This is a genomic window from Phenylobacterium sp. (assembly GCF_965229015.1).
Classification (GTDB): domain Bacteria; phylum Pseudomonadota; class Alphaproteobacteria; order Caulobacterales; family Caulobacteraceae; genus Phenylobacterium.
In genome coordinates this window covers 222,115-279,785 of sequence record NZ_CBDDIM010000001.1, presented here as the reverse complement: position 1 = coordinate 279,785, position 57,671 = coordinate 222,115, and the positions used below count along the sequence as shown (strand labels likewise).

General features: G+C 66.4%; 47 protein-coding genes and 1 pseudogene (2 of these 48 only partly in view). 17 read left to right on the top strand and 31 right to left on the bottom strand.

From position 1 onward, the window contains the following. From ACO06I_RS01310 to ACO06I_RS01260, 11 genes and pseudogenes are all read right to left on the bottom strand, one after another. Nucleotides 1-1,201: the beginning of an efflux RND transporter permease subunit gene (locus ACO06I_RS01310; protein WP_421930831.1), read on the bottom strand. It extends 1,913 nt beyond the left edge of the window; 1,201 of the gene's 3,114 nt are visible here — the first part of the coding sequence; its start codon is at nt 1,199-1,201; its stop codon lies off the left edge, out of view. Between the two features lie 3 nt (nt 1,202-1,204). Further along, on the bottom strand, nt 1,205-2,200 hold the full coding sequence (locus ACO06I_RS01305; protein ID WP_421930830.1) for a hypothetical protein: 996 nt from the start codon (nt 2,198-2,200) through the stop codon (nt 1,205-1,207). Then, complete coding sequence (locus ACO06I_RS01300; RefSeq protein ID WP_421930829.1) at nt 2,197-3,594, bottom strand: TolC family protein; 1,398 nt, start codon at nt 3,592-3,594, stop codon at nt 2,197-2,199. The genes ACO06I_RS01305 and ACO06I_RS01300 overlap by 4 nt, the downstream gene beginning before the upstream one ends. 120 nt (nt 3,595-3,714) lie before the next feature. Further along, entirely contained in the window at nt 3,715-4,191 is a 477-nt protein-coding gene (locus ACO06I_RS01295; RefSeq protein WP_421930828.1) for an SRPBCC family protein, read from the bottom strand. A 188-nt stretch (nt 4,192-4,379) separates the two neighbouring features. Next, nucleotides 4,380-5,036, bottom strand: a complete 657-nt coding sequence (locus ACO06I_RS01290; RefSeq protein ID WP_421930827.1) for a transmembrane anchor protein — start codon at nt 5,034-5,036, stop codon at nt 4,380-4,382. Between the two features lie 16 nt (nt 5,037-5,052). Then, nucleotides 5,053-5,763, bottom strand: a complete 711-nt coding sequence (locus ACO06I_RS01285) for a HupE/UreJ family protein (RefSeq protein ID WP_421930826.1) — start codon at nt 5,761-5,763, stop codon at nt 5,053-5,055. A 222-nt stretch (nt 5,764-5,985) separates the two neighbouring features. Next, nucleotides 5,986-9,138 (bottom strand): efflux RND transporter permease subunit, encoded by a 3,153-nt coding sequence (locus ACO06I_RS01280; RefSeq protein WP_421930825.1) that lies wholly within the window; start codon nt 9,136-9,138, stop codon nt 5,986-5,988. 14 nt (nt 9,139-9,152) lie between these two features. Continuing rightward, nucleotides 9,153-10,409: an efflux RND transporter periplasmic adaptor subunit gene (locus ACO06I_RS01275; RefSeq protein ID WP_421930824.1), complete on the bottom strand. Its 1,257-nt coding sequence runs from the start codon at nt 10,407-10,409 to the stop codon at nt 9,153-9,155. Further along, complete coding sequence (locus ACO06I_RS01270) at nt 10,409-11,701, bottom strand: TolC family protein (RefSeq protein ID WP_421930823.1); 1,293 nt, start codon at nt 11,699-11,701, stop codon at nt 10,409-10,411. Before ACO06I_RS01270 ends, ACO06I_RS01275 begins: the two co-directional genes overlap by 1 nt. Nucleotides 11,702-11,755: 54 nt before the next feature. Then, on the bottom strand, nt 11,756-12,172 hold the full coding sequence (locus tag ACO06I_RS01265) for a hypothetical protein (protein ID WP_421930822.1): 417 nt from the start codon (nt 12,170-12,172) through the stop codon (nt 11,756-11,758). 87 nt (nt 12,173-12,259) lie between these two features. Then, nucleotides 12,260-13,581 (bottom strand): annotated as a pseudogene (locus tag ACO06I_RS01260) (MFS transporter). Nucleotides 13,582-13,872: 291 nt separating this feature from the next. On the opposite strand from ACO06I_RS01260, the gene ACO06I_RS01255 reads away from it, so the two are divergent. Beyond that, on the top strand, nt 13,873-16,059 hold the full coding sequence (locus ACO06I_RS01255; RefSeq protein WP_421930821.1) for a heavy metal translocating P-type ATPase: 2,187 nt from the start codon (nt 13,873-13,875) through the stop codon (nt 16,057-16,059). Between the two features lie 108 nt (nt 16,060-16,167). Continuing rightward, nucleotides 16,168-18,102, top strand: coding sequence for an FTR1 family protein (locus ACO06I_RS01250; RefSeq protein ID WP_421930820.1), 1,935 nt, complete (start codon nt 16,168-16,170; stop codon nt 18,100-18,102). On the opposite strand, the gene ACO06I_RS01245 is transcribed toward ACO06I_RS01250, so the two are convergent. The 7 genes from ACO06I_RS01245 to ACO06I_RS01215 form a co-directional block, all read right to left on the bottom strand. Then, on the bottom strand, nt 18,099-18,482 hold the full coding sequence (locus ACO06I_RS01245; RefSeq protein WP_421930819.1) for a hypothetical protein: 384 nt from the start codon (nt 18,480-18,482) through the stop codon (nt 18,099-18,101). The two genes, ACO06I_RS01250 and ACO06I_RS01245, sit on opposite strands and share 4 nt — an antisense overlap. Nucleotides 18,483-18,568: 86 nt before the next feature. Continuing rightward, nucleotides 18,569-19,486 (bottom strand): cation diffusion facilitator family transporter, encoded by a 918-nt coding sequence (locus ACO06I_RS01240; RefSeq protein ID WP_421930818.1) that lies wholly within the window; start codon nt 19,484-19,486, stop codon nt 18,569-18,571. A 69-nt stretch (nt 19,487-19,555) separates the two neighbouring features. Beyond that, a complete protein-coding gene (locus ACO06I_RS01235; protein ID WP_421930817.1) occupies nt 19,556-19,891 on the bottom strand; it encodes a DUF190 domain-containing protein in 336 nt (111 codons plus the stop codon). 52 nt (nt 19,892-19,943) lie between these two features. Further along, on the bottom strand, nt 19,944-23,183 hold the full coding sequence (locus ACO06I_RS01230) for an efflux RND transporter permease subunit (protein WP_421930816.1): 3,240 nt from the start codon (nt 23,181-23,183) through the stop codon (nt 19,944-19,946). Nucleotides 23,184-23,185: 2 nt separating this feature from the next. Then, complete coding sequence (locus ACO06I_RS01225; RefSeq protein WP_421930815.1) at nt 23,186-24,349, bottom strand: efflux RND transporter periplasmic adaptor subunit; 1,164 nt, start codon at nt 24,347-24,349, stop codon at nt 23,186-23,188. After that, nucleotides 24,346-25,608, bottom strand: coding sequence for a TolC family protein (locus ACO06I_RS01220; protein WP_421930814.1), 1,263 nt, complete (start codon nt 25,606-25,608; stop codon nt 24,346-24,348). The genes ACO06I_RS01225 and ACO06I_RS01220 overlap by 4 nt, the downstream gene beginning before the upstream one ends. A 48-nt stretch (nt 25,609-25,656) precedes the next feature. Continuing rightward, on the bottom strand, nt 25,657-26,013 hold the full coding sequence (locus ACO06I_RS01215; RefSeq protein WP_421930813.1) for a hypothetical protein: 357 nt from the start codon (nt 26,011-26,013) through the stop codon (nt 25,657-25,659). Nucleotides 26,014-26,180: 167 nt separating this feature from the next. On the opposite strand from ACO06I_RS01215, the gene ACO06I_RS01210 reads away from it, so the two are divergent. After that, nucleotides 26,181-26,630, top strand: coding sequence for a MerR family transcriptional regulator (locus ACO06I_RS01210; RefSeq protein ID WP_421930812.1), 450 nt, complete (start codon nt 26,181-26,183; stop codon nt 26,628-26,630). A 402-nt stretch (nt 26,631-27,032) separates the two neighbouring features. Continuing rightward, nucleotides 27,033-27,974: a GNAT family N-acetyltransferase gene (locus ACO06I_RS01205; RefSeq protein ID WP_421930811.1), complete on the top strand. Its 942-nt coding sequence runs from the start codon at nt 27,033-27,035 to the stop codon at nt 27,972-27,974. A gap of 116 nt (nt 27,975-28,090) precedes the next feature. Here ACO06I_RS01205 and ACO06I_RS01200 read toward each other — a convergent pair whose 3' ends face one another. From ACO06I_RS01200 to ACO06I_RS01170, 7 genes are all read right to left on the bottom strand, one after another. Then, nucleotides 28,091-28,357, bottom strand: coding sequence for a metal-sensing transcriptional repressor (locus tag ACO06I_RS01200; protein WP_304777643.1), 267 nt, complete (start codon nt 28,355-28,357; stop codon nt 28,091-28,093). Nucleotides 28,358-28,366: 9 nt separating this feature from the next. Beyond that, nucleotides 28,367-29,575, bottom strand: coding sequence for a nickel/cobalt efflux transporter (locus ACO06I_RS01195; RefSeq protein WP_421930810.1), 1,209 nt, complete (start codon nt 29,573-29,575; stop codon nt 28,367-28,369). A 152-nt stretch (nt 29,576-29,727) separates the two neighbouring features. Further along, on the bottom strand, nt 29,728-30,135 hold the full coding sequence (locus ACO06I_RS01190) for a copper-binding protein (protein ID WP_421930809.1): 408 nt from the start codon (nt 30,133-30,135) through the stop codon (nt 29,728-29,730). After that, nucleotides 30,132-33,290, bottom strand: a complete 3,159-nt coding sequence (locus tag ACO06I_RS01185) for an efflux RND transporter permease subunit (protein ID WP_421930808.1) — start codon at nt 33,288-33,290, stop codon at nt 30,132-30,134. The genes ACO06I_RS01190 and ACO06I_RS01185 overlap by 4 nt, the downstream gene beginning before the upstream one ends. Next, on the bottom strand, nt 33,287-34,768 hold the full coding sequence (locus ACO06I_RS01180) for an efflux RND transporter periplasmic adaptor subunit (protein WP_421930807.1): 1,482 nt from the start codon (nt 34,766-34,768) through the stop codon (nt 33,287-33,289). Before ACO06I_RS01180 ends, ACO06I_RS01185 begins: the two co-directional genes overlap by 4 nt. Continuing rightward, nucleotides 34,765-36,012 carry a TolC family protein gene (locus ACO06I_RS01175; protein WP_421930806.1) on the bottom strand — a complete coding sequence of 416 codons (1,248 nt, stop codon included), beginning with the start codon at nt 36,010-36,012 and terminating at the stop codon, nt 34,765-34,767. The genes ACO06I_RS01180 and ACO06I_RS01175 overlap by 4 nt, the downstream gene beginning before the upstream one ends. A gap of 115 nt (nt 36,013-36,127) precedes the next feature. Then, nucleotides 36,128-36,496, bottom strand: coding sequence for a hypothetical protein (locus tag ACO06I_RS01170; protein WP_421930805.1), 369 nt, complete (start codon nt 36,494-36,496; stop codon nt 36,128-36,130). 194 nt (nt 36,497-36,690) lie between these two features. Here ACO06I_RS01170 and copC point away from each other — a divergent pair, with 194 nt between their 5' ends. Both copC and copD read left to right on the top strand, forming a co-directional pair. Beyond that, a complete protein-coding gene (copC, locus tag ACO06I_RS01165) occupies nt 36,691-37,056 on the top strand; it encodes a copper homeostasis periplasmic binding protein CopC (protein WP_421930804.1) in 366 nt (121 codons plus the stop codon). A gap of 3 nt (nt 37,057-37,059) precedes the next feature. Then, nucleotides 37,060-37,986, top strand: coding sequence for a copper homeostasis membrane protein CopD (copD, locus tag ACO06I_RS01160; protein ID WP_421930803.1), 927 nt, complete (start codon nt 37,060-37,062; stop codon nt 37,984-37,986). Nucleotides 37,987-38,011: 25 nt separating this feature from the next. On the opposite strand, the gene ACO06I_RS01155 is transcribed toward copD, so the two are convergent. From ACO06I_RS01155 to ACO06I_RS01145, 3 genes are all read right to left on the bottom strand, one after another. Next, nucleotides 38,012-38,824: a copper resistance protein B gene (locus ACO06I_RS01155; protein WP_421930802.1), complete on the bottom strand. Its 813-nt coding sequence runs from the start codon at nt 38,822-38,824 to the stop codon at nt 38,012-38,014. A gap of 350 nt (nt 38,825-39,174) precedes the next feature. Then, complete coding sequence (locus tag ACO06I_RS01150) at nt 39,175-41,013, bottom strand: copper resistance system multicopper oxidase (RefSeq protein WP_421933584.1); 1,839 nt, start codon at nt 41,011-41,013, stop codon at nt 39,175-39,177. Between the two features lie 137 nt (nt 41,014-41,150). Then, nucleotides 41,151-43,490 (bottom strand): heavy metal translocating P-type ATPase, encoded by a 2,340-nt coding sequence (locus ACO06I_RS01145; RefSeq protein WP_421930801.1) that lies wholly within the window; start codon nt 43,488-43,490, stop codon nt 41,151-41,153. A 113-nt stretch (nt 43,491-43,603) separates the two neighbouring features. Here ACO06I_RS01145 and ACO06I_RS01140 point away from each other — a divergent pair, with 113 nt between their 5' ends. The 4 genes from ACO06I_RS01140 (at nt 43,604) to ACO06I_RS01125 (ending at nt 45,310) form a co-directional block, all read left to right on the top strand. Continuing rightward, nucleotides 43,604-43,876: a metal-sensitive transcriptional regulator gene (locus ACO06I_RS01140; RefSeq protein WP_421930800.1), complete on the top strand. Its 273-nt coding sequence runs from the start codon at nt 43,604-43,606 to the stop codon at nt 43,874-43,876. 98 nt (nt 43,877-43,974) lie between these two features. Continuing rightward, nucleotides 43,975-44,265, top strand: coding sequence for a hypothetical protein (locus tag ACO06I_RS01135; RefSeq protein ID WP_421930799.1), 291 nt, complete (start codon nt 43,975-43,977; stop codon nt 44,263-44,265). Beyond that, a complete protein-coding gene (locus tag ACO06I_RS01130) occupies nt 44,265-44,705 on the top strand; it encodes a Spy/CpxP family protein refolding chaperone (RefSeq protein WP_421930798.1) in 441 nt (146 codons plus the stop codon). The genes ACO06I_RS01135 and ACO06I_RS01130 overlap by 1 nt, the downstream gene beginning before the upstream one ends. Next, on the top strand, nt 44,702-45,310 hold the full coding sequence (locus ACO06I_RS01125) for an RNA polymerase sigma factor (RefSeq protein WP_421930797.1): 609 nt from the start codon (nt 44,702-44,704) through the stop codon (nt 45,308-45,310). The genes ACO06I_RS01130 and ACO06I_RS01125 overlap by 4 nt, the downstream gene beginning before the upstream one ends. On the opposite strand, the gene ACO06I_RS01120 is transcribed toward ACO06I_RS01125, so the two are convergent. Next, a complete protein-coding gene (locus tag ACO06I_RS01120; RefSeq protein ID WP_421930796.1) occupies nt 45,303-46,577 on the bottom strand; it encodes a hypothetical protein in 1,275 nt (424 codons plus the stop codon). The genes ACO06I_RS01125 and ACO06I_RS01120 overlap by 8 nt on opposite strands. A gap of 295 nt (nt 46,578-46,872) precedes the next feature. Here ACO06I_RS01120 and ACO06I_RS01115 point away from each other — a divergent pair, with 295 nt between their 5' ends. Next, a complete protein-coding gene (locus tag ACO06I_RS01115) occupies nt 46,873-47,334 on the top strand; it encodes a nuclear transport factor 2 family protein (RefSeq protein ID WP_421930795.1) in 462 nt (153 codons plus the stop codon). Between the two features lie 53 nt (nt 47,335-47,387). Here the strand turns inward: ACO06I_RS01115 and ACO06I_RS01110 are convergent, their stop codons facing one another. Beyond that, entirely contained in the window at nt 47,388-47,585 is a 198-nt protein-coding gene (locus ACO06I_RS01110) for a heavy-metal-associated domain-containing protein (protein WP_293497018.1), read from the bottom strand. 255 nt (nt 47,586-47,840) lie between these two features. On the opposite strand from ACO06I_RS01110, the gene ACO06I_RS01105 reads away from it, so the two are divergent. Together ACO06I_RS01105 and cueR are read left to right on the top strand one after the other, a co-directional pair. Next, entirely contained in the window at nt 47,841-50,366 is a 2,526-nt protein-coding gene (locus tag ACO06I_RS01105; RefSeq protein ID WP_421930794.1) for a heavy metal translocating P-type ATPase, read from the top strand. 74 nt (nt 50,367-50,440) lie between these two features. Then, nucleotides 50,441-50,830: a Cu(I)-responsive transcriptional regulator gene (cueR, locus tag ACO06I_RS01100; RefSeq protein ID WP_304777600.1), complete on the top strand. Its 390-nt coding sequence runs from the start codon at nt 50,441-50,443 to the stop codon at nt 50,828-50,830. Nucleotides 50,831-51,301: 471 nt separating this feature from the next. Here cueR and ACO06I_RS01095 read toward each other — a convergent pair whose 3' ends face one another. Further along, a complete protein-coding gene (locus ACO06I_RS01095; protein ID WP_421930793.1) occupies nt 51,302-51,538 on the bottom strand; it encodes a helix-turn-helix domain-containing protein in 237 nt (78 codons plus the stop codon). Nucleotides 51,539-51,780: 242 nt separating this feature from the next. Between ACO06I_RS01095 and ACO06I_RS01090 the strand changes: the two genes are divergently transcribed. The 4 genes from ACO06I_RS01090 to ACO06I_RS01075 all read left to right on the top strand — a co-directional run. Next, nucleotides 51,781-52,266: an RNA polymerase sigma factor gene (locus ACO06I_RS01090; RefSeq protein ID WP_421930792.1), complete on the top strand. Its 486-nt coding sequence runs from the start codon at nt 51,781-51,783 to the stop codon at nt 52,264-52,266. 15 nt (nt 52,267-52,281) lie between these two features. Next, nucleotides 52,282-53,298, top strand: coding sequence for a FecR family protein (locus ACO06I_RS01085; RefSeq protein ID WP_421930791.1), 1,017 nt, complete (start codon nt 52,282-52,284; stop codon nt 53,296-53,298). 131 nt (nt 53,299-53,429) lie between these two features. Beyond that, the gene (locus ACO06I_RS01080) at nt 53,430-56,453 is read left to right on the top strand and encodes a TonB-dependent receptor (protein WP_421930790.1); all 3,024 of its coding nucleotides are present in this window, start codon (nt 53,430-53,432) and stop codon (nt 56,451-56,453) included. A 62-nt stretch (nt 56,454-56,515) separates the two neighbouring features. Next, on the top strand, nt 56,516-57,671 hold the start of the coding sequence (locus tag ACO06I_RS01075) for an alpha/beta hydrolase family protein (RefSeq protein ID WP_421930789.1). It continues 1,268 nt past the right edge of the window; only the first 1,156 of its 2,424 coding nucleotides appear in the window; its start codon is at nt 56,516-56,518; its stop codon lies beyond the right edge, outside the window.

Here is a 57,671-nt window from a genome sequence, read left to right as displayed (position 1 = left end):
CGCCGAGTGCGACCGCCAGGCCGCCCAGGGTCATGGTGTTGATGGTCTGCCCCAGGCGGTCCAGCACGATGAGCGCGGCGAGAAGCGACAGCGGGATGGAGACAAATGCGATGAACGCGACTCTCAGATCCCGCAGGAACACCAACAGAATCAGGCCGATCATGCCCGCCCCGATCAGCAAGTCGGTGCGGATGCCGCGCAGCGCAGAGTCGATGAAGTTCGCTGGCCTGTGGAGGCTGGGGTAGATTTTGACGCCCTGCGCCTCCAGAGCGGGTCTCAGCTCGGCCAGCGTCGCCTCCGCAGCGCGCGTCGCGTCGAGCGTGTTCGCGCCATACTGGCTCGAAAGCGCGATCAGCACGCCGCCCCGTCCCATGATCAAAGCGTCGCCGAACTTCGGCGCAGGCGCCTCCACGACATCGGCGACATCGCCCAGTCTCACCGGCAGGCCCGTGGCGGCCGGGAGGAGTGATCCGGAAAGGGACTTGGCCGTGACGGCCCCATTGGTGGGTTCGACCAGGATGCGCTGGCTGGGCGTCTCGGCGAACCCGCCGCCGCGGACCAAGGTACTCGCCTGGACGGCGGTCGCGACTTCGGAGAGCGCGATGTTTCGGGCGATCAGGTCGGCCGGCCGCACGCGGACCTCCAGGCGACGCTGGTCGCCGCCGAAGATCGTGGCTCGGGCGACCCCAGGTGTGGCCAGCATCCGGGGCCGCACGGTCCACTGGACGAGATCTCGCAAGGCCATCGGGCTCAACCGGTCGCTGGTGAAGCCGATCTTCAAGAGATCCATGGTGGAGGAGGTCAGCGGGCTGAGTTTGGGGGCGGAGACGCCGGCCGGCAGGCGACCCGCTGCCTCGCTCAAGGCTTCTGCAACGACCTGCCGCGCGCGAAACGGATCGCTGCCTTCGACGAAGATGACGGTGATCACGGAAAGGCCCTGGATGGATTCCGAGCGGACGGCAGCGACGCCGTTGGCGCCGTTGACGACCGTCTCCAGCGGCCGGGTGACCAGGGCCTCGACCTGTTCTGGGGTGAGACCCGCCGCCTCGGTCTGGACGCTCGCCTGGGGCGGGACGAATTCCGGAAAGACGTCGTAGCGCGCCGAGACGACGGTCGCACCGCCGAACCCGAGCAACAACAGCGCACACAACAGCACGATACCGGGATGGCGCAGGCAGAGCCTGACGATAAGCGAAAGCATCGGCTAATCTTTCTCGCCAGCCTGCTCGCCGCCGCGTTCGATGGCGAGCAGCGTTCCCGCGCCGCTCACCGCGACCATGTCGCCGGCCGAAAAGCCCGTTGTGACGAACCAGCCGCTCTCCACCGGACGGGCGTCCACCAGCTCGCGCCGGACGAACACGCCGGGCGCGGTGCGGCGGTAGGCCCAAATGCCGTTGCGCCACCGCACCAGGGCGTCCCGAGGAACGATGACCCCGGTCTCTGTGGAGGACTGCTCAAGGCTCGCCGCCAGTACGCGCCCGGCCGAGGCGGACCGCGCCATCGGACCGCGGACGATGGCCAGCAGGCCGGCGCTCTGCAACCGGGCGTCCGCCGACGCCGCCGGACCAAGCACGCTGACCGGAGCGGTGACGCCGCCGTCGGCGACGATCACGCGCGATCCGGCCTTCGACGCGGCGCCGGGGACATCGATGCGAACCAGGGCCGCCCGCCCAGCCGCGATCTCGCCCAGCAGCCTTTGACGGGCGGCCAGATCCAATCGCGCCAGCCCCGCGCCGAACTCAAGTCCGACGCGGCGTTCGGCAAGGTCCGCTCGTGCAGCATCAGCGGCGGCTTGGGCGCGGGCGGCTTCCACCGCACGGGTCGATGCGCTCTGGTCCTGCGCAGCCAGGGCGACTAGGCGCCCTGCCTCAGCGCGAGAGGCGACGGCGGCCGCACGCGCCGTGGAGATTTCGGCGTTGATCGCGGCAAGGGCGCTGACATCCAGGCCGCGCGCGAAACCCTGCGTGATCTGCCGCGCTCCACCCGCCGCCAATGTCTTGACGCGCACGCCCGTCCGAGCCTGTTGCGCGGCACCGATCCGAACCTCACCATCGACGAAGGTGGCCACGGAGGCGGGCTCCTTCACGCCGCCCTCCGCCTCCGATCTCGGCGCGGGTCGAAGCGCGGAGGCGCCGAAAATCCCCAACGCTGCGGCGCATGCGCCCACGGCGGCCCAGCCCGCGGCGGTGAAACGGCTCATGGGCGGCTCCTAGAGGCGGGGTCCACGATCATCGTCTCGGGTCCTTCCAAGGGTCGGCGCAACGCGTCTTCCAGATTGGCGTCGGCGGCATGCACACGCGCCAGGGCGTCAAGCTCGGAGATGCGGGCGAGAGGGGCGCCGGCCTGGGCGGCGGCCCAGTCCGTGCGGTCAATGGCGCCTTGCGCCAATTCGCGATCAGCCTGAGCGGACAGGCGGCCCGCGGCGACGAGCTCAACGCTCCTCACCTGCCTCAGCGCCTCGCGCGCGGCTCGGGTCTCGGCCAGGGCCGCGTCAATGGCCGCCTGCGACACAGCCACAACCGCTTCGAGCTTGCGCCCAGCTTCAGTCCGCCTGGCCTGCGCGGTGGCGATAGCGCCGCGATTGAGGTCGAGCGGCGGCAGTACGAGGCCAAGCGACACGGGGATTTTCACCAGACCCCGTTCCCAGGTGTAACCGGGCCCGATGCTGATCGCCGGATATTGGCGTGCGACCTCTGCGCGAAGATCGGCTTCGGCCTGGTCATAGGCCGCGACGGCCTTGAGGACATCAGCACGCGACAGGGTGGCGCCCGCACGAACTTCCTCCGTCACCCCCGCACCCGGGTCGGCGGCCGGCTTATCGAAGTCGGTCCAGGACAGCGTGACGTCGTTCAAGGCTTCGACCGGGACTCCCAAAGCGGTCGCGAGCGACTGGAGGGCTGACCGAGAACTGTTGACGGCTTCCGCGGCGCGACGAACGGCGTCGGCGCCATCCGCGCGGACGCGTTCGAGTTCTGCGCGAGACGCCTCGCCCGCGTTGACCCGGTTTTCCATCGCCGCCTGTTGGCGCACGCGCACCTTCGCCACGCGCTGGTAGGCGGCGGCCTGGCGTTCCGCGATGAAATAGTCGGCAAGCGCCCGCCGAACGGCCATGCGAACCGACCAGATTTTGTCGGCGTGGTCGTAACGCGCGATATCGACGGCAAGATCAAAACTGGTCAACCGGGCTTTGCGGCGGGCGCCCACGTCGAGGGGGATGTCGATCGCCCCGCCAAACAGCCAGGGTGAGCTATCGGCCGCGCTGCGAGCGTATTCCGCACTCAACGTGAGTGTCGCGGCAGGGCCGACGCGTGAAGCCTTGGCCGCAGCCTGGGCGCTAGCGACGCCCGCTCGGGCGGCTGCGATATCGCGGTTGTTGAGCAACGCGGTCGCGAAGAGCGCCAGGCGATCCAGGTGGGGGCTGTTCCAGGTCGTGTCCGGAGCGATCGAGGCCACCTTGTCGCGAACCTGCCCCAGATTCAGAGTTCGGGTCCGAGCCTCTGCGGCCAAGGCCGACGGCTCGACCGGCGCAGGCGCGTAGCTCACGCAGGCTGATAGAGACAGAGCGCTGAGCAGGACAATGAAAGTCGACTTCAAGTGGCCAAGGCTCCCGCGACGGGCGGTCGCTGGACCACTTATGGCTACGGTCCATTGCGCCCGCACCTTGTCGATTCCCAAGAAAGCAGAGGGCAACCGACGATCAAAGGGCGCCCTGCCCTACCTCCTTCCCGGACGGACACGGGGCGAGGTCCTTAGTGGCCGCGAGGGTTGCCTAGCACGCATGGCCAAATCACTCAGCGTTCGGTCCATCACCGGTTGGAATATGCGCTTAAAGCGGTTCTTGCTCAGCGCCGGTAGCACCCCTGTGAAGCGGACGAGGTGACGCACGTGGGTCGCCCCATTCGTCCACGCAAAGGCGTATTGCATCTCAATGACGAGCAGCCCGAGCATACCGAGCCGCCAGCCAAGCAGGTCAGGGTGGTTGGTGGTAAGGCGGCCAGGAAACGTCCAAGGTCTTTCAGGACTGTCTTTGAAGATCACTCGGATGGCATAGGTGATCCTTGTCGGATCATCCGGGTCTTCAATCACGCGAGCTGCACCCGTCCACTTCGAGTAAGAATCGAAGTCCGTCAATATTGCCCTGACTGCGGCAACTGGTGCGTTTATGTCGATCTCGCTAACAAGTTCATACACAGGAGTACCACCTTCAGACTACGCCATTCTTCTATTCCCCGCCCTTCATCGTCACTGCGATTGCTAGCGAGCCCAGACGGCATGGTCGTGGCTGCGTGGCCGGTGAGTGGTCCAGACGAGATCTAGGGGCCGCCTGCCGCGGTGCTGGACGGACGCCTACGTGCCGAGGTGGGTTTGCGACGAGACACTCACACCAGCCGTTTCAGGCCGTCGAAGTCGCCGGTCACTTTGAGAGTCACGGTGACCGGCTTGCCGGCGCGGTTCCGCCAGAACCAACCGTGCGAACCATCGAAGGCGGCCGTGAGAACCCCTTCTGAGCGGCTTTCCGAGCCTTTGCCGTAGCCATGGTACGAGATGCCGGTTCCGTCGCCGTGGGTATCGAAGTTCAGCTTCGGACCATCGGTGACCCAGACATAGGTCACTGAAGCGCCCTTGCGCATCTTGGCTTTGATCTCAACGCCTTGCCCGGGGGCCAGGGTCAGGGTCATCTCTTCGGCCTTGGCGGCAGGGGCCTGCTCGGCGGGCGCGATAGCTTGAACTGGCGCCGGGACCGCCGCGGCGGCTCGCGAGGGCGCCACTTGGGCCGTCATCACTGGCGCAGAAGCCGCAGGCGTCGCCTTTGCTGCAGCCTCCTGGTCAGCCTCCCGGGCGATGGCCATCTTGACGGTCCCCATTTCGGTCAGGCCGAGCAGACGGCCAATTCCGGTTGGGTCCACGGCGTATTCGGCGGGAAGCACGACCGTCACCAGAAGGGTCGCGGCGAGACCTACGGCAATAGCGGTGGAGCGGAGCAATCTGCTGTCGGTGGGCAGGTCGGCGAGGTCGGGCTTTTGTGTGTTGTACATGGGGTCTGGTCTCCGGTCAGGCGACGAAGTAGCCGACGAGTTGGTAGCCGGTGAGGACGAAGCCGGCGGTCATGAGGATGACGTTGGCGGTGTAGGCGTGGGTCCAGAACCCGGACGTGCGCCGCCAGAAGCCCATGGCGATCAGGATCGCGCTGAGCGCCAGGATCTGGCCGAGCTCAACGCCAATGTTGAAGGCGACCAGGTTGACGAAAAGGCCGTCGGGGGAGAGCTGGAAGTCCTGCAGCTTGGTGGCTAGGCCAAAGCCGTGGAACAGCCCGAAGATCAGCGTGGCGGCCTTTGTGTTGGGCTGCACCCCGAACCAGCGCTGGTAGGCGCCGAGGTTGTCGAGCGCCTTGTAGACGACCGAGAGGCCAATGATGGCGTCGATCAGGTAGGCGCTGACGTTGACGCCCATCAGCACACCCAGCAGCAGGGTGACCGAGTGACCGACCGCGAACATGGTCACGTAGAGGCTGACGTCCTTGAGCCGGTAGAGGAAGAAGATCACCCCGAACAGGAACAGCAGGTGGTCGTAGCCGGTGATCATGTGTTTAGCGCCGAGGTAGACGAACTGCATGAACAGGACGCCGGAACTTTCCTGGATGTAGCCCTTGTCGCCCTCGGCGATCCCGTGGGCCAAGGCCTGCGATACCAGACCGGTGAGCAGCAGCAGACTGATGCCGAGCCACAGGCGCCTCGACCAAGTCGCAAAGGCTGTTGGCAGCATGGGAGATCCTTGGAACGGGATGATCATGTGGCCCCCGTGGGAAGGCGCCGTGGAAACGCCGGGGGACGCACAGCTGAGCCGGCCACGCGAAGAGCGCCGGCCAGAATGCCCAGCCCAGCGACGTTCCGGCGAGGAGCGCGACCGCCTCAGCCAGGGCCAGGAAAAACCTGGCCCTGGTCAAGACTCGCATTTCCGTGGGCCGGCTGACACGAGCGTCCATGGTCACGCCAACGCCTCGCCTGTCGCGCGCCGACGGCCCAGGTGCGTATGAACCAGACTGTAGAGGGCCGGCAGGACCAAAAGGGTCAGGATCGTCGACGAGATGATCCCGCCGATCACGACCGTCGCCAGAGGTCGCTGAACCTCGGCGCCCGCCCCGACGTTGAGCGCCATCGGGACAAAGCCGAGGCTGGCCACCAGAGCGGTCATCAACACGGGTCGAAGCCGGGTCAGCGCGCCTTCGCGGATCGCCCGGTCGAGAGGCATCCCCTCCGCAATCAAGCTGCGGATGAAGGTCACCATCACCACGCCATTCAAGACCGCCACGCCTGAGAGCGCGATGAAGCCCACCCCGGCTGAGATCGAGAGGGGCAAGCCACGCATCATCAGCGCCGCAACCCCCCCGGTGAGCGCCAGCGGCACGCCGGAGAACACCACGGCGCTGTCCTTCCAAGAGCGGAACAGGGCGAACAACAGACCGAAGATCAGCAGGAGCACGGCCGGCACCACCAGTTGGAGGCGTTTGGCCGCGGAGATCAACTGTTCGAAGGTCCCGCCGTAAGTCACCCAGTAACCGGCCGGGACCTTTACCTGCGCGCCCACCTTCTGCTGCACCTCGGCGATGAAAGAGCCGAGGTCGCGATCACGGACATTGGCGGTCACCACGATGCGGCGCTTGCCGTTCTCGCGGCTGATCTGGTTGGGTCCTTTGGTCAGCTCGATCGAGGCCACCTCACTTAGGGGCACGAACTGGCGTGGCTGGCCTTCGCCCGCGGGTAGTGGCACCTGCAGCCGGCCGATGGCGTCGGTGTTCGACCGAATGGCTTCGGGCAGGCGCACTACAACGTCGAAGCGGCGGTCACCCTCGAAGATTTGTCCCGCCGTGGTCCCGCCCATTGAGGTGGCGATGACCTGCTGGACGTCGTCGATGCTCAAGCCGAGTCGGGCCAGAGCCGGGCGGTTGGGTGTGATTTGCAGGACCGGGAGGCCGGTGATCTGCTCGGTCTGCGGATCCGCGGCGCCTTCGACGCCGCCGACAATCCCCTCGATCTCGGCTCCGAGCTTCAGGAGCTCGTCCAGATCGTCGCCGAAAATCTTGATCGCGACGTCCGCGCGCACCCCCGACAGCAGTTCGTTGAACCGCATCTGGATCGGCTGGGTGAATTCGTACTTGCTCCCGGGGACTTCGTTGACCGCGGCTTCCATCTCCTCGACCAGCTTGCCCCGCGGTTTGCGCGGATCAGGCCAGTCCTTGCGGTCCTTGAGCATGATGAAGGTGTCAGCGACCGAAGGCGGCACCGGGTCGGTCGCCACCTCGGCGGTGCCGATCTTCGCCACCACGCGCTCGACCTCCGGGAATTTGGAGATGCGGGCCTCGAGCGCCGTCTGCATGGAGATCGCCTGGCTAAGGCTAGTGCCCGGTATGCGCAGGGCGTGCATGGCGATGTCGCCCTCATCAAGGTTGGGGACGAACTCCGAGCCCATGCGCGAGGCGCCGAAGCCGGCGATCGCCACGAGCGCGACGGCCACAACCACCATCAAGGTTCGGGCTCGCATGGCGAAGTCGAGAGCCGGCTGATAGCCGATCCGCGCCCAGCGCATCAGGAAGCTCTCCTGCTCCTGGACCTTGCCGGTGACGAACATGGCGACTGCGGCCGGCACGAAGGTCAGAGACAGGACGAGCGCGGCGGTGAGCGCGATCACCACGGTGATCGCCATCGGGTGGAAGGTCTTTCCCTCGACGCCGGTCAGGGCGAAGATCGGGACATAGACCAGGGTGATGATCATCACCCCGAACAGGGATGGCCGGATCACCTCACCTGAGGCCGAGGCCGCCAGGGCAAAGCGTTCGTCACGGGTCAGGAGCCGACCCAGACGATGCTGGGCCTCGCCGAACCGGCGCAGGCAGTTTTCGACGATGATCACGGCGCCATCGACGATCAGGCCGAAGTCCAGCGCGCCCAGGCTCATCAAATTGCCGGACACGCCGAGCCGCACCATGCCGGTGATGGTCAGCAGCATTGTGAAGGGGATGATCGCCGCGGTGATCAGAGCCGCGCGGATGTTCCCGAGCAGTAAGAACAGGACGACAATGACCAGTAGAGCCCCTTCGAGGAGGTTCTTCTCGACCGTCTTGATCGCCCGCTCCACGAGATTTGTGCGGTCATAGACGGGCGAGGCGGTGACGCCGTCCGGCAGAGCCTTGGCGGCCTCCGTCAGGCTAGCCGCCGCGGCCTGAGCCACCACGCGGCTGTTCTCGCCCGCCAGCATCAAGACGGTGGCAAGCACTGTCTCATGGCCGTTTTCGGTCGCCGCCCCGGTGCGTAGTTCCTGGCCCATGCCGACCTCGGCCACTTCCGCGATGCGGATTGGGACGCCGCCCCGGGTGGCGATGACGATCTCGGACAGATCTTCGCGTGTGGAAGCCTGGCCGGGCACCCGGATCAGGTACTGCTCGCCGGATCTCTCGACGTAACCTGCGCCGACATTGGCGTTGTTGCGCCTGAGCGCCTCGACCACCTCAGACATGGTTAATCCATAGGCCGCGAGGCTCTCGGGACGCGGCGTGACGTGATACTGCCGTTCGTATCCGCCGATGGTGTTGACCTCGGTCACCCCCTTGGTGTTTCGCAACTGGGGCCGGATCACCCAGTCCTGTAGCGTGCGCAGATCCTCGGTCGTGTAGGGCTGACCGTCGGGCCTTCGCGCGCCGGGCTTGGCGTCGACCGTGTACATGAAGATCTCGCCGAGGCCGGTGGCGATCGGGCCAAGCTCCGGTGTGATTCCGGCCGGGAGCTGGCCAAGTGCGTTTTGCAAACGCTCGTTCACCAGCTGACGGGCGAAGAAGATGTCGGTGCCGTCGTCGAAGATGACCGTCACCTGCGACAGGCCGTAGCGCGAGACCGAGCGGGTGTACTGAAGGCCCGGCACGCCTGCCACGGCGGTTTCGACCGGGAAGGTGATGCGTTGTTCGGCCTCCAGCGGCGAGTAGCCCGGCGCCTCGGTGTTGATCTGGATCTGGACGTTGGTGATGTCTGGCGTGGCGTCGACGGGCAGGCGCTGGAAGCTCCAGACGCCGACTGCCGCCGAGACCAGGACAAGGGCCATGACGAGCCATCGGAAGCGGATCGACTGGGCGATGATGCGTTCAAGCATGGTCTGCGCGCTCCCTAGTGGTCATGGCTCGCGCCGGACTTTTCGATGTCCGCGCGAATGAGGAAGGCGCCCTCGCTGACGTACTCGGTCCCCGGCTCAAGGCCGCCGAGCACCTCGGTCCAGTCGTCGGTGCGCCGCCCCAGTTCGAGCATCCGAACCTCGTAGGTGTCGCCGACCTTGGCGTAGACGACGGTGAAGTCCCGGAAAGGCTGCAGAGCCTTGGTGCGTACCGCGAGCGGAACGCTGCCCTGCCCGACCTGAACAACGCCCTGGACGCCCAGGCCCGCGCGCCAGACGCCATTTTGAAAGGGCAATCTCACAAGCGCGACGAGAGTTTGGCTTGCCGGGTCGGCGCCCGGCAGGATTGCGTTGATCACGCCGACGGCGCGATGGTCGCCCGCCTGGCTCGCAACATCGACCTTTTGCCCAACACGCACCCGCTCGGCGTCCTTGGGATAGAGGAAGAACTCTGCATGCAGCCGGCTGGGGTCACCAATGGTCAGTATTGGACTGTCGCCGGCCATGGCGCCGACATTGACCGTCTTGGTCAGGATGATCCCGGATATCGGCGCTGTGATCGAATAGGTCTGAAGGCTTTCGCTGGACTCGACGCGCGCCAGAATCTGGCCGCGCTGCACTCGCTGGCCGAGCACGGCGTTGAGGGCCATGACCCGCCCGGGATAGCGGGCATAGACTTCGCTCTGTCCTTCGGGCGTGAGTTCCACCCGCCCGCTCAGGGGGAGGGTTTCCCCAAGCACCGCTGCGCCCGCTCGCTCGGTTTTGACTCCGCCAGCCTTGGCGGCGTCGGCCTTGATAACCGTGCGGCCCTCATAGGATTGGTAGGTCCAGGTCGAGCGGGCGCCGCCTCGCGTCGCAGCGATGCTGACGTCGAAGGAGTGCGGTTCGGAGACGATGCCGGGGCTGGCGAGATAGTCGGCCTCCGGGGTGAAGGTGAAGCGGTCGATCTTCGGTCCGAGCCGGGTGAGCGCGATCGAAACCTGGACCTGGCGCGGATCCAGCGGCTTATCCTTCAAATAGGGATAGAGCCGGAACAGCGGCGCCGGCCCCTCCTCGTAGATGGTCACTTCAAGGCTGAAGTCTCCGTCGCGCAGCAGGCGACCGTTGTGCGGTCCACGTTCGTATTCGGCCGGACCAGCTTCGGCGGCCGCTTCGGCTGAGGGCGTCTTGGACCGATCGCTGCAGCTGGCGATCAGGCCGGCAACGAGGATGAGAGCGAAGGGCGCGATGCGCCAGTTTCGGACGGGCGTCATTAGCGGGTCTCCGCGAGGCGGGTTTGGGTATGGCGAGCCTGACGGCCTGTGAGCCGGTCGAGGGCAGCTTGATCAAGATGATACTGGCGCAGGACGCTGACGCGGCGGGCCCGGGCATCGGCGAGCGCGCGCTCGGCCTCGGTGACGTCGAGGTAGCTGAAGCCTCCACGACTAAAACCTTCCCGCACCTGCTCGACGGACCTGATCGCCGGCGGGATCACTTCAGCGCGTATCCGTTCGGCTTCGGTCGCCGCCGATGATATTCTGGCGGTCAGCTGAGCGATCTCGCGTTCTCTGGCGAGGCCTGCGGCCACAATGTCGGCCTCCGCGGCGGTCCGCTCGGCCTGAGCGCGCTCAATTCCGGATCGGTTGGTGTCGTAGCGCCGTAGGGGGATCGTCCCGCCAACAACGAAGGCGACGTTGTTGCCATCACCGAGATAACGGATGCCGGCGCGCACTGTAGGGTCAACGACCGCGCGGGCTTGCTCCACCCGGATATTGGCGATGGCGGCGTCCCGTTCGGCCTCGAGGAGCGCAAGGTCTGCGATCGTCAGGCTGGCGGGCAGGACTGGCCCTTTGGCCTCGAAGAACGGCTCCAGCGCCAAGCGGAACTCTGGGCCGCCGCCCCAGAACCGGGCAAGCGCGGCGCGGCCGTCACGAGCGCGATCCAGCGCCTGGTCACGCGCTATTTGTGCCTGGGCCGTCATCATGTCAGCCCGGGAACCGGCGAAGAGCGGGTCGCGCGCAGCTTTCACCCGGCGATCGATAACGGTTTGGGACTGGTGAGCAGCGACGAGACGAGCCTCGGCGATCAGCACCTCGGCCTCGGCCGCCGTAGCCTCTGTGTAGGCGACTTGCACATCCCGGAGCAGATCGAGCGTGCGCACCTCGCGCCGGAGCCGCGCGACCTCGATCTCGGCACGCGCCCGCCCCGTTCGCGCCTCGCGCTTGCCGCCCCGTTCAAGAGTTTGCTGATAGCTGACCGTGGCTTCCGACCGGTCAAGCAGGGAGTAGGCGCCCGTGCCGGCGAAATTCTCCAGATCCACCCCAAGCGTCGGGTTGGGCCGCACGCCGGCCTGACGCAGGTTGGCCTGCGCCGCGGCAAGACGAGCGACCGATCCCGCAAGCGTCGGATCCGCCCCAGCCGCTTTTGCAAGCGCCTCCGTCAGACTAAGGGCTGGCGGTTCTGTCTGCGCCTTCGCCGCCGCAGGGCTCACGAGGCTGAGTGTGAGCGTGGCCGCGAAGGCCAGGCTCAGTCGCGCGCTGGCGCGATACCGAGTTCTGAATGGCATTTGTCTCTCGAAGCATGGATGATCAGGCGTGCGCGACCTGATTGCCGCGCGACGTCAGGTGATGACTTCGAGAGAGGCTCTTGGCGGGCGTTCTAGCCCAAGGGTCATGTCAGACGCGGGCGGCGCGTCGCTCGGCCTGCGCAGCGATAAGGCTTGCGCGGAAACTACCGAAGTGACGACCCCATGCGGGAGCGGAGCGAACTGCGGGCCGTCCGCATGATGGTGGTGCGCCGATGCGTCCGTGGGTGCGTCCTCGGCCGTGCTGATCTGCTGCTCGGCGTGATCGCGCTGGTGATCGTCGTGATCGAGATGAACCTGCCCGCCGAGCGCTGAAACAGGATGTTCAGCCATCGGGCTGTGCTGAACCTGATTGACGATCGCGATGGTGGACTGCGAGACGAGAACGGTCGCCAACGCCACGCACAGCGTGGCGAGGAAGGTCCCCAGCTTGGTGGCTCGCAGCGATAGCACCTTAAAACTCCCGACGTGCGTTACTAGGTTGGGCGGGTTTCGCGCGCAAGCAGAGGCTCTTGATTGCGGCTAAACGCCCGAGCGTGGTCAGCGAGAATGAAGGTCATCGATGACGAAGGGATGCAGGTGCGCCGCAGGTGCGTCGCCTGGTTCGCCCTCGTGCAAGTGCGGATGCTGCGGCGGCAGATCAGGGTGTGCATGCGTAAGCTGATCAGGATCGGAGGCTGGCCAGGCTTTGAGTGCGATGACGATGCCGACCAGGCAAAGACCGGCCAGCACCACCAGAGTGGGCGCCATGCCAAAAGCGGCGCCGAGGGATCCCGCCACGGTGTAGGTGAGCAGCCAGCAGGCGTGAGAGAGGGCGAACTGCGCGGCGAAGACCGCGCTGCGATCCTCTGCGCTCGCGGAACGGCGCAGCAGCCGGCCCGAAGGCGTCAGGACCGCGGAATAGCCGACCCCCATCACCGCCCAGACCGCCAGTAGCGCGATCCAGCGATCGACGCCGCCGATGTTGATGAGCGCCGCCATGGCCAAGAGCGCGGCAGCCAGCAAGGTCGCCGAACCCAGCATGATCTTACGATCGCCGATCCGCTCCAGAAGCCCCGGCAGCAGCAGCGCGGCGAGCATGGAGCCGCCGCCAAACGCCGCCAGGCCGAACGCGACATCGTTGTTCGACCGACCGAGCAATGTGCGCACAAAGACGACGGTGTTCACGATGACCATCGCACCCGCCGCCGCCGCCGCGAGGTTCAGCGCCAGAAGGCCGCGCAAACGCGGTGTCTTCAGGTAAATCCGCGTGCCGCGGGTGGTTCGGGCATAGATCCCGCCTTCGCGCGGCACGGCTTTTGGCTGGGGCACAGATACGACCAGGGCGGCCGAGGCCAGGAAACCCACCACCGTGCCCGCGAACAGCCAGTGAAAGCTGATGACCGTAAGAAGCGCCGCGGCCAGCATCGGGCTCACCAGGCTCTCCATGTCATAGGCCAGCCGCGAGAGGGAGAGCGCGCGGGTATAGCGCCGTTCGTCGGGGAGGATGTCGGGAATGGCGGCCTGGAATGTCGGCGTGAACGCCGCCGACGCTGACTGCACCAGGAATATCAAGAGGTAGACCTGCCAGATCTCGGTGACGAACGGCAGCATGACCGCCACGCCGGCGCGGACGAGGTCCATGGAAACCAAGAACGCGCGTCGCGGAAGCCGATCAACGAAAGCGTTCACCACGGGCCCAACGCCTATGTAGGCGATCATCTTGATCGCCAGGGCTCCGCCCAACACCGCGCCAGCGTTGGCGCCGGCCAGGTCAAACGACAGGAGGCCAAGCGCCACCGTCGCGAGGCCCGTGCCCACAAGGGCGATGACCTGGGCCAGAACAGGTGGCGATAGGTTCTGTCCTTAAGGACCTCAAGCACTTCGTCTTACTCCCCGGCGACCGGACGTGATGGCCGCCCTGCCCCTATATTTGGACGCTGGACCACGACGGTCCTGCCGTCAGGCAAGAGCCGATACCAGAATGGCGCGACGGCCTTGGTCATATCCTCCCCGGGGGGATATTTCGTCAATGGATTCCTTCGCGGGTCGAATGGATTTCTCTGAAGGTCGCATCGGCCTGCCTTTGTCCAAGCAAACGACCATCTGTGAAAGAGACTTGCTCCTCCAGTGACTAGAGCATGCACGATAGGCCGAACCTAGGATTTCGGACCATGGACCAGCTCAAGACCCGCTACCGCATCGACGGGATGGATTGCGGTGGGTGCGCGGCAAAGATCGAGACCGCCGTGCGCCGTTGTGACGGTGTCGCGCAGGTCGCGGTCTCGGTCGCCGGACATAGCATGGTGGTCGAACACGACGCGAAAACAGACCTCACAAGCCTGATGAAGAGGGTGAAGGGCCTGGGCTACGGCATCACACCAGCTGGCAGTTCTGAACCCGCGCCTGACAACGACGGCGACGCACAGGGCGCGGCGGAGCCCGACAAAGGACACGGCGCGCCTGGACAAGTGCACGACCACGCAGAACCCATTCAGGGTCCCTGGTGGAAGACCACGAAAGCGCGCTTGATGCTCGCGAGCGGGGCCGCGTTCGTATCAGCCCTCCTTGTTTCTCAGATCGCGCCTGGCTTTGGCCAATGGCCCTTCACCGCGGCGATGCTGATCGGCCTGATCCCCATCGGACGCCGCGCGGTCATGGCCGCGCTCAGCGGAACGCCCTTCTCAATCGAGATGCTGATGACAATCGCCGCCATCGGCGCGGTCTTCCTTGGCGCCTCGGAAGAGGGCGCGGCGGTTGTGGCCTTGTTCCTGGTCGGCGAACTGTTGGAGGGGGTCGCGGCTGGCAAGGCGCGGGCCAGCATCCAGGCCCTGACTAAGCTCGTTCCCAAGACCGCCTTCATCGCGAAGGGCGACGGCGTGGTTGAGGTGCCTGCCGAGACCCTGGCCGTCGGTGATGTGATCCTTGTTCGGCCTGGCGACCGCATTCCGGCAGACGGCGTGATTGTCTCCGGCCCCGGGTCTGTCAATGAGGCTCCGGTCACAGGCGAAAGCACGCCGGTCCACAAAGCTCCCGGCGACTTGGTGTTCGCCGGCACGGTCAACGCCGACGCGGCGCTACATGTGCGCGTCACCGCCGCGGCGGCTGACAACACGATCGCCCGCGTCGTGAAGCTCGTGGAGGAGGCTCAAGAGAGCAAGGCCCCCACGGAACGGTTCATCGACCGATTCTCCACGTTCTACACGCCCGCCGTGGTGTTGGCGGCCACAGCGGTGGCCATCGTCCCGCCGCTGGTATTCGGCGGCGAGTGGCAGGCCTGGATCTATAAGGGTCTCGCCATCCTGCTGATCGGGTGCCCCTGCGCATTGGTTATTTCCACGCCGGCCGCCATTGCCGCCAGCTTGTCGGCGGGCGCACGACGCGGCCTGCTGCTGAAGGGCGGCGCCGTGCTTGAAAGCCTGGGCAAGATCACCCTCGCTGCCTTCGACAAGACCGGCACGCTGACAGAGGGTAAGCCACAGGTGACCGACGTCCTGGCGTTCATCGGCTCGGAGACCGACGTGCTCCGCGACGCCGCCGCCCTTGAGACCGGCTCAAGCCACCCCCTGGCCAGCGCAATCCTCGCGAGGGCCGCAGCGGACAAGATCGTTGTCCCAAAGGTGAGCGACGCTGCTGCGGTGGGCGGCAGGGGCGTCTCCGGCACGGTCGACGGAGCGAAAGTGTTCCTCGGATCAGGGGAAGCTGCCGGTGCGCAGGTTGCCCTGTCGCCAGAGCAATCCGAGCGCATCACCGCTCTCAATGACGAGGGTAAGACCGTGTCGGTCCTCATACGCGACGGCGCCCTTCTGGGCGCGATCGCCATGCGCGACGAACCTCGCGCCGACGCCGCCACGGGGCTAGCCGAGTTGAAGGCGATGGGCATCCGAACGATCATGCTGACCGGCGACAATGCACGGACGGCGCAGGCGATCGGCCAGACGCTGGGCATCGAGGTGCGCGCTGGTCTGTTGCCGCAGGACAAGCAGGCCATCATCCGTGAGCTTCAAGCCCAGGGGTTCAAGGTCGCCAAGGTCGGCGACGGTATCAACGACGCCCCGGCGCTGGCCGCCGCCGAGGTGGGCATCGCCATGGGCGGCGGAACCGATGTCGCGCTGGAAACCGCCGGAGCCGCCGTGCTGCATGGCCGCGTCGCTGACGTCGCCGCCATGATCAACCTGTCGAAGCGGACCATGGGCAACATCGGTCAGAACATCACCATCGCCCTGGGCCTTAAAGCGGTGTTCCTGGTGACGACGGTCATGGGGATTACCGGCCTATGGCCAGCCATCCTGGCTGACACGGGCGCCACTGTCCTCGTGACGATGAACGCGATGCGGTTACTGCGGACTCCCAAGGCCTAGCAGGGTCCTCGAAGCACTGAATTCGACACAAAACCGCTTGCTGCTTTCGCAGAGTGAGCCTTTAGGTTCGACCTGAGACGTATTCTCAGTTGCAACTTCGGAACCGCGATGTCGGCCCTCTCTCGTTTGTCGGCGATCCTCTTTGTTCTCACGCTAGCCTGCCTGCCGATCACCGCGATCGCCGCCCAAGGGGCGTCGCCGTCAGCTCAGGTCGCCTGGAGGCTGCTGGACTATCTCGCCGTCGACTACCCGGGCGCGGTGAAGGACGGAAAGGTCGTCAGCGCCTCGGAATATGCCGAGATGCGGGAGTTCTCCAGCGCAGTTCGCGAACGGATCGCGGGTCTGCCGAACACGGCCGCAAAGCCGCGATTGATCGCCAAGGCCGACGACCTGGTGAAAGCTATCGGAGCAAGGGCGAGCGCGGCGGAGGTCGCCAAACGCGCCCACGAGCTTGGGGCGGAACTGCTTGTCGCCTATCCGACGCCACTAGCGCCCGCCAAGGCGCCGAACCTGGCTCGTGGCGAGAGCCTATACGCCGAACAATGCGCGGCTTGCCACGGTGTTAGCGGACATGGCGACGGTCCCAACGCCAAGGACCTCAGTCCGCGACCCGTCGCCTTCGCCGATATTGATCGGGCCCGGCAACGCAGTGTGTTCGGACTCTATCAAGTGATCAGCCAAGGCCTCGACGGTACGTCGATGCCCAGTTTCGCCGACCTATCGACTGACGACCGCTGGGCCCTGGCCTTCTATGTCGGTCGGTTCGCGTTCGACGATGCGGCGGCCCACGATGGCGAGCGTCTTTGGGCGGCCGATCCGAAGCTGCGAGCTCGCTTCGCGAACCTGCAGTCCCTCACCCAGGCCAGCCCCGCGGCCTTGGCGGCGGACCTTGGCGAGCCCACGGCGACGCAGGTGGTCGCCTATTTGCGTCGACACCCAGAAGCGACCACGCCACCAGCCGTGGGCAGCCTCAGCATCGCGCGCACCAAGCTCGCGCAGAGCCTGGCCCGCTATGAGGTCGGCGATCGCAAGGGCGCGCAGGAACTGGCCTTGGCAGCCTATCTGGATGGTTTCGAGCCGGTGGAGCCTGCGTTGAAGGCGCGAGACAGGGCGCTCATGACGCGGGTCGAAGGCGCCATGGGCGACCTTCGCGCCAGTCTGTCCAACGCGGCGCCTGCAGCAGAGGTCCGCACCCAGATCACGCGGTTGAACGCCTTACTCGACGTTTCCGAGCGGGCTCTCGCGCCCGCGAAGGCCAGCGCCGCTTCAAGTTTCGCGGGAGCCTTCGCGATCCTGTTGCGCGAGGGCCTGGAAGCCCTCCTGATTGTCGTCGCGATGATCGCCTTCCTGCGGAAGGCTGAGAGGCGCGATGTCTTGCCCTATGTCCACGGCGGCTGGCTGTCGGCGCTGGCGGCGGGGGGGCTTACATGGGCGGCGGCGACCTATCTGATCTCGATCAGCGGCGCGAGCCGTGAACTCACGGAGGGCTTTGGCTCGTTGCTATCCGCGGCCGTGCTGATCTCGGTCGGCGTCTGGATGCATGGCAAGGGGCAAGCCGACGCTTGGCAGAGCTACATCAAGGAACGGCTCGCGGCCGCGCTCTCGAAACGCTCGGCCTGGTTCCTGTTCCTGCTGGCGTTTGTCGTGGTCTACCGCGAGGTTTTCGAAACGATCCTGTTCTACGCCGCCATGTGGGGCCAGGGAGCTCACGCGGCGATCCTGGCTGGCGCCGGCTCGGCGATCGCGGTGCTTGGCGTGACCGCCTGGGCGCTGCTCAGCTACAGCAAGCGTCTGCCGATCTCGCAGTTCTTTGCCTACAGTTCGATCCTGATCTCAGCCTTGGCGGTTGTCCTGGCTGGCAAGGGCGTCGCGGCGCTGCAGGAGGCCGGCCTGATCGATATCCACCCCTTGACCGCCTTGCCTCGTGTCGAGGTGCTTGGCGTCTTCCCAACGCTGGAGGGGGTTGGCGCGCAGGTTCTAACCGTGGCGTTGGTTGTCGGCGGGTTCTGGTTGAGCCAACGCCGCACGCCGCAGCCTGCCTAAGGCGCGTCCCGCCCCATGCACGGGGCCGCGTCGCGTGTCGCGCAGATGCGGAAGCGGTCCGACGCGGTGACTTTCCACGGGGTCACGACGTCGTAGGTCGCGCAGTGGCGTTGGGTCACCGTCAGGCCGGACAACGACTGTGACGCCGACACCTGTACATTGCCGTCCGCGCCGAGCCGCTCCACCCGAAGACGGTTGGGCGCGGGCGACCGCGATCGACGACAGACCGCTCCATGGAACCGCGTCCCATCGGGGATAGCGATCGCCGCAGGCGAACGCATAGCGAAACCGCGCGGCGCGCTGACCTCGATCAAAACGTCGAGGTTCGGGGCTCCTTTGGCCGCGGTTGAGGCGGCCGCGCCGATCGCGATCAGGGTCATCAGTCCGAAAGTAGGTTTCATTGCGGAGCCCCTTCGAGGAGTGCGGATCGCGGTCTGTGGCGTTTGCCGGTGAGAGCGGGAGACGGTCACGGGTGGAGTTCGCCGCGAGCGTCGCAAGGCGTTCGCTCGGTTTGAATGGTCACGTGGTGAACATCGAATTCGGCTTCGAGACGCGTCGCCAAGTCCTCGCGCACCGTGTCGCTATCGGCTGCGTCAGCGAGCACGATATGGACCGAGCAGTGCGGCTGATCTGCGCCTGAGACCCAGAGATGAAGGTCGTGAACCTCAGCGACGCCAGGGGTTTCCGCAATCGTCTTTCGTAGCGCCGTGAGGGCCACGCCCGATGGCGCGCCTTCAAGGAGGATGTTGGTGCTGGCGCGCAGCAGGACCCAGGTTCGGGGAAGCACCCAAAGCCCGACCCCGATGGCGACAACGGGATCGACCCAGCTCCACCCGGTAAACGAAATGACGATCGCGCCAACGATCACGCCGATGGACCCGACCATGTCGGCCCAGACTTCGAGATATGCGCCCTTTACGTTGAGGCTCTTGTCCTTGCCTCCAGCCAGAACGCGCATTGAGATCAGGTTCGCGATCAAGCCCAGGCTCGCCACGATGAGCATACCGGTGGACTGCACCGGCTCCGGCTCGAAGATGCGGCGGCAACCTTCAATCAGAACGTAGATAGCCACCCCGAACAGCAGGACGGCATTGAATGCGGCGGCCAGGATTTCAAACCGTCGATAGCCAAAGGTGCGCCGCTCGTCCGCCGCACGTTGCCCGACCTTTATGGCGATGAGCGCGATCGTCAGGGCCGCCACATCGGTGAACATGTGGGCCGCGTCTGAGAGCAGCGCCAGGCTTTTGAAGACGAGCCCGCCGATGATCTCCGCCACGAGAAACGAACCGGTCAGTGCCAGGGCGATGGCGATCTGCCGGCTGTTGGCGTTCTGCACGTGGCTATGGGCTGAACCCTTCTCCACTGCGGGATCGTGAGGTTCCATCAGTCAATTCTACCGTGCTGAGGGTTGGCGACCGAACGTGGCGCGGGGTTAAGCCATCGGGGCATCTCGCTAAGCCGGCGGTCGTGCGAGCGGCTGAGGGGCCAGAACTTCGACTGCTTCCAAGGTGATCAACCCCACCTCGGGGAGGTCACTCAGCGAAGCGACGAAGGTCCGGAGCGCGGCGTCCTCGTCGACGATCTCGATGACCACTGACTGGTCGTCGTTGAGGATGTGCCGTGTGCGCACGTGGGCCGTGCGCCCAAAGCCGAGCAACGCCATCAGCACCGTAGCCCCGGCGAGCTTCGCCTCACGGGCTCGGTTGGCGATGACCTCAAACACTTTCCGGTCGCCGAAGTATGCGGCTTCGTCGGTGTAGATCCTGAGAAGTTTCATGGGTTCGCTCATGGAAGGCTCCTTGCGAGCACACCCCGGCAACAGACGCCGGGGTGTGCGTTTCTCATTCAGCGGGCGCGAGTGTCCGCGTCGTCTCAGGCTCGGGCCGTCGGCGCATGGCGAAGCCAAGCACCACCTGGGTGATAGCCGGGAGCACCAGCAGGGTGAGAACGGTCGAGGTGATCAGGCCGCCGATGACCACCATCGCCAGAGGCTTCTGCACCTCGGCTCCGGTGCCGTGAGCGAGCGCCATCGGGATGAAGCCGATAGCTGGCACCAGACCGGTCATCACCACCGGACGCACCTTTTCCATCGCGCCTTCGATGATGGCCTGGGTGAGCGCCATGCCGACCTCCAGCCGCTGCCGGATGCTGCTCATCACCACCAGCCCGTTCAGCACCGCGACACCCGCCAGCACGATGAAGCCAACCGCCGCTGAGATGGAGAAGTTGATGCCTGTCAGGGCCAGGGCGAATATCCCCCCGGCCAGACCGAGCGGCACGGCGAGGAAGACCGCCGTGGCCGGGGCGAACCCACCGAGCGCCAGGTAGAGCATGGCGAAGATCGCCGCGAAGCAGATCGGGACCACGATCCCCAGCCGTTGGGCGGCGGCCTGCAGGTTCTGGAACTGACCACCCCATTCGATGAAGATGCCGGGTGGAAGAGCTACCGCATCAACCTTGGGCAGCGCTTCCTTGACGAACGACCCAACGTCGCGCCCGCGAACATTGGACTGAACCACCACGCGGCGCTTTCCACTCTCGCGGCTGATCTGGTTCAGCCCCTCAACGTAGCGGAACTGCGCCAGTTGGCTGAGGGGCACTGAGCCACGGGCGTGACCACCTTCTTCCGGCAACATCACCGGCAGCGCACCCAAGGCGTCGAGATCGTTTCGGGTGGTCTGCGGCACGCGGACGACAACGTCGAAGCGGCGGTCGCCTTCAAACAGTAGCCCCGCCTCGCGACCGGCCATCGCGGCGGCGACCGTGTCGGCCACCTCCTCGACGGTCAGGCCAAAGCGCCCGATCGCGGCGCGGTCGAAGCGGACGTCGAGCGTCGGCGCACCACTGACCTGCTCGACCTTCACGTCCGCCGAACCCGGCGTCGATTGAAGCGCCGCCGCGATGCGAACACCGGTGGCGGTCATCTGGTCGAGATCGTCGCCATAGATCTTGATGGCCACGTCGCCGCGAACGCCGCCAATCAGTTCGTTGAAGCGAAGTTCTATCGGCTGGCTGAGTTCGTAGCCGTTGCCGATCAGCGAGTTGGCCTTGGCCTCGACGCGCGCGATCACGTCTTCCTTGGTCTTGACCCCCTTCGGCCAGTCCTTCTGCGGCTTCAGGATGACGAAGCCATCGGAGATATTCGGCGGCATCGGGTCGGTCGCCACCTCAGCCGTCCCAGTCTTCGAGAACATGTAGTCGACCTCGGGCAGGCTCTTGATCGCTGCTTCCACGCCGCGCTGCATCCGCAACGATTGTTCGAGAGACGTGGAGGGAATGCGTTGCGACGCCAGCGCCAGGTTCTTCTCGTCGAGCTGCGGAATAAACTCCTGGCCCAGGAAGGTGAACACCACCCCGGAAACGAAGAACACGGCGGCGGCTGCGCCAATGAATGGCCAGGGCTTGGCCACGGCCTGGCGCAGGAGAGGTTCGTACCGCGCCTTGATCTTGGCGATCGCCCAAACTTCCTTCTCGGCAACCTTGCCGCGGATCAGGAGCGCCACCATCGCCGGGACAAAGGTCAGCGAAAGGATGAACGCCGCTGCGAGCGCCAGCATCAGGGTGATGGCCATCGGCGAGAAGGTCTTGCCCTCCACCCCGGTGAAGGTGAGCAGCGGCGCGAAGACCAGAAAGATGATCGCCTGGCCGTAGACGGTCGGCTTGATCATCTCCTGGGACGCCAACATCGTCTCCTCCAGCCGCTCGCGAAGCACCAGCAGCCGGCCTTCGCGATGTTGCCGTTCCGCCAGTCGCCTCAGGCAGTTCTCGATGATGATCACCGCGCCGTCGACGATCAGGCCGAAGTCGAGCGCGCCAAGGCTCATGAGGTTTCCGGACACGCCGAGCGTATTCATGCCGATGGCCGTCATCAGGAACGAGATCGGAATGATCAGGACGGCGATCAGCGCGGCGCGCACGTTGCCGAGCAGGAAGAACAGGGCGATCGCCACGAGCACCGCGCCCTCGAAGAGGTTTCGCTGAACGGTCGCAATCGTGGCGTTCACGAGCTTGGATCGATCCAGGGTCGGGGTGACCTTCACTCCCGAAGGCAGCGACTTCTCGATCGTTTGGAGCTTCTCACCGACCCCCTTTGCGACCGTGCGACTGTTCTCGCCAATCAACATGAGGGCCGTACCGACGACGACTTCGTGGCCGTTCATGCTGGCGGCCCCCGTCCGAAGCTCGCCGCCTAGCCGGACAGCGGCGACGTCTCGGACATGGACCGCGACGCCGCCCCGGGTGGCGATCACGGCGTCTGAAATCTCGTTGATCGAGCGGATACGGGCGTCGGCGCGAACCAGATAGGCCTCGCCCGCACGTTCCAGGAAGTTGGCCCCCACCGAGATGTTGGAGGCTTCGAGTGCTTTGGCGAGCTCAGAGAATGAGACGCCGTAGGCGCTCAGCTTCACCGGGTCGGGTTCGACCAGATACTGCTTCTCAAACCCGCCGATGCTATCGATCCCGGCCACGCCATCGACGGTGCGAAGCTGCGGGCTGATGATCCAATCCTGCACCGTCCGCAGGTAGGCCGCGCGAGAAACCTCGTCGGCCAGGCGCTCGCCCTCGGGCGTCAGGAAACTTCCATCCGACTGCCAGCCTGGTTTGCCATTGGTGATCTTCGCGCCTTTGCCACCGGGGTTGGCGTAGTCGACGGTGTACATGAACACCTCGCCGAGCCCCGTCGTCACTGGACCGATCTGCGGCTGAACGCCATCGGGCAGGCTGTCGCGCGCCTGGCTCAGTCGCTCGCTGACCTGTTGGCGGGCGAAATAGAGATCGACCTTCTCCTCGAAGATCGCCGTGACCTGGGAAAAGCCGTTGCGGGAAATGGACCGGGTGCTTTCAAGCCCCGGTATCCCGGCCAGCGCCGTCTCGACCGGGAAGGTGACCCGCTTCTCGATCTCGATCGGGGAGAGCCCCGGATCGATGCTGTTGATCTGCACCTGCTTGTTGGTGATGTCGGGCACCGCGTCGATCGGCAGCCGGGTCAGTTGCCACACGCCGAACGCCGAGACGATCGCGATGATGAAGATGACCGCCCAGCGCGCCCGGACGGAGAAGGCCATGAGACCTGCGATCATGGCTAGTGCTCCTCGCCTTCGCCCTTGCCCAGCTCAGCCTTGAGCAGGAAGGCGTTCTTCGCGGCGAGGGCCTGGCCGGCGGTCAGGCCGCTGACGATCTCGGCCCGTCCAGCGCTTCGCTGTCCGACCACCACCGGCTGAGCCCGGAAGCCCTTGGCGGTGCGCAGGAAGACCACGTCGCGGCCCTCGAAGGTCTGGATCGCCTCGTCGGGCACCACGATGAGGGTGGATGCCGCAGCAGCGCGCGGAACGATGCGAACCCGGACCGACTGCCCCGGCTGCAATCCGGTCGGCGCCAATTCCAGCACCGCCGTCGCCGCCCGAGTTTCGGCGTTCAGCCCAGGTGTCACCGAGCGCACGCGACCCTCGATCGAGCGGCCGTCAGCCGTCTCGACGATCGCCCGGTCGCCCGGCGAAATGCGCGGCGCGTCCAAGGCGCTCAGGGCGGCCTCGACGTGAACGAGGCGGGGATCGGCGACACGGAACAGCTCTGTCTCAGGCTGGACGAACGCGCCCAGACTGACCGAGGCCGCCGTGATGCGTCCGGAGATGGGGCTGGAGACGACGACGCCGCGCCCGTCGGCTGTGACATTGGCGGCGCCCGCCGCCATTTGGGCGCGTCGCGCTTCGGCAGAGGCCGCCGCAGCCTCGGCTTGGGCCTGCTCGTAGTCTTGCCGCGCGGACACCCGCTGCTCGAACAGCCGTTTCTCTCGCGTCAGGGTCTTCTGCGCCAGGTTGGCGCGCGCTGAGGCGACCGTCCGGTCGGCGGCGATCTGCGCCGCCTCTCGGCTCTCGACCACGGCCAGGGTCTCGCCCACCCGTACGGGGTCCCCAAGGCGCTTGTAGATGCGGGTGACCGCACCGGCCGCGCGCGCCGTGAGAATGGCCTGACCGTTCGGCGAAGCGGTCACGCTGCCTTGCGCCAACACCTCGCCGGCGAACCCGCCGGCGGAGACGGCCTGGACGAGGATGCCGGTCGCGCGGATCGCCTCAGGGGTCATCTCCACGGCGTCAGCTTCGCCCTCCTTGTGTTCGGCTTCCGCCGCTGCGGCAGGCGGCGTGGCTGGCTTTCCGCCGGTCATCTTCGCAATGCCGAAGCCGGCGATCGCCGCGACCAGGACCGCCACAGCAGCCCCCGCGTACAGGCGCCTGTTATCTTGTCTCATGGTTGGTCTCCGAAGGGGGCGCGGCCTGCGAGGCGCGCGAGCGCCGCCTGGGCGCCAAGCCGCTCCAGCGCGGCATCAATGGTTTGGGTGCGCGCTTCGGTGAGCGCGCGTCGGGCATTCAGAACTTCGATCAGGTCGAGCTTTCCGCCTTCGAAGCCGAGCCGGGTGAGGCGATAGGCCTCGTCGGCGCTTTGCTCACTCTCCCGTGCGGCCAGCAGCCGGCTTTGCGCAGCGATCTCGCGGTCCTGGCTCGCGCCGGCCGCCGCCTCGGCATCGAGCCGCGCACCGTTCAGCCGCGCGTCTGTCGCGGCGAGATCGGCTTGCGCGGCGTTGATGTTCCCGCGGTTCCGGTCAAACAGCGGCAACGACGTGGAGAAGCCGGCGACAATGGCCGTGGCATCGTCGGCTTGGAACCGCCGAAGGCCAACCGAAACCTCGACGTCGGGGATGGCCCGTGACCCTTCAACACGTACCCGGCGTGCGGCGGCTTCGCGGGCCCCTTGAGCCGCAAGGTAGGCGGGACTGGCCGTTGGGTCTGGACGCGGGCCAGGGGCGGTCCGTTCGGCCTGGGCAAGCAGGCTAGTGGGTATGGAGGTCAGCGGTACAGGCGATCCGCTCATCGCGGTCAGGTTCGCGAAGGCTGTGACCCGCGCCGAACGCGCAGCATCCACATTCGCCTTGGCGGCTTGCACGCCCGCCTGGGCCTGCACGCGCCGAACGTCGGCTTCCCGCCCGGCCTCTACCAGCGCCGTGGCGATCCTGGCGTCTTCCTGAGCAAGGGTGAGCGTCTCGCTCGCCAACTGCATCCGGCGCTCCGACGCCTCGGCCAGGGCATAGGATTGGGCGAGATCGAAAGCGAATTCGGCGCTGACCTGGACTGACCGGGCGCGGGCGGCATCGATCTCGGCGCGTCCAGCGGACACGCGCGCGGAGCGCTTGCCGCCGAGTTCTAAGGTCTGCCCGATCGAGGCGGTCGTTTCGGCGAGATCGGTTCCCTTGAAGGGGCCTGACCCTGAGAAGTTTTCGAACTCCACGCCTAGGGTGGGATTGGGCAGGGCTCCGGCCTGGCGCGCGAGGCCTTGGGCCTTTGCGATCTCCGCGCGGGACTCAGCAAGCCGTGGCGCGGTTGACTGGGCTTGGGCCAGGAGGGCGCTGAACGGTGGAGCCGGGTCAGCCAACGCAAAGCTTACGCAGAGCGCATGGGCGCTCAGCCCCAGGGTGACCGCCAAAAGCGGTCGTCGACGGATGTGTGACTGCATGTACCTTCTCGCGATTGACGACAGAGCCCGCGCAAAGCGCGGTCGTCGTCAGGCGCGCGGAGGGCGTTCGAGCCTCGACGTGGTGCGGGACATCAACAGGCCACAAGTCGGCAGAGCGTTCTGGTCCGAACTCGCGGCTTGAACTGAAACCTCGGTGAGTTCCGGGGCGATCAGCGAGCCGCCATGATGGCAGTGTCCATGTTGGCAGATTTCGTCCTGCGCGTTTTGGTGGGCGTCGCCGTTGTCGGTAGGCGTCACCACGCCCGCCTGCTGTTCGGTCGCGGCGACCGGGGCCTCCGGCGCACACGCGAACGCCTCCGCGACGGGCGCGAAGAGCAGCGCGACGGCGAGGAAGAAAGCCTTCGAGCTTCCCAGGCTTCGCCACCAGGTGCGGAGGTTGATCACACGTCGACCTATACGCGCAGAGCGGTGGAAGAGAAATCGATAACGACGGCCAGATGTCGTGGGCTGTGCGCGTTCGATTTAAGCCTGAGCTTTGTCATGCCATCTGTCTGCATCCTCTAGTCGCTGGAGGAGCAAGCCCCTATTTGACGACCAGCAAGGAGCCACGCATGGACATGCCCATCGGCCGGTTGGCCAAGGCCACCGACGTGAAGATCACGACGATCCGGTTCTATGAGGATATCGGGCTTCTGCCGCAGGCGACGCGGACAGAGAACAACAGGCGGGTCTATGGCGACGAGACGCTTCGCCGCCTGGCCTTCATCAAGCATGCCCGGCAACTCGGCTTCTCTGTCGAAGCCATACGCGATCTGCTCGACCTTTCCGCCCATCCGGACCAGCCCTGCGCGGACGCCAACCGCCTGGCCGAAAGCCATCTCGCCATCGTCGAGGAGAAGATCGCGCAGCTGTCAGCCCTGAAATCCGAATTGCAGCGCATGCTGGCCAACGGCTGTGATGGCCCGGTCGCCGACTGTCGGGTGATCGAAGTGCTCAGCGATCACAGCCTCTGCGCCCACGATCACGCTGGGGGCGCCGGGTCACCTTTGACGCAGCAGTGATCGGCGGACCACCGTCCGGCGACGAACTTGAGGATCGCGCCGCCCTATCCCCTCGCCTGGGATCAAACTCCATCGGAGTCTCAGACTTCAAATCACTCCGAAACCGCGCAAGCAAATTTTAGGTTTACATGGCCAGGATGGTGCTCGTCCGACATGGGCACTGGCGACAGCGCCTTTTCAAGACAGATGCACAGGGTTGGAATCATGATGCGGGCAGACACGCTCCATCCTTGCGATCTTACCGCAGACGACCATGAGGCTTGGCGAGCCCTTTGCGCATCGAGCCCCGTTTTCGCCAGTCCTCTCCTAGGGCCCGACTTCGCCAACCATGTCGGTCGTTTCCGCACGGACACCCTGGTGACGGTTTGGAGAACACTCGGCCCGGATGGCGTCGAGCGGCCAGTGGCCTTTCTGCCGCACCATCGGCGTCTGGGCGGGGCTGCGTATCCGCTTGGCGCGCCGCTTGGGGACTATCATGGACCGGTCGCCGAGGAAGGCTTTGATCTTGAGAGTGCGCTGCAAGGCGCAGGCCTCACGGCCTACCGTTTCACCAGCAACATCGCGCCCTCTCCAACCGCAGCCTCCCGAGAGGGGTTCCTGATTGAAGTCGACGGCTCGGCAGAGGGCTATCTGGAGGCGCTGCGCCAACTGCGACCAAAAAGTTTCAAAAATTACCGCCGGCTGGGCCATGGTCTGGAGCGAACCTTCGGGCCCCTCCGCGTCGCCGCCGTGACTGATCAACGGGTGTTCGACACCTTGCTGGACTGGAAACGCCGCCAACTCTCGCGCACCGGCGCTTTTGATTTTCTGCGCCCCGCGTGGGTCAATGGGATGCTGCAGGGATTGTTTCAGGACAGCAACCCGGCTTTCGGGGGGTTGCTGGTCGGCCTTTACGCAGGTGAGCGGCTGGTCGCCGGTCATTTCGGCCTGCGTGCCGCGGACATTTACCACCCCTGGATCGCATCCACAGATCCGGACCTGGCGGAATGGGCTCCCGGCCACATCTTCCTTATGCACGCGATCGACGCCATGCCGCAGTTGGGCCTGAAGACCTATGATCTGGGGCCAGGGCACGAACACTATAAACGGCTCTATTCGCTTTCCTCGCGTCCGGTAACCGCAGGTGTGCGCTTCGCTGCCGGCGACGCCGGGACTCTGCAGCGGGCCACCGATCAGGCCTGGATGCTGGCGGGGTCGGAAGGCCCCGGGATGGTAGGCCGCCTCCGTCGTCGGCTCGAAGTGGTTTCGGCGAGCCAGCCGACCGTCTTAGGGCGGCTGAATGGTTTTGCAGACACCATGGTTGTCGCCGCGCAACGCACATGCTCCGGCAACGGCACGGACTAGATCCGCTCCGACCAACGGCGTTCTCGACACGGTCGGCCCAACGGGCCCGTCGGGTCGGGGGCGCGGGTTGCTGGACGGGGTCGTCGTCGGACGCGCCGAGTGATCAGCAGAACCCTTTAAAGGAACTTTGCCAGCTCACTCAGCCGCCCGAGCTTGTCGCGGGCCTCGGGACCAAGGTCCCCTACGATCTCTTCGAGGTGATGCTCGATATGATCGCGGATCAGCACCACCTTGGCGTTCTCCAGCGCGCTGATCACCGCCTGCATCTGCTGGGCGATCTCCATGCCGTCGCGGTTGGCCTCGATCATGCCGACGATCTTGGCGAGGTGACCATTGGCTCGCTTCAGCCGGTTGAGCAGTTGCTTGTCGGTGGTGTGGCTCACCCGGACCTCCTAGTGGCCGCCGCCCTGGAGGGCGATCCAGCCGTTCACCCCGATGTAGACGCCGATCAGCAGGATCACCACGCCCGAAACGAAGGGCGCCTTGCGTACGATCTCACCAAAGCCGCTCCAACGCTTGGAGACATGCTTGACGCTGAGCGCGGCGATCACGCCCGAAGTCACCATGGTGAGCGCCAGCCCGATACTGAAACACAGCACCAACACCGCGCCGAGCGCGATCTGCTTTAGCTGCAAGCAAAGCAGCAGGACCGTGATCGCGCCCGGACAAGGGATCAGCCCACCGGTCAGGCCGAAAATGATGATCTGACCGGTGGTCACGTTCTGATCGGCGAAGCGGCGACGGATGTCGTTGGCGTGGGCCAGCTCGTGGGCGTCCTGATAGCCGGCGGCGACATCGAGGCCGCGCAGCTCCTCGTGCATATGGTCGTGGCCACCATGGTCGTGCTCCACGAAAGCCACGTCATAGTGGTGGCCGTGGTCGCCGTGCGAAAGCGTCACCCGCGCCATGAACTCATGCGGCTCGGGGATTTCCTGCAGGCTTTCCAGATAGCCGTCGCGGTCCACGAAGCTGAACGCCTGCTTCGATCCGTCCGGCCGTTCGGTTTCCAGCGAGACCTCGCCCGCGCCCCAGCGATGGCCCGTCTCGACGAAAACTCGGAAGCGCGGTGGCACGCCGTCCTCGAACACCTCCAAGCGCAGCACGCCGTGACCGGTGTCGATGCGCGGACTCCCGGCGGGCGCGTGGCCATGGTGGCCATGGTGGCCATGGTGGCCATGGTGATGGTCGTCATGGCCGTGCGGATGCGGATGATCATGGGAATGCCCATGGTCGTGATCGGGCACGGCGCCAAGCTGCTGCTCGCGCCGGCTGCGCCACAGCATCCACAGCGCCATGCCGACGATGATCACGCCGGAGGCGAGCTGGAAATACGGCTCCAGAATTTCGCTGTCGACCCCGCGCCAGAGATACATGCCGCCCAGCGCAATCACCCAGACGATCAGGGTGTGCGAGAGCGTCGCGCAGAGGCCCAGCAGCACCGCCTGCCGGATGGTCCCGCGCACAGCGATGATGAAGGCGGCCATCATGGTCTTGGAGTGGCCGGGCTCCAAACCGTGCAAGGCACCGAGCACGATAGCGCTCGGAATGAACAGCCACGCATGGGCCGTGCCTTGGGCGATCAGATCGGTGAAGGATGTCATTTAGGGTCGCCGCGCAGAAAGGTTGCTACGCCTCCTTATCCTCCCCAGGAGGATATGCGCAAGCGCCGTGATCAGCGTGAACGCCTATGCTCTGCAGGCTTCACTCGGCCGACGGCTGACCTGTTTGCGACAGGACAGCCGTCGGCGTTGGATCACTGCTTTTGAATTGCGGTTATCTCGCCCCCGCCCCCCTCAAGTTTCAGGTCGAAGGCCACCTTGTCGCCAGTCTTGACCTGAGCCACCAGGTCCGGCGACGCCTTGAACCCCATTGTCATCGCTGGCCAGCCTGCCTCGGCGATGGGACCGTGATCGAGGGTGATGGTGTTGGCCGTGGTGTCGACCGCGGTGACCGTCCCTTCGCCCTTGGCCATCTTGGCGTCGGCAGACATCGCCATCTTGCCCATGTCGCCCGCCGGCGCGGCCGCCTCCGGGGTGGTTGAGGCCGCCATCGCCGACGCAGCCTCGGCGGGCGCGGTCGCCTGCTCAGGGGCGGGCTTACCGCAGGCGGCCAAGCCCGCGGTCAGGGCCAGGACGGTCGCGGTTGCGAAAATGAGCTTCATGGGAATTCTCCTTGGGTTGAAGCGGTCGGGGAAAGGTTCGTCGGACGCCGCCTGCGGAGCAACAGGTAGCCGGCGGGGATCACCAGCATCGACAATAGGGGCGCGGTAAGCATGCCGCCGATCATCGGGGCGGCGATTCGGCTCATGACTTCGGAGCCCGCGCCATGCCCCACCAGGATCGGGGCCAGACCGGCGAGGATGACCGCCACGGTCATGGCCTTGGGTCTCACGCGCAAGAGGGCGCCTTCGCGCACCGCGGCTTCGACGTCCTCCGGGCTCGGGTCTGGGCCGCGTTCGGCGAGCGCGTGCTTGAGGTAGATCAGCATCACCACGCCGAACTCCGCCGACACGCCGGCCAGGGCGATGAAGCCAACGCCGGTCGCGACGGATTGGTGGAAGCCCAGCACGTAGAGGGTCCAGATCCCGCCGGTCAGGGCAAAGGGCAAGGTCGCCATGATCAGCGCAGCCTCATCGAAGCGGCCGAAGGTGACATAGAGCAGGACGAAGATGATCAGCAGGGTCGCCGGGACGACCAGCTTAAGACGCTCGGCGGCTCGCTGCAGATATTCGAACTGCCCGGAGTAGGCGACCGACACGCCCGGCGGCAGCTTCACTTTCTGAGCGACCGCCTGCTGCAGATCGTGGACAACGGCGGTGAGATCGCGCCCTCGGACGTCAACATACACCCAGGTCGAAGGCCGAGCGTTCTCCGTCTTGAGCATCGGCGGCCCATCGACGATCTGGACCTTGGCGACCGTGCCCAGCGTGATCTGCTGGCCGCTCGGGGTCAGGAGGGGGAGGGTCCGCAGCCCCTCGAGGCTGTCGCGCAGCTCGCGCGGATAGCGGACGCTGATCGGGTAGCGGGCGACGCCTTCGACCGTCTCGCCAACTGTCTCGCCGCCCACGGCGCCCGAGATGATCGCCTGGACGTCGGCGATATTAAGCCCGAAACGGCCGGCCGCGGCGCGGTCGATGTCTACGTCGACATAGCGTCCGCCGGTGAGCCGCTCGGCCAGGGCAGAGCTGACCCCCGGCGTGGTCTTGGCGACGGCCTCGATGGCCCCGGCCACACGGTCGAGGTCCGCGAGGTTGGAGCCTGATACCTTCACACCGATTGGGCTCTTGATGCCGGTGGCCAGCATGTCGATCCGGTTGCGGATCGGCGGCACCCAGACATTGGCCAGACCCGGGACTTTCACGGCCCGATCAAGTTCGTCGACCAGCTTGTCCGGGGTCATGCCGGGGCGCCATTGGTCGCGCGGTTTGAATTGGATCGTGGTCTCGAACATCTCCAGCGGCGCCGGATCGGTGGCCGTCTCGGCGCGCCCCGCCTTTCCGAACACGGTCTTGACCTCGGGGACCGTCATGATCAGCCGATCGGTCTGCTGGAGCAGCTCCGAGGCCTTCGCTGCGGAGATCCCGGGCAAGGCGGACGGCATGTAGAGCAGGTCGCCTTCGTCCATGTGCGGGATAAACTCGCCCCCCAGGTGGCTGAGCGGCCAGGCCGTGGTGGCGAAGGCTAGAAGGGCGACAAGGAGGGTGGTCTTCGGGCGGCGCATCACCCAGTCGAGCGACGGCTTGTAGAGGGCCGTCAGCCAACGGTTCACCGGATTGGCGTTCTCGGCCGGAATCCGGCCGCGGATAAGATAGCCCATCAAGACCGGCGCCAAGGTGACGGACAGGATGGCCGCGCCCGCCATGGCGTAGCTCTTGGTGAAGGCCAGCGGTGCGAACAGCCGACCCTCCTGGGCCTGCAGGGCGAAGACCGGCACGAAGGACAGCGTGATGATCACCAGGCTCAGGAACAGGGCGGGACCGACCTCCACAGCGGCTTCCGTGACGATCCTCCAGCGCTCCTGGTCGGTCATCTTCTGACCGGGGTTCTCATGCTCCCAGCGCTCAAGATGCTTGTGAGCGTTTTCGATCATCACCACGGCCGCATCGACCATGGCGCCAATGGCGATGGCGATGCCGCCGAGCGACATGATGTTGGCGTTGACGCCCTGGATCCGCATGACGATGAAGGCGAAGAGCACGCCTAGCGGCAGCGTAAGGATGGCCACGAGAGCGGAGCGCATGTGCCAGAGGAAGAGGGCGCAGACGAGCGCCACCACGAGGAACTCTTCGGCGAGTTTGCTGGTGAGGTTCTCGATCGCCCGGTCGATCAGTTGCGACCGGTCGCTGGTGGTGACGACTTCGACACCGGCCGGCAGGCTTCGCTTTAGCTCCTGGAGCTTGTCCTTGACGGCCGCGATGGTCTCGCGGGCGTTCTTGCCCGAGCGCAGGATCACCACGCCGCCAGCGACCTCGCCCTGGCCGTTGAGCTCGGCGACGCCACGGCGCATTTCCGGGCCGACCTGAAGGGTGGCTACGTCGCCGAGCGTGATCGCGATGCCGCCGGCGGCGGTGCGCACGGGGATGGCGCGAAAGTCATCGAGCGTGCGCAGGTAGCCGGAAGCCCGGACCATGTACTCGGCCTCGCCCATTTCCAGCACCGAGCCGCCGGCTTCCTGGTTGGCGCGCTGAATGGCGTCGACGGCCTGACTGTGGGTGACGCCGTAACCGGCGAGCTTCACGGGATCGAGGACCACCTGATACTGGCGGACCATGCCGCCGATGCTCGCGACCTCGGCCACGCCCGGAAGGGTCTTCAGTTCATAGCGCAGGAACCAGTCCTGCAGACCCCGGAGCTGGGAAAGATCATGACGGCCGGTCTTGTCGATCAGGGCGTACTCGTAGATCCAGCCGACGCCGGTGGCGTCGGGTCCGAGCGCCGGCCTGGCTGAGACCGGCAGGCGGCTCTGGACCTGGTTCAGATACTCCAGCACCCGCGAGCGGGCCCAATAGAGGTCGGTGCCGTCCTCAAACAGCACATAGACGAAGCTGTCGCCGAAGAAGGAATAGCCGCGCACCGTCTTGGCCCCGGGCACGGAGAGCATGGTGGTGGTCAGAGGATAGGTGACCTGGTTCTCGACGATCTGGGGGGCTTGGCCAGGGTAGGAGGTGCGGATGATCACCTGGACGTCGGAGAGGTCGGGCAACGCATCGACCGGGGTGGATCGCACGGCCCAGACGCCAATGGCGACCAGGCCGAGGGTGGCGAGCAGGACAAAGAAGCGCGCCCGCACAGAGGCGCGGATCAGGGCGGCGATCATTGGCCGCCCGCCCGGCTGATGCGGCGCAGGGTCGGACCCGTGGGGGTCTGTTCGAAGCCAAAGCGGACCTGGTCACCGACCTTGTAGCCTCGCACGAGGTCTGGGTCCTCCAGCCGGAAGGCCATGGTCATGGCCGGCCACTGCAGGGCGGGAACCGGCTGATGCGAGAAGGTCACCTTGTCGCTGGCCACCTGCTCGATCCGTCCAACCGTCTCGTAGGTCGCCGCGACGGCCGCCCTGCCCTGCGCCGCCGGTTCCACGCCCATTACGCGGGGTTGCAGACCAGACAGGCTGGCCTCGGAGTCGATCAGGAACTGCCCGGAGGCGACTACCTTTTCGCCCTCGGAGAGACCGCCAAGCACCTCTGTCTTGCCGCTGGCCTCACGGCCGATACGGATCTCAGCAGGAAGGTATCGACCACCGGGCTGCGCGATCACCACCAGGGTGCGCCGACCGGTCCGGATAACCGCCTCGGAGGGCACAAGGAGCGCCGGTTCGTCAGGCCCGCCAAGGTGGACAGTGGCGAACATCCCCGGGCGGAGCCGCATACCACGATTGGGCAACTCGACCCGAACCGTCAGGGTGCGGCTCTCGGCGTTGGCCTGCGGCAGGATGGCGGCGACGCGACCGGAGAAGGTTTCACCAGGGAAGGCCGACAGCGTGGCCGTCACGCTCTGCCCCACCCGGACTTGCGCGGCGAGCACCTCGGGCATGGCGGCGTTAAGCCAGACGCGGGAGAGGCCGTTCACTTCCGCCAGGGTCTGGCCGGCGGACACGGTCATGCCGTTTCGGACGTTGAGGGTCTTGATCACCCCCCCCGTCGGCGTGGTCAGGGTCACGACCGTCTGTGGTCGGCCGGAACGCTCGATCTGCGCCACGGTCGCCGGCGGCATGCCCAGCAGCAGCAGCCTTTGCCGGGCCGCGGAGGTCAGCGCGGCGTCACTCGTGCGCCGGACAGCCAGGAACTCATTCTGCGCGCCGCTCCATTCGGGGACCAGGACGTCGGCGAGGGGCGCGCCAGCCGTGACGATATCGCCAGGAGCGCGGCTATAGGTCCGCTGCACGAAGCCGGCGGCCTTAGCCTGCACAATGGCGACGTCACGTTCGTTGAAGTCCAGGGACCCGGCCACCGTCGCGTCAGTGGACAGGGTTCCTCGCTCGGCGCTCGCCAAGCGCACGCCCAGGTTCTGGGTCCTCGCCGGGTCGATCACGACGCCCGCGCCGGTCGCCCCACCTCCTGCCCCGGCGTATTTCGGCACGAGCTGCATGTCCATGAACGGCGACTTGCCCGGCTTGTCGAAGTGCTGGGCCGGAACCATCGGATCGTACCAGTAGAGAACTTGGCGACCGGCCGGCTCGCTGGCGGCAGGCCTGTCCGCGCCAAGCTTCGCAAGGCCAAATCCTCCCGCCGCCGCAAGGGCGGCGATCACGACGCCGCCCACGGCAAGGCGGGTCTTCGGTGTTGACCGAGCGGTCATTGATCGTCGCTCCCATACAAGAGGCTGAGGCGCGCCGCGTCCGTCGCGACAGCCGCCTCACGGTCCAAAAGGGTGAGCTGGGCGTTCGCCAGCTGGGTGAAGGCCTGCACGACATCGGTCAGGCCAGCTCGACCAGCGCCGTAGCTGGCGGTTTCCAGGTCGGCGCGCTGCTTGGCCAAGGGGACGAGCACATCGACGGATCGTCGCCACTGATCGTAGTGCATCAGGTGATCGGCGAGACCGGTTTCAAGCTGCGCGACGATCTCGCGCCGCGAAGCCTCGCGCTCGGCGTGAGCCTGGCCTGCCGCGGCCACCTTGCTCGCGATGATCGGATCCTGACGGCCGGAGGCGAAGATCGGCAGGCTGATCGTCACGCCCGCCGAAACCATGTCACCGAACATCGGATCGCGCCGTTGATAGGCGATTTCCCAGCTCCAATCGGGTCTCTTGTCCGCCTGGGCGAGGGTAACGTCAGTCTCGGCCTGGCGGGTTATGGCGTCCTGCGCGCCAAGCCGAGGGTTGCGCTCAATCGCCGCTCTCAGCGGACCAGGGTCCACCTCGAAGCTTGGCGCGGGGCCGGCGACGTCGGCGTCGGGGTCCCCCGTCCAGCGGATGAGCTCGGCACGGGATCGGCCGACGATGGCCACCAGTTCGCTCCGACGATCTTCCAGGTCCGCCCGCATCTGTTGCGCCTCAAGGGACTGGGCGGGTCGCGCGTTACCAGAGGCGACGACGGACGGTGTCGCCCTCCAGAAGGGAGCCAGGCCGGCCAGGAGATCATCGAGGGCTTGCAGCCGGGCCTTGGCGTAGTTCAGTTCGATCCACGCCACCGCCGCGCCCACATGAACCTCGCGAAGGCTTAGACGCTTGGCGGCGCCGGCGGCAGCTATCGAGGTTCCCGCTTTGGCGCGTTCCGCCGACCGCTTAGCGCCATTCGGCACGTCTTGGACGAAGCCGAACCTGGCCATGGTCATGCTGTCGCCATTGAAGCGACCAGCCGGCGGACCCGAGATCGGAAAGTTGTCGAGACCCAACGCCAGCTTGGGATCCGGCAATGCGCCGGCCGCACGCGCTGCGGCGCGGGCGCTATCCATCTGCAGCGAACGCGCTTGCAGGTCTGGGGAGGACGTCTCGGCGGCCGCCAAAGCGGCTGCATAGGTAAGAGGCGCGGCGTGACTCACCGAGCTGGTGGCGAGTGCGACGACCGCGGACAAGCTGGCGGCGGCGATCTTCGAAAGGACCATTGCTTTCGTCCTGAATGGGAGGGGGATGACGACCCTTAGCCCGATGATCAGCGACCGCGTGAGCTCACGCGCACGTCAGGCTGGTCAGAGGCGTCCCGCGCGAACGCGGGCCAATTCAGACGATGCTTCTAGGTGGTCGTTCTGTTCGAGGCGGCGCGAGAGCTTCCAGCGGCAATGTCGCCACCGCAACCAGGCGCACGGAAGCCGAGTGGGCGCTCCAATCGCCGACGACCGGGAGGGGAGCCACGACGCTACACACGGTGGCGCAGGCCTGGGCGCAGGCCTTGCTCGATTGAGGCGCCTTGTCGCCGTGATCGCAGCAGGGATCGGGGGCGGCTTTCGCGTCGTCTGACCCCTGGGCCATCGGCATCTCCATGCCGGCCATCTCTGAGCCGGCGTGAGAGCAGCGCTCCTGGGCGGCCGCAGCCGCCATCGGCGTGAACAGCAGACCCACGACGGCCATAAGGGCGAGAAGCGCGCGCATTCCAGTTTCACTTAGTCCGGTCTCGGCGAAATGTCGATCAGCAGCGCCCGCGACAGGAACTGGCGCGCTCGGGCGCCTATCAGAGCTCCTTCGCATCCCGATCATCATACGCCTGCGCCGGGGGGCTGTGAGGGATGGTCGATCCTGTTGCGTATATTGGGCAGCTACCGATTTCAGCCAATGGGAATTTGATGATGCGCAGACACCTCACCTTCGCAGGCCTTGCCGCCGGCGCCGCACTGCTTATCGCAGGCCAGGCCGCCGCTCATGCCCACCTCGTGACATCCGACCCGGCCGCCAACACCACCGTTGCGACGCCGAAGACCATCAGCCTGACCTTCAGTGAGAAGCTGACGCCGGCGTTCTCGAAATTCGAGCTCAGCATGCCCGCGATGAACGGCATGAAGGTCAAGATGAAGACGACGGTCTCCAAAGACCACCTGACCATGGTCGGCAAGCCGCAGGGTAAGCTGATGGCGGGCGCCTATGTGATCACTTGGCACGCGGCGACCGACGACGGCCACAAGATGGACGGCGTCGTCCCCTTCACGGTGAAGTAGCGCGTGCTCGAGCCTGCGGTGATCGTCCTCAGGCTTTTGCAATTCGCAGGCGCGATGGTCCTTTTCGGTTCATCGCTCTTCCTGATCTACGCCCTGCCCCAAGACGGCGCTGGATCAGGTGCGGAGCTAAGCTGGCCGCGAAAGGTTCTGGCCTGGTCCGCCGGTGTCGTGCTGGCGGCCAGCGTGGTGGGTCTCCTGGCCCACACCTCGATCCTCGCCGGATCGGTCCGTGAGGGCATGACGGCATCGTCGCTGTCGGCCGTGATGACCACCATGTCGATGGGGCCTTCGACGCTGATCCGGGCTGGCGCCGCGGCGCTGGCGCTCGCCGCCCTGGCGCGGCGGGTCAGCCGCGCGACCTGGTGGGTCTGCGCCGGCCTGGGCGCCGTTATCAGCGCAAGCTTCGCCTGGATGGGTCATGGCGCCGCCACCGAGGGCGCGCCGGGCCTGCTGCACCTGACCGCCGACATCCTTCACACCCTGGCCGCGGGCGCCTGGATCGGCGCACTCGTGGCGTTCTTCCTTCTGCTTCGACCTCGCGCGGCATCGGTCACTCTGGATGGGGTGCTGCACCGGGCTCTCCACGGCTTCTCCGGCGTCGGCACGGGCCTGGTCGCCGTGATTATCGCCACCGGCCTGGTCAACAGCTGGTTCCTGGTCGGGCCCGCCCGCATTTCCGGCCTCTGGACCACACCCTATGGCCAACTGCTTTCGCTGAAGCTCGTGCTGTTCGTCAGCATGCTGGCGCTCGCCGCCGCCAACCGCTTCCGCCTGACACCAGCGCTGGGCGCGGCCATCGACGGCGGACAGGCAAGCGATCACGCGCTTGGCGCGCTGCGCCGCAGCCTGCTCCTCGAGACGGCTCTCTCCATTCTGGTGCTGGGCCTGGTGGCGTGGCTCGGCACGTTGGCCCCGGTCTCCGCCGGGTAGTCGGCCCCTCGGTCGTCCTAGGGCGCTAGAAGAAGCTCCGAACACCGAACACGACACTCTTGTCCTCAACGGTGTCACCGAGGGCACGGGCGTAGTCGGCGGTCCGGCCGACTTTGCGCTCCCAGGAGACGCCGATATAGGGCGCGAACTCGCGCCGGATCTCGTAGCGGAGGCGGAGGCCGAGTTCGGCGTTTGACAGGCCTGCCCCCCTGCCCGCGGCGCGGTCGTTCTGGGCGGCGAAGTTCAGCTCGGCGCGGGGCTGCAGGATCCAGCGGTTGGTCAGCCGGAGGTCGTAGCTGCCCTCCAGCCGTCCGAGCAGATCGCCCTTGGTCGAGAGGAACGCCGCGCCCTCGACCTCGAACCAATAGGGCAGCAGGGTCTCGAAGCCGACGGTGGCGTAGGTGCGTCCGCGAGGCTCGAAGTCCTGCCGCACGCCAACCTGGACGTCGGTGTAGACGCCCACGGCGCGCGAATAGAGCGCCTGCAGCTCAGCGCTCTCGACACCTTCACCCGATGTTCCTTCGCCTTCGGTCTTCAGGACGAAGCGGTTGATGTCGCCGCCGAACCAGGCCTCGCCTTCCCAGCGATAACCGTCGGCCCCCTTGCGCGCCTGGTGCTCGGCGAGGCTGGCCATCACCTTGGAGACCGGCATCGCGCCGTGCTCTTGCCGCAGTTGGGTCCGCGCCGCCATCATGGCTTCGGGCGGGAAGTAGCGGTCGGCCGCGTGGTCTCGGGAGGCCGCCGGCGGGGGCGTCTTTGGGACCTCGATCTCGCTCAGCAATTGCTGGGGGTCGGTGGCGCCGGGCAGGGCCATCCCCGGCATCGCGGCGTGGTCCATGGATGGCGCCCCGGGCGCCATTGTGTGCCCGGCGTGAGGGTCCGCCGCCGGTGTCGGAGCGGCGGGTTTCGCGTGCCCGGCGTGCGGGTCAGGCGCGGCAGGCATCGTGTGGCCAGCGTGAGGATCGGCCGCCGGGGCCGGGGATTTGGCGTGCCCGACGTGGCGGGCCGCCGCCGCCGCAGGCCTTGGCGCCGGTTTCGTGGTCCTGGCGGGTTTGGCCGGAGGATTCTTCGCGGTCGTCGTCGTAGGAGCCGGCATACTCATGCCGGGCATCTTCGAGTGATCCATCGGCTGGGCCAGGGCTGGCGCGGCCAGGACGAGCGGCGCGAGTCCGATCAGAGCGAGACGGTTCATGCCGCACCTCCAGCCAGGGGCCGAACTCTGAACACCTGAAACATGCCGGCATGCATGTGGTAGAGCATGTGGCAGTGGAACGCCCAGTCACCGGCCTCCGCCGTGAAGTCCCAGGACACCTTTCCGCCCGGCAGCACGGCCACCGTGTGCTTCATCGGTCCGTGGCCGGCCGGCGCATGGGTCAGCTCGAAGAAGTGCCCGTGCAGGTGTATGGGGTGGGCCATCATCGTGTCGTTGATCAAGGTCACACGCACCCGCTCGCCCGCCTCGAAGGCGTAGGGCTGGGTGGTCTCGCTGAACTTGAGGCCGTCGAACCCCCACATGAACCGCTCCATGTTGCCGGTCAGGTGGATATCCAGCGCGCGGGTCGGCAGACGAAGGTCAGGGTTGGGGGTCAGGGCGAAGAGGTCCTTGTAGACCAGCACCCGGTGACCCACGCTCTCGAGACCTTGACCAGGCTCGCCGGTGCGGTCGACCGGCAGGGGCGCGATCGACTGCACGCCAGGCCCCATCTTCACCTGCGGCGCAAACTGCGGGTCGCGCATGGACATTTCCATGCCGCCCATGTCGCCCATCACATCGGAGCCGCGCGGCTTTGGCGGCGCCATTCCAGGCGTCGCGGCCATACCCGGCATCGCCGCCATGTCGTGCCCCATGGCGACATGGTCCATGCCGGCCATGGCGTCGCCGGGTCCAGCTGTGGCCGGCGCCTGCATGGCGCTCATGTCCATGCCCATGTCCTTCATGGTCGAGCGCGGCCGCGACCTCAGCGGTGGGACCGGCGCCGTCATGCCGGGGCGGGGCGCGAGAGTGGCGCGGCCCATCCCGGAGCGGTCCACCGCCTCAGCCACCAGAGTGAAGGCCTTGTCCTCCGTAGGCTGTACGATCACGTCGTAGGTCTCGGCGTTGGCGATCTGGAACTCGTCCACCTCTACCGGCCGCACATTCTGACCGTCAGCGGCCACGACGGTCATCTTCAGGCCCGGGATGCGGACGTTGAAGATCATCTGCGCCGCGGTGTTGATGAAGCGCAGGCGCACCCGTTCGCCCGGCGTGAACAGGCCCGTCCAGTTGTCCCCCGGACCATGTCCGTTGATGAGGAAGTTCAGGACCGCGCCGGTCACGTCTGAGATGTCGGTCGGGTCCATGAGCATCTTGGCCCACTCGGCCCGCTCCTGGAGCGTCTGGTCCTTGCCAGCGAGGAGACTGGCGACGGTCTGTTTCTGATAGTTGAAGACCCCACTCTGCTGCTTCATCCGTTTGAAGATCAGGTGGGGATGCATGAAGCTGTAGTCCGACAGCACGATGACGTGCTCCCGGTCGTAGGCCACCGGGTCGGGCTCGGCCGGGTCGATGATGATCGGCCCATAGTGGCCCTCGGCCTCCTGGAGGCCGGAGTGGCTGTGGTACCAGTAGGTGCCCGACTGCTTGAGCGGGAACTCGTAGACAAAGGTTTGACCGGGCTTGATGCCGGGGAAGGTGACGCCCGGCACGCCATCCATCTGGAACGGCACCAGAAGACCGTGCCAGTGGATGGATGTGTCCTCGTGGAGGTCGTTGGTCACGGAGAGGCGAACCGTCTGTCCCTCCTTGAAGCGCAACAGAGGCCCCGGGACAGTTCCGTTGATCGTCACGGCGTGGCCGGCCCGGCCGTCCACCTTCAGTTCTGAATGCCCGATGCGCAGATCTACATTGGGGCCCATCAGGGTTGGCAAGGTCGGCGCGGCCCCGGGCGTCGCGCTTTGCGCCCACCCGGGCAGCAGAGAACTGAGCGCCAAACCGCCGCCGATCGCGCTCGCGCCGCGCAACAACTGTCGGCGATCAAAATCCTTCATGACGGTCCCAGGTCCCGTGAGAACAGGTGTCGCCGGGATGAGCCGGCGCACTGCGAGGAATACGCGCGAGGGCGGCCATGGCCCTCATGACGAGCGCCGAAAAGCGAAGGTTGCCATCGAGATTGGCCGAACCACGCTCAGAGCCTCACGGCCCGGAGCCGCAGGGCGTTTGTGATCACGCTTACCGACGACAACGCCATGGCCGCAGCGGCGATCTGGGGCGACAGCAGCCAGCCGAACACCGGGTAGAGCACACCTGCCGCGATCGGGACCCCGGCCACGTTGTAGATGAAGGCGAACACCAGGTTCTGGCGGATGTTGCGCATCACCATGCGCGACAGGCGCCTGGCGCGCACCAGGCCTTGCAGATCGCCCTTCAGCAGGGTCACCCCTGCACTCTCGATCGCGACGTCGGACCCGGCGCCCATGGCGACTCCGACGTCGGCGGCGGCTAGCGCCGGCGCGTCATTGACCCCATCACCGGCCATGGCCACGACCCGGCCTTCGGCCCGCAGCTTCTGCACGACCTTGGCCTTGTCCTGAGGCAGCACCTCAGCCTCAACCTCCTCGATGCCCAGCTTCCGGGCGACGGCGAGCGCCGTCGTGCGGTTGTCGCCGGTCATCATCACCAGCCGGACGCCGTCGGCCAGCAGCGCCCGCACCGCGTCTGGCGTGGTCGGCTTGATCGGGTCGGCGATCCCGAGAACGCCGGCCAGACGTCCGTCAATCGCGGCGAACACGGCCGTCGTCCCATCCTGGCGCAGCGCCTCGGCCTCAGCCAGCAACGGGCCCAGATCGATGCCCTGCTCGGCCATCAGCGGCGCGCCGCCGAGCACGACCTTCTTGCCGTCCACAATGCCGATCACGCCCCGGCCAACGGGAGAGTCGAAGTCGGCTGCCTCCGAAAGCAGAAGGCCGCGGTCCTTGGCGGCGCGCAGCACGGCGTCGGCGAGCGGATGCTCGCTGCCACGCTCGAGGCTTGCCGCCAGCCGCAGGAGTTCGCTTTCCTCGATGCCCGCGACCGTCTTGATGGCGGTGACGGCCGGTCGCCCCTCAGTGAGGGTGCCGGTCTTGTCGATCACCAGAGTGTCCACCTTCTCGAAGCGCTCGAGGGCTTCGGCGTTCTTGATCAGCACGCCCTCGCGGGCGCCGCGGCCGACCCCAACCATGATCGACATGGGCGTCGCCAAGCCGAGCGCGCAGGGGCAGGCGATGATCAACACCGACACCGCCGCCACCAGGGCGTAGGCGAAGCGCGGCTCAGGACCGACCAGCGCCCAGATCAGACCTGCGAGCAGCGCGACCGCGATGACCGCGGGCACGAACCAGCCCGCCACGGTATCGGCCAGTCGCTGGATCGGGGCGCGGCTGCGCTGCGCCTCGGCGACCATCTGGACGATGCGAGACAACAGCGTGTCGGCGCCCACCTTCTCGGCCCGCATGATGAATGAGCCGGTCTTGTTCAGGGACCCGGCGATAACCTTGCCTTCGGCCTCCTTGGTCACAGGCATGGACTCCCCGGTGACCAGGGACTCGTCGATCGACGCCCGCCCTTCGGTCAGGGCGCCGTCCACGGGGATCTTCTCCCCGGGTCGCACGCGAAGGCGGTCGCCGACCTGGATGAGGTCGAGGGTGACCTCCTCGTCGGTTCCGTCATCGCGAATGCGGCGCGCAGTCTTGGGCGCGAGGTTGAGCAGGGCCTTGATCGCGCCGGAGGTCTGCTCGCGGGCGCGCAGTTCCAGCACCTGGCCCAGCAACACCAGCACGGTGATGACCGCAGCGGCCTCGAAATAGACCGGCACGGCGCCGGACATGTCCCGGAAGGCCGGCGGGAACAGCCCGGGCGCCAGCACCGCAGCCACACTGTAGACCCAGGCGACGCCGACCCCCATGGCGATCAGCGTGAACATGTTGAGATGACGGGTGACGAGCGACGTCCAGCCACGCTGGAAGAAGGGCCAGCCGGCCCACAGCACCACCGGCGTGGCCAGCGCGAATTGGATCCAGTGAGACGTGTGCGAGCTGACCAATCCCATCAGGCCGGGGATGTGCCCGCCCATCTCCAGGACGAAAACAGGCACGGCCAGCACCAAGCCGATCCAGAAGCGCCGGCTCATATCGGCGAGTTCCGGATTTGGACCGCTGTCGGCGGTGATCGTCTCCGGCTCCAGGGCCATGCCGCAGATGGGGCAGGAACCTGGGCCGACCTGGCGGATCTCGGGATGCATCGGACAGGTGTAGATCGCGCCGGGGTTGGCCGGCGGCTGCGCGGCGGCCGTTGGCTCAAGGTAACGGACCGGATGGGCCTGGAACTTGGTGCGGCAGCCGGCGGAGCAGAAGTGGAACTCGTGCCCGCCATGCTCGGCGTGATGGGGCGTCGTCAAGGGATCGACCTTCATCCCGCACACAGGATCGATCACCTTCGAGCCCGGTTCAGCGGATTGGGGGTGCGCGTGGTGTTGATGATCGGAACTCATCGCAAGCCTCTTTGCTGGACGCCAGCCCGGCGTTAGGGACATTTATATACCCCTGGTGGGTATTTCAACCCATGCCCTACAGGGGTATATGTGGAACGCACGGAGGACCGACATTGATCCAGGACAACAAACCCAAGCTGCTGAACCGACTGAACCGGATTGAGGGTCAGGTGCGCGGCATCTCTCGCATGGTCGAGGACGACCGCTACTGCATCGACGTGCTGACCCAGATTCAGGCCGTACGCGCGGCCCTGGCGAAGGTGGAAAGCGAGATGCTGAAAGCCCACCTCGACCATTGCATCGAGAGCGCCATTGTCAGTGGCGATACCCAGCAGCAGCGCCAGAAGGCCTCGGAGTTGATCGCGCTGCTGGAGCGGACCCGCTGAGCTTGTCAGCGGGGGCTAGCAGCCCAGCCTCGTTTCGACTTGCGGGATCGGGGGCGCGTCCTTCGTATAGTCGGTAGGCTGCGGCAAAGGACACTGCGATGCGGGACGATCTGGATCATCTGATGTCGCGTTTGGCGGACGCCAGGCCGGAGCGGTCACTGGACGGTTTCGAGCATGTCGTCCTGCAAGGCGTTGCGAGGCGACGTGAGGACATTCAGGCCGCACGGGCCATGGCCCCTATCCGGGTGGCTTCCATCGGCGTGGCGCTGGCGATCGGCGTGACGACAGGCGGCATGGCCGCGGCGAGCACGCTCACGCAACCACCGCAGGTCAGCCCATTCTCGACGACGGCGCATCTCGCCCCCTCGACCCTGCTTGAAGGTGAGTGATGCCGGCTACCCGCGGCCTGTTGCTGACCATCGTGCTCTCAGTCGCCGCAGCGGCAGTGGGCGCCTGGGGCGGCGCGCGCTACGTGGTCGGCCAGGTGCATCACCCGGCATCGTTGCACCAGACGATGCACAAGAGCCTCGGCCTGACGGCAGAGCAAGACCGGCGGATCGGCGGCCTGGAGCGCGACTATGCCGTCCGCCGCCATGCGCTCGAAGCCGAAATGAGGGCCGCGAACGCCGATCTTGCTCAGGCCATTCAGGCGAACCACGCCTATACGCCGGCCGTGCAGCAGGCGATTGACCGATCTCACCACGCGATGAGCGAGCTGCAGAAGCAGAGCATCCTGCACGTGCTGGCGATGCGCCAGGTTCTCACCTCGGAACAAGCCGCACGTTTCGACGACACAGTCGTAAAGGCGCTTACCGAAGACCCGTCGTGAGTGACGCATCGGATCGATCCGATGCGGCGCTGGCGACAGCGGCCGCGACGGGAGATGAGCGCGCCTATGCGATCCTGGTCGGCCGCCACAAGGAGCCCTTGTACCGGCTTCTCCGTCGCTACCTGGGAGACGCCGACGAAGCCTATGAGGCGGCGCACGAGGCGTTCATCGCCGCGTGGAGCGCTTTGGCGCGCTATGACCCGGAGCGTCCCTTCGGGGCGTGGCTGCGGACCATCGCCATCAACAAGGCCCGTGATCGTGGACGTCGGATCGCCGTGCGGCGGTTGATCTTTGGATCCCGGTCCTTTGAAGACAGCGAGGCGCAGGTCCGCCCGGACGCGGCCGTCTCAGCCGACGAGGCGATGATCGAGCAGGAACAGCTCGCCGAACTGGACCGCGCGATCGCCCGCCTGCCGTTGGCCCTTCGAGCGCCGCTGATCCTGACCGCGATCGAAGGCCGTCCGCAGCAGGAAGCCGGCGAAATTCTTGGGATCAGCGCCAAGAGCGTCGAGACCCGCGTCTACCGCGCGCGCAAGCTCCTCTCGCAGACCCTCGACCCCAGTCTGCGACAAAGCAGGTCTTCACCAAGGTCGCGGATCAGGTAACGAAGACCGGCGCAAAGCCGCCGCCGGGCGTCCTGAAATTCGTGGTCTGGCCTTGATAGACCCGCGCCGCGGTCAGGAGCGGCGATCCCTTGTAGGTGTATAGGCGCACATCGAGCTTGAGCGCCTTGATCTCGCCGTCGATCCGGATGCGGCGTTCGCTCGGGGCGGCCAGTTCCTGGGCGATGTAGCCGCCTTGCTGAACCTCCTCCCAGACGCCGCGGGTCATCTTGTCGCCGCGGTACACTGCCTTGCCGCCATGGCCGCCCGCCGGCTTGAAAAAGTAGCGCTTACGAGCCGACCACAGCACAGCAGCGTTTTCGGCCGTCACCATCACCGTGCGCGGGACTGCCGAAAGGCTCCGCCGCTGATCGGCCGTAAGCTCAAAGGCGCCAAATTCGACTGGATTCGACAGGAGGGTCAGGTTCCGCTTGTCGGCGAAGAGCGCGTGGTTGCGCGGGCCCGGCGTCAGCACCACGGCGCCGGCGACATAGGCCTCACGCAGGGATTCATGCCCCGGGTCGGTCAGGGAGAAATCGACCAGGCGGTTGTAGACGAGATCCACCGTCTCGCCCTCGTACTGCAACAGACCATCGGCAAAGCGAAGTTCACGGGGATCGGCTATCCAGGCCTTCACGCCGTGGCGCTCGAAGAACCGCTGAGCCAGCAGGAATTCAGGGAACAGATACTGCTCTCGCGGTCGGTCATCGACGATGGCGATCGAGCGCGGCTGATCTGTCCGGCCCTGCGCGGACCACTCCGCCAGGAACATCTCCCAGACTGCGGTGTCGAACTCCGCCATCGGCGCGGCCCGCATCGCATCCTCGGCTTCTCGGCAGCAGGCGCCCTGTGCGCGGGCCAGGAAGGCGTTCAGGAAGGCGCCGCCGGCGTTGGTGTTGACCTCGATCAATTTGGGCCCATCGGCGCCAAGATGAAAATCGTAGCCCATGAAGGCCCCGCGCGGACCGAAGTCATGCCGCGCGATCGCAGGCGCCCACGCCAAGACCTGGGCTTGATAGATAGGATCGGCGGCAGTCGCCTCGACAGCTGCGATCAGGTCGAGCATGGCCTTCAGGTCGTGCTCCGCCAGGAATACCGGCATGGCCGCGAAGAGATGCGGCCGAGCCACGAGCAGAGGCGCCGCAAGATCCGGATCGGAGGCTTCCGCCTGGATCGCCGTCAGCAGCTTGGCGCTGTCCAAGGTGACGCAGAAGCACTCCCTGTTGAGCACCGCATCGCGATCCTCGGCTCCGAGTTCATCACCAGTCATGCAGGCTCCCCAGTGCGCGTTCCTGTTGCTGAGCGCCCAGGAGCCGCGAACGCGGCGACCGCCGCCCAAGCCACAATTGGTATGCCCGTTCTATCGAAGGGAGGATGTCTTCCCTGCATCGGGTCTGCTTTGATTCCGCTCAAGCCAGGGGGGATGCTAGGGTCACAAACCAGCCTACCTCTTGCATCGTCAGACCCGTTACGCGGAGTGTCTCATGCCTCGGACAACAAGCCCTCGGAACCGCGCGATGGGTACGGCAAGGATCGGCTTCGGGGCGCTTTTCGTAGCTGTCGTGATGACCGCGACCGCAACTGTAGCTGTGGCCCATCCGACAGGACCAGCCAAGCCGGCGGCATCGTCGCAACCTACCTACGATTCAGCCGCCGCCGGGGTCGTGGACGCCTTCCACGCCGCGCTTGAACGGGGCGACACAACAGCAGCAGCCGAGTACCTCTCCGACGCTCTCGTCGTCTTCGAAGAGGGCGAGGCCGAACGATCAAAGGCGGAGTACGCCGGTCACCACCTTCCCGCCGACGCCGTGTTCGCCAAGGCGGTCGGCTCGCACATGACTCGCCGAAGCGGTGGCTCCGGCGGTGATCTGGCATGGGTCGCCAGCGAAGGTCGAACGCAGGGTCGCTACAAGGACCGCGACATCGACCGGATCACGACAGAGACGATGGTCCTGCGGCGGGTGTCGGGCGCTTGGAAGATTGTCCACGTCCATTGGTCTTCAAAAGCGGCCATGCCGAAGCCTTAGGGCGGCGCTTCGGGTCCAACTCCTCTCGCGTCCCTTGCCTGTTGGGGCGCGGCCTAGTCGGGCTGGGCGGGATAGCCGGCGGCGGCCAGCGCCTGGATCACCTCGGCCGGGTCAGCCGACGTCGTGATCGACACAGCTTTCGTCCCCACATCAATGTCGATCTTGGCGTTGGTGTCCACGCTATGCACCGCCTGAGAGACGACGATCGCGCAATGGCCGCAAGTCATGTCCGGGACCTTTAGCTTCAACATTTCAAACTCCTCATATGCAGGCCGACGAAGGGCCGCAGGACCACCTTCGGGCTTCCCCCTGCTGGAAGGTCAAGCGGCGATTTCTCCGAAATTGTGGTGACAATCCTAGGATCGGCGCGGCTGCCGCGGACTGTCGTTTGGTCAATATTTTCCATCGCTTGAAGCGAGGAGAATAAATCTCAAACACCCCCATTGACCCTCCAGTGACTGGAAGCATTAGACCTCGGGTCGAACGATACTCAGAGGACCAGTTCCATGAACGCTCCCTCCAACCTGACCGGCGTCTCGGTCAGACAAAACTTCCCGATCGCCGGTATGACCTGCGCGTCCTGCGTGCGCCGCGTCGAGCTCGCCATCGCCAAGGCGCCGGGTGTGGCCGCCGCGACCGTGAACCTCGCGACCGAAGCCGCCGACGTCACCTTCGACGCCGGCGTCAAGCCTGACGCCGGCGGGGTGATCGCCGCGATCAAGGGGGCTGGCTATGAGGTTCCCGTCGCGACCTCGGAGGTTGAGATCGAGGGCATGACCTGCGCGTCGTGCGTGCGCCGGGTCGAACTCGCCATCGCTGCAGTCCCCGGCGTCCTAAAGGCCTCGGTGAACCTCGCCACCGAGCGCGCCACGATCGAGACCCTGGCCGGCGACGCGCCCCGGGCGGCCATCGACGCGGCCATCCGCAAGGCGGGCTATGCGCCTCGTCGTAGCAGCGCCGGCGCCGCCGCGGCCACCGACAGCCGGGAGGAAGCCCGAGACCGCGAGATGGCCCACCTCAAGCGCGATCTCGGGATCGCCGGGGTGCTCACCCTTCCGATCTTCGTGCTTGAGATGGGCGCCCACGCAATCCCGGCGCTGCATCACTGGCTGGTGATGACCCTGGGCCAGCAGCCGCTCTATATCGCCTTCTTCGTGCTGGCGACGATCGTACAGTTCGGTCCGGGCCTGCGCTTCTACAGGAAGGGCGTGCCGGCCCTGGCGCGCCTGGCGCCTGACATGAACTCGCTGGTGGTGCTCGGCTCGACGGCCGCCTGGGCCTATTCGGTGGTCGCCGTCTTCTCGCCCGCGGTGCTTCCGTCCGGGACAGCCAACGTCTATTTCGAAGCCTCGGCGGTGATCATCACCCTGATCCTGTTGGGCCGCGTCCTCGAGGCCAAGGCCAAGGGGCGCACAAGCGAGGCGATCAAGCGGCTGATGGGCCTGCAGGCCAACTCGGCCCGGGTGGAGCGCAACGGCGAATTCGTCGACGTGGCGCTTGAAGACGTCGCCGCCCGCGATGTCATCCAGGTGCGCCCGGGCGACAAGGTCCCCGTCGACGGCGTCGTGCTGTCCGGCTCGTCGTTCGTCGACGAAGCCATGATCTCCGGCGAACCGATCCCGGTCATGAAGGAGGCGGGGGCTGAGGTGATCGGCGGCACGATCAATAAGACCGGCAGCTTCACCTATCGCGCCACCAAGGTCGGGGCGGACACGCTGCTCGCCCAGATCATCCGCATGGTCGAGACGGCGCAGGGCTCCAAGCTGCCGATCCAGGCCCTGGTCGACAAGGTCACCGCCTGGTTCGTGCCGGCGGTCATGGTCGCGGCCGCCCTTACCTTCGCCGTCTGGCTGGTCTTCGGGCCGCAGCCGGGCGTCGCCTTCGCGCTGGTCAATGCGGTGGCGGTGCTGATCATCGCCTGCCCGTGCGCCATGGGGCTCGCCACGCCGACCTCGATCATGGTCGGCACCGGCCGGGCCGCCGAACTGGGGGTTCTGTTCCGCAACGGCGCGGCGCTGCAGTCGCTGAAGTCTGTCCAGGTGGTGGCGCTGGACAAGACCGGCACGCTCACGGCCGGCAAGCCGGTGATGACCGATCTGGAAGTCGCTGAAGGCTTTGAGCGCGCTGAAGTCCTATCGCTGGTCGCCGCCGTCGAGGGGCAGTCCGAACACCCTGTGGCGGCCGCCATCGTCGCCGCCGCCCAGGCCGAAGGGCTCGCTCTCGACGAGGTCAGCGCCTTTGATGCTGTGCCCGGCTATGGTGTCAACGCCGTGGTCCGCGGCCATCGCATCGCTGTCGGCGCAGACCGCCACATGGTCCAGCTGGGTATCGACGTGCGGCCGTTCGCCGAGACCGCTGTCCGCATGGGCGAGATGGCCAAGACCCCGCTCTATGCCGCCATCGACGGCAGGCTGGCCGCCGTGATCGCCGTCTCTGACCCGATCAAGCCGACCACGCCCCAGGCCATCCGCGCCCTGCATGAGTTGGGCCTCAAGGTGGCGATGATCACCGGCGACAACCGCCGCACGGCGGAGGCCATCGCCGCCCAACTCGGCATCGACGAGGTGGTCGCCGAGGTGCTGCCGGACGGCAAGGTTGAGGCCATCAAGCGCCTGCGCGCCGGCGGCCGGGCCGTGACTTTTGTCGGCGATGGCATCAACGATGCTCCGGCCCTAGCCGAGGCCGATGTCGGCATCGCCATCGGCACCGGCACGGACGTGGCCATTGAGAGCGCTGACGTGGTGCTGATGTCCGGTGACTTGCTGGGCGTGAGCAACGCGATCGCCTTGTCGAAAGCGACCATCGCCAACATCCGTCAAAACCTGTTCTGGGCCTTCGCCTACAACGCCAGCCTGATTCCGGTGGCTGCGGGCGTCCTCTACCCCATCACCGGCACGCTGCTATCACCGATGCTGGCGGCCGGGGCCATGGCCCTCTCGAGCGTCTTCGTGCTGGGCAACGCCATGCGGTTGAAGCGCTTCAAGGCGCCGCTGCGCGTCGCCGCCGGTCCCGTTGTGGCGGCCGGCGGCTGACCTCCCCGGCTCGCCCTTGACCTTCCATGAACTAGAACCTTTATGCTGACGGACGTCGGATCGGAAATCGCCTCATGAACATTGGAAACGCATCGGAAAAATCGGGCCTGTCAGCCAAGACAATCCGCTACTACGAGGACATCGGCCTGCTGCTCGCCGATCGCGCGGACAATGGCTATCGGGACTACTCGATGTCTGACGTGCATCGCCTGCGCTTCCTCCAGCGCTCACGCAGCCTCGGCTTTTCGGTCGAAGAATGCCGGCAGCTCCTGTCGCTCTACAGCGACAAGGATCGCGAGAGCGCGGATGTGAAGGCGATCGCCAAGGCCAAGCTGACAGAGATCGACCGCAAGCTCGCTGAACTGACCGAACTTCGCGACACGCTGCGGCATCTGGTGCGCAACTGCCACGGCGACAAGCGCCCTGACTGCCCGATCATCGAAGGGCTCGCGGGCAAGGACTGAGTCTCGAACTCACCCTCTCCCCACCAGCAGTAGGGACGATGACCGAGCTGAGTGGTTGATGATGTCGGCCCCAACGCACCATGGCGGCCTTCCCAACTGAAGAACACCGGCCGTAGGAGCTAGGTTCAGGCAGCGAAGCAGCCCGTCAGAAGAAGACCCAAGAGCCCATAGCGCGATCGCGGCGCCCATGCGGCCAGTCCCCGAGGCCCTGCGCAGAAAGCCCCGCCCAGGCCAGCGGCACCGCTTGCCGGTCGTGGAGCCGAAGTGGTCGCGACCCTACCTGCCGCGGGCTCTGAGGAGCCTGATATCCAACTGGAGCCACACCACAATAGGTCGCCTCGTGAGAGGTGCTGTGAGCCTTTGCGGACGTCGCGACCAACAGTTGGGCGTCTCTTCGCTCCACGGACGAATGCCGGGCAGGTCTCGGGGCAGCCTTGGCCTGCACTGGTTGCCGCTTGCCGGTGTCTAGCGCTACCGGTCTGCCCGAACGAAGCGCACTCCCTCACCCTTTTCGGCCGCGGAAATGAATTCAACGCCGGCTCGTTGAAGGGCGCGTTCCACCGCAGAAAAGGTACTCATTTTCGAGTCGACCTGCTCGCGTTCCAGCCGATTGATCGCGTTTACGGACACAATCGCTTTGTCCGCCAACTCCTGTTGCGACCATCCCAACAGAGCTCGCGCCGCTCTGATTTGTGCAGCAGTGACCATAGCGGTCACCAGACGGGATGGGCGACGATCAATGCCACTATAAGGTGTTTATTCTACCTTATAAGGTGTTATAATCACCTTCACTTAAGTCCCATCTCGGTTCGGCCACTGGAATGTCCGCATTTACCAATCTTTGCCGCTCAACACGCAGCAGCTTTCAATCCCCTCCGCCCTATGCGGTTCGAACGGTAGAGCTTGCCGTCCGCCGTAACGGCTGAGCCGAACGCCCTGGACGCCAAGCCATGTCATGGGTGAGGGAATTTCAGGAACGGCTGGGCGGGCTCTACGCCGCCCACGCCAAGCGGATTTCGCGCGCCCTCGCCGCTAAGGGCCTCGCCAATTCTGAGGATGTGACGCAGGAGACCTTCGTCCGGCTCGCGACCGCCCCCATCCCAATCCGTCACCCCAAGGCCCTGCTTATGACCGTCGCGACCAACCTGGCGCGCGACGAGATAAGACGTCAGAAGCGCCAAGGGGGCGCCCACCTGTCGCTCGATGAGGCCTATGCTGAGAATGAGCCTTGGGCTGCGCCCGACCAGGAGACCGCCCTCCTCCTGAAACAGGTCATCCTGTCGATGCCGAAGCTCTACCGGAACGTGTTTGTCTTGAGCCGGTTCGCGGGTCTGAGCTATGAAGAGATTGCAGAACGCTGCAACGTGTCGGTCAAGACGGTCGAGTGGCGAATGACCAAGGCCCTGGCCCACTGCGCCGCGCTGCTGCGCGACTAGCCGACCGGGAACGCCATGAGCGCACAAGCCTCGGCAGATGATGAGCGCGCGCGCCTTGAAGCGGCCGAGTGGTTCGCGCGCCTGAATTCCAAGACCGTCTCCACCGACGCCTTGCGCGACTTTCGCGTCTGGCGGGGCACGCCTGGCAACGCAGCGGCCTATGCCCACCTGGAGGCGATCTGGAAAGCGGCCGAACCCTTGACCACCGACACCGACATTGCCAGCGCGATCGAAGAGGCGCTCACCCCCGCGCGCACGGGCAGGAGCCTCGGGGACTGGCTGCAACTGGTGGTCCGCTCACCGCTGAAGTTCGCGGTCCTGGCTCTGCTCGGCCTGGGCCTGCTCAGCCTCTCCGCCGCGGTGCTCGCGGGTCTCGGCGGTCAGACCTATAGCTCCGGCCTGGGGGAGCAGCGCATCGTGCGTCTGGAGGACGGTAGCCAGTTGCGTCTCGATACCGACACCCAGGTGCGCGTTCGCTTCAGCAACGACGCCCGACAGATACATCTCGGCCGCGGCCAGGCCTTCTTCGACGTAGCGCATGATGCGGCGCGGCCCTTTACCGTTGCGGCCGACGACACCGAGGTGCGGGCGCTGGGCACGCGGTTCGATGTTCGTCGGGACGCCGGCGGGGTTCAGGTGACCCTGGTCGAGGGCAAGGTCCGGGTGCGGCAGACCGAAGGCGACCGCCAGTGGACCATGGCGCCGGGCGAACAGTTGCGGGTGACCGAGGCCAAGCCCACCGCCCCTGACCAGGTCCGGCGCATTGATGTCGCCGCCGCGACCAGCTGGACCAGCGGCCGGCTGACGTTCCACCAGACCCCGCTCGCCAGCGCCATCGCCGAGGTCAACCGCTATGGCCGCACCAAGGTGAGCCTGGACGCGCCCGGGCTGGCCGACCGCCAGGTCAGTGGCGCCTTCGACAGCGGCGATACCGAAGCCTTCGTGGCCGCTGTCGCCGACCTTTATGACCTTGAGGCCGACCGCCGGGACGGCCAGATCGTCTTGCGGCCGGTGGGATCGGCGGCGAGTTAGCCGCCCGTTTGAAAATAGTTTGCGTGGTGAGTCAGGGTCGAGATCGCGTGCGGACGTCTCACCTCCCGACCTGCGCGGACACGAGACCGGCCACCACGGCCAGCCGCCGCCCGGGTCTTGGGGGATACACCTTGGGCCCGCCCACCTTCCGTCGCCATCTCATCGCAGGCCTCGCCCTGCCCGTGCTCAGCCTCGCTATGACCGCGCCGCCCTTGGCGGCTTCGGCCGCCCCGGTCTCAGCGGTGAGCTTCGACATTCCGGCCGGCCCGTTGGACGCGGCTCTGAGCGCCTACGCCGCCCAGAGCCATCAACAACTCCTCTACACACCGGAGCTGGTTGCGGATCGTAAAGCGCCGGCCGTGCATGGCGCCCTGCCCGCCGGACAGGTGCTTCGCACCCTGCTGGCCGACAGCCCGATCACCGCGACGACCATTCGTCCTAACGTCATCGTCCTGAAGGCCGCCGACGCCGACAAGCGGGGCGCCAGCTTTCCGCCGCCGCCGCTAGGCGTGGAGCGCGCGACGGCGCCGGCCGCCCCGACCGTCCTGGAAACCCTGGTGGTGACCGGGTCGCACATCCGCGGCGCCCGCGACGCTGCCTCCCCTATCGTCACCTTCGGGCGCGACGACATCGACCGCAGCGGCCGCGCCACCGTGGCCGATGCGCTCAACGCCCTGCCGCAGAACTTCGGCGGACTGGGCACCCCGGCCAGTCTGCTGGCCGGCTCAGATCGCACCGGCGTCAACAGCCAGGCCGCCAACGGCGTGAACTTGCGCGGCCTGGGAGCCGACGCGACCCTGGTGCTGGTGGATGGCCGCCGCCTGGCCGGGACCGGCCTGCGCGGCGACTTCGCCGACGTGTCCTCGATCCCCACCGCCGCCATCGCACGGGTAGACGTGCTGCTCGACGGCGCCTCGGCGCTCTACGGATCCGACGCCGTGGGCGGTGTGGTCAACATCATCCTGCGCCGCGACTTCGATGGTGCGGAGACCAGGGCCCGCGTCGGGATCGCGTCCGGCGGCGCCGCGCGCGAAACCCAGTTCGCCCAGACCTTCGGCAAAACCTGGGACGGCGGCCACGCCCTCTTCTCCTATGAGTATTACGACCGTGATCCGTTGCCGGCCGCAAAGCGCGACTACGCCGCCTCCGACGACCTGCGGCCGTTCGGCGGCACTGACCACCGGGGGTTCTACACAAACCCCGGCAATATCCTGGTCTTCGACGCCCCGACCAACGCCTACAAGCCCGCCTATGCCATTCCGGCGGGCCAGAACGGGTCGAGCCTGACGGCGGCGAGTTTCCGGCCCGGAACCGCCAACTACGGCTCGGCGCGGGACGGCTCCGACATCCTGCCCGGCCAGACCCGCAACAGTCTCTATGCGGCCTTCGCCCAGGACCTCTCAGCGGCCGTCGAGCTTTCAGCGGACGCCCGCTTCAGTCGCCGCATCTTCGCCTATGCCAGTGCGCCGGCCACCACCGCGCTCTCGATCGGCTCGGCCAATCCCCACTTCGTCATGGCCCCCGACGGTCAGACCTCGCAACTGATCGCCTATAGCTTCGGCGACGAAATCGGCCCGGTGCAGGCGAGCGGAGCCTCGGAAAGCCTGGCCCTCACGACAGCCCTGCGGACCGATCTCGGCCGCACCTGGCGGGTCGAAGGCTACGCCGCCTTCGCCCAAGAGATCGGCGCGAGCCTCAACGCAAACCTGATCAACTCGGCCTACCTCACCGAGGCGCTTGGGGGGTCCGACAACGCCGCCACCGGCTTCCGGGCGACCCGCGACGGATACTTCAACCCCTATGGCGATGGCGGCGCCAACAGCGCCACGATCCTGGACTTCATCAGCTCCGGCTATAGCCGCGCGCGCAATGTCAGCCGCAATGAGACGATCAACCTGCAGGCGGACGGGACGCTGTTCGCCTTGCCGGCCGGTGATGTGAAGATGGCGATAGGCGCCAATTGGCGGCGCGAGATCTTCCGCCAGCAGAACCGCGCCCTGCTCTCGACCGCCGTCGAGCGGATCGGCCAGAGGCTGAGCTACCAACGCACCGTCTCCTCGGCCTATGCCGAGTTGCGCGTCCCCCTGGTGTCCCCGGGCGCCGCGCTGCCTGGCGTGCGCCGGCTCGACCTGTCCTTGGCGGCGCGGATGGAGGACTTCAGCGATGTGGGCCGGACCACCAATCCCAAGGTCGGCCTGGCCTGGGAGCCTGTCGAGGGACTGGCCCTGCGCGCGACCTATGGCACGTCGTTCCGCGCGCCCAGCCTGTCGGAAGTCTATGAGGCGCCTGATGTCAGCGCCTCGTTCCTGACCCGCAACGGCGCGCGGACGCTGAGCCTGATCCAGTATGGCGGAAACTTGGACCTCAAACCGGAGACCGCCACCTCCTGGACGGCCGGGTTCGACGTGACGCCCCCGGCCCTGCCCGGCCTGAAGGTCAGCGGCACCTGGTTCCGAACTGACTTCAGCGACCGCATCGGCCAGCCCGCGCGCGAAAACCTCACCGTCGCCCTGCGCGATCCCACCCTGGCGAGCTTCGTGCAGATCATCGATCCGGGCAGCGCCGCCGATCAGGCGCGGGTCAACGCCCTGATCACCTTCCCGACCTATCCCTACCAGGGCCTGTTCCCGGCCAGCGCCTATGGTGCGATCGTCGACGCCCGCTGGGTCAACACCGCCAGCGTCAGGGTGCAAGGCGTGGACGGTCAGATCGGCTACAGCTTCGATCGGGGCGCCGACCGCTTCGACCTCTCGGCGAACGCCTCCTACCTGCTGACCTTCGAGCGCCAAGTGACCCCGCAGGCCGCGCCAGTCGATGTGGTTGGCGTGGCCGGCAATCCCGCGCGGTTCCGGGGGCGGGCGCAGGCGGCCTGGCGCCGGGGTTCGGTGAGCGCCAGTCTGGCGGTAAACTATCAGAGCCAGGAGAAGGACCTGGCCGGCAAGACCATCGACAGCTGGACCACCAGCGACCTTCAGGTCGGATGGACATCGGACCGCGAAGGCCCGCTCGGCGGGCTGATCCTGGCGCTGAGCGTCCAGAATCTCTTCGACACCCCGCCCCCATTTTACGACGGCCCTGCCGGGATCGGCTTCGATGCCGCCAACGCCGACCCGCTTGGCCGCTTCGTCTCGCTCCAGCTGACCAAGCGCTGGTGACGGCCACGCCGGTGTGGGCCTGAGCGCCCGCACCGGCTTCCCCCCTTTCTAGGACCTTTCCCATGCGCGCCTGGCTGCGCTCCCTTCTGCTTGGCTTGACCATGCTTGCGACCCCCGTCCACGCCCGCCCTTTCACGGTCGACGATCTGTTCGACCTGTCCTCTGTCGAGGCCTATGCCGCCGATCCGACCGGCCGCTGGCTGGTGATCCAGACCAGCGGACCCTACGGCTCCGCCCCGAGCTTCGACGACTTCGGCTATGTCGAATTGCGCACCAGCCGGCTGCTGATGGCCGATCTGACCGCGCCTGCTCCTGCCAAGCCGCTGTTCGCGCAAGAGGCGGGGATAGGCTACGCCCCCGGTCCCTTCTCTCCGGACGGTCGGCGGATGGTGGTGTTCCGGCGCTACGGCCGGTCATGGGACCTGGGCGTTGCGACTCTGGAGAGCGGCGATGTGCGCTGGTGGCCGATCACGCCGGAACTCGCTCTCTATGGACGTACAGTCCAGTGGCGCTCCAATAGCGAACTGCTGGTCATCGCCCGGCCGTACGACGACCTGCCGCGTCACCTGCGCTTCGGATCGGAGTGGATGCGCGACCTGCCGGCCCGATGGGCGAAGACCGCCAGCGGCGGGGCGTCGGTCACCGCCATCGGCAGCGGCCGCTTCGAAACGGTGACGGATCTCCCGGCGGTCAACACGTTGCTCAACGTCAACGCCAGCGACGGATCGGCCACGGCGCTGGTCTCCGGCGGGTTCTTTGATCTCGAACTCTCCCCCAGCGGTCGCTATGCCGCCCTGCTGGAGGACCTGGAGCCCCTCCCCCGCCCGGAACACGGCGCCTATTCGGCGAGGACCGCGCCCCTACGGAGGCGCAATCTGCGGCTTGTCGACCTGACGACCGGCCTGGCCACGACACCGTGCCAGCATTGCGACCTGCTCACCCACCTCCTCACCTGGTCGCCGCGCGCCGACCGGCTCCTGGTCTTTGGTCGGCGCCCTGGTGAGGCCTGGGAGGACGGTCGCCTGACCCTGGTCGAGCCAGGGGGCGTCACCCGCGGCCTCAACCCCGCTGGTTTGCGGCCGGTGATCTCAGTGACAGGGGAAGGGATTCCTTACGTCTCAGCCGATTGGCTTGGCGGCAAGCCGGTGGTGCGCGCGCAATCCACCCTGCCGGACGGGCGGATCGACTGGTATCGCCTGACCAAGGCCGGACCTCGCA

Excerpts from the sequence above, each read along its gene's own strand:
- ACO06I_RS01220 (WP_421930814.1), bottom strand. The coding sequence starts at position 25,608 with ATGCAGTCACACATCCGTCGACGACCGCTTTTGGCGGTCACCCTGGGG.
- ACO06I_RS01180 (WP_421930807.1), bottom strand. The coding sequence starts at position 34,768 with ATGACCGCTCGGTCAACACCGAAGACCCGCCTTGCCGTGGGCGGCGTC.
- ACO06I_RS01250 (WP_421930820.1), top strand. The coding sequence starts at position 16,168 with ATGTCGGCCCTCTCTCGTTTGTCGGCGATCCTCTTTGTTCTCACGCTA.
- ACO06I_RS01235 (WP_421930817.1), bottom strand. The coding sequence starts at position 19,891 with ATGAGCGAACCCATGAAACTTCTCAGGATCTACACCGACGAAGCCGCA.
- ACO06I_RS01090 (WP_421930792.1), top strand. The coding sequence starts at position 51,781 with ATGTCATGGGTGAGGGAATTTCAGGAACGGCTGGGCGGGCTCTACGCC.
- ACO06I_RS01130 (WP_421930798.1), top strand. The coding sequence starts at position 44,265 with ATGCCGGCTACCCGCGGCCTGTTGCTGACCATCGTGCTCTCAGTCGCC.
- ACO06I_RS01195 (WP_421930810.1), bottom strand. The coding sequence starts at position 29,575 with ATGACATCCTTCACCGATCTGATCGCCCAAGGCACGGCCCATGCGTGG.
- cueR (WP_304777600.1), top strand. The coding sequence starts at position 50,441 with ATGAACATTGGAAACGCATCGGAAAAATCGGGCCTGTCAGCCAAGACA.
- ACO06I_RS01085 (WP_421930791.1), top strand. The coding sequence starts at position 52,282 with ATGAGCGCACAAGCCTCGGCAGATGATGAGCGCGCGCGCCTTGAAGCG.
- ACO06I_RS01305 (WP_421930830.1), bottom strand. The coding sequence starts at position 2,200 with ATGAGCCGTTTCACCGCCGCGGGCTGGGCCGCCGTGGGCGCATGCGCC.
- ACO06I_RS01245 (WP_421930819.1), bottom strand. The coding sequence starts at position 18,482 with ATGACCCTGATCGCGATCGGCGCGGCCGCCTCAACCGCGGCCAAAGGA.
- ACO06I_RS01230 (WP_421930816.1), bottom strand. The coding sequence starts at position 23,183 with ATGATCGCAGGTCTCATGGCCTTCTCCGTCCGGGCGCGCTGGGCGGTC.
- ACO06I_RS01110 (WP_293497018.1), bottom strand. The coding sequence starts at position 47,585 with ATGTTGAAGCTAAAGGTCCCGGACATGACTTGCGGCCATTGCGCGATC.
- ACO06I_RS01115 (WP_421930795.1), top strand. The coding sequence starts at position 46,873 with ATGACCGCGACCGCAACTGTAGCTGTGGCCCATCCGACAGGACCAGCC.
- ACO06I_RS01275 (WP_421930824.1), bottom strand. The coding sequence starts at position 10,409 with ATGACGCCCGTCCGAAACTGGCGCATCGCGCCCTTCGCTCTCATCCTC.
- ACO06I_RS01120 (WP_421930796.1), bottom strand. The coding sequence starts at position 46,577 with ATGACTGGTGATGAACTCGGAGCCGAGGATCGCGATGCGGTGCTCAAC.
- ACO06I_RS01270 (WP_421930823.1), bottom strand. The coding sequence starts at position 11,701 with ATGCCATTCAGAACTCGGTATCGCGCCAGCGCGCGACTGAGCCTGGCC.
- ACO06I_RS01285 (WP_421930826.1), bottom strand. The coding sequence starts at position 5,763 with ATGCTGCCAACAGCCTTTGCGACTTGGTCGAGGCGCCTGTGGCTCGGC.
- ACO06I_RS01145 (WP_421930801.1), bottom strand. The coding sequence starts at position 43,490 with ATGAGTTCCGATCATCAACACCACGCGCACCCCCAATCCGCTGAACCG.
- ACO06I_RS01190 (WP_421930809.1), bottom strand. The coding sequence starts at position 30,135 with ATGAAGCTCATTTTCGCAACCGCGACCGTCCTGGCCCTGACCGCGGGC.
- ACO06I_RS01095 (WP_421930793.1), bottom strand. The coding sequence starts at position 51,538 with ATGGTCACTGCTGCACAAATCAGAGCGGCGCGAGCTCTGTTGGGATGG.
- copC (WP_421930804.1), top strand. The coding sequence starts at position 36,691 with ATGCGCAGACACCTCACCTTCGCAGGCCTTGCCGCCGGCGCCGCACTG.
- ACO06I_RS01210 (WP_421930812.1), top strand. The coding sequence starts at position 26,181 with ATGGACATGCCCATCGGCCGGTTGGCCAAGGCCACCGACGTGAAGATC.
- ACO06I_RS01280 (WP_421930825.1), bottom strand. The coding sequence starts at position 9,138 with ATGCTTGAACGCATCATCGCCCAGTCGATCCGCTTCCGATGGCTCGTC.
- ACO06I_RS01225 (WP_421930815.1), bottom strand. The coding sequence starts at position 24,349 with ATGAGACAAGATAACAGGCGCCTGTACGCGGGGGCTGCTGTGGCGGTC.
- ACO06I_RS01155 (WP_421930802.1), bottom strand. The coding sequence starts at position 38,824 with ATGGACCACGCCGCGATGCCGGGGATGGCCCTGCCCGGCGCCACCGAC.
- ACO06I_RS01290 (WP_421930827.1), bottom strand. The coding sequence starts at position 5,036 with ATGTACAACACACAAAAGCCCGACCTCGCCGACCTGCCCACCGACAGC.
- ACO06I_RS01170 (WP_421930805.1), bottom strand. The coding sequence starts at position 36,496 with ATGCGCGCGCTTCTCGCCCTTATGGCCGTCGTGGGTCTGCTGTTCACG.
- ACO06I_RS01240 (WP_421930818.1), bottom strand. The coding sequence starts at position 19,486 with ATGGAACCTCACGATCCCGCAGTGGAGAAGGGTTCAGCCCATAGCCAC.
- ACO06I_RS01135 (WP_421930799.1), top strand. The coding sequence starts at position 43,975 with ATGCGGGACGATCTGGATCATCTGATGTCGCGTTTGGCGGACGCCAGG.
- ACO06I_RS01185 (WP_421930808.1), bottom strand. The coding sequence starts at position 33,290 with ATGATCGCCGCCCTGATCCGCGCCTCTGTGCGGGCGCGCTTCTTTGTC.
- ACO06I_RS01255 (WP_421930821.1), top strand. The coding sequence starts at position 13,873 with ATGGACCAGCTCAAGACCCGCTACCGCATCGACGGGATGGATTGCGGT.
- ACO06I_RS01150 (WP_421933584.1), bottom strand. The coding sequence starts at position 41,013 with ATGAAGGATTTTGATCGCCGACAGTTGTTGCGCGGCGCGAGCGCGATC.
- ACO06I_RS01105 (WP_421930794.1), top strand. The coding sequence starts at position 47,841 with ATGAACGCTCCCTCCAACCTGACCGGCGTCTCGGTCAGACAAAACTTC.
- ACO06I_RS01175 (WP_421930806.1), bottom strand. The coding sequence starts at position 36,012 with ATGGTCCTTTCGAAGATCGCCGCCGCCAGCTTGTCCGCGGTCGTCGCA.